The organism is Limnothrix sp. FACHB-881 (assembly GCF_014698135.1).
GTDB lineage: Bacteria > Cyanobacteriota > Cyanobacteriia > CACIAM-69d > CACIAM-69d > CACIAM-69d.
This window is the reverse complement of sequence record NZ_JACJSN010000002.1, coordinates 288358-344725: the sequence shown is the minus strand read 5'-3', so window position 1 is coordinate 344725 and position 56368 is coordinate 288358. Positions and strand designations below refer to the sequence as shown.

Here is a 56368-nt window from a genome sequence, read left to right as displayed (position 1 = left end):
CCGCGCCCGGCGTTGGGCCCGCAGCCGATCGAGGCCGCGCGATCGCGTCAAAATTGCCAAAAATGTGCGCAAGGATCCCCGATCGGGGTCATAGGCACTGCGCCCAAGTTGCAAAAAGATTTCCTGAGTTAAATCTTCCGCATCTTGCACATTACCCAACAATCGCAGGGCGATCGCATAGACCACCCCCACATGGCGATCGTAGAGCTGCCCCAAGGCGGCCCGCTCCCCCCGTCGCAGCGCCTGCCACAGAACCACATCACTCGGCTCGGGCGAGCCCACAACTCGGCTTTTTTCCTCCGCTGCCCAATCTGGGCCGGAGCCAAGCTCAGGGGATTGGGCATCCATAGGCAATGGCGGTGGATCTGGCTGTCTTGATACCGGCAATCCTGAGCCTCTGAGGGCTGGGGCCACGGGCGAAGCATCGGTCTGCGTAATGCTGTTGGCATTCTCCCCGCCACAGGCAGCTTGAGAATTGCACACCCACAGACTGAAGCCACGAACCTCGCGGCCAATTGCAGCCTAGCACGCTCCAAAAGCGCGGAGTTTCAGACCCTAACTTTCTGCAATTTCCCGCTGCACTCTAGCCAGCGGCCGGCTCCCCGTCGATTGATCACGGGGAGTCCGTCAACCCCAAAGCTGAGCGCCTCCGTGCTTCAGTCCAGGGAGAAGCTAAAGCGGCTTCAACACGGCCCGCAGCTCGCCACCACGGTTTTTAGTGGTGTGCAAATCCACATAGAGCATCCCCTTGCTCAACGCATCCAACTGTTCCACCGTGAGCATGTAGTCACCCATGGCGCTGCCCAGCAAGCCACTGTCATCGGTCATCACTTGCAGGGCGTATTGGAAAGGGCCATTTTCGGTGGCCATGCCTCGGTGAATGTGAAAGGCGGAGGTGATGTTTGGGTTCGGGGGGCTAACGGGATCCGTAACGTAGTTGCGCAGGGGGCTGGATAGCTCCCGAAAACTGCCCCGCACCACCAAGCGGTTACCCGACAGGACGGCTCCCACGGTTCCCCAAGCGCCGCTGTTGGCTCGCACGGGCACTGTTTCGGCGGTGCTCATTTTGGCCACAAAGGTTTTTAGCTCGCTGGTTTTGGCTCCGCTGGCCAACAGGGTTGCCTTGGCTGCTTGCAGATTTTGATGCACGGCGCGATCGAGCAAATTTGCTGGCTGCATCGGGCCAAACTGGCTCGCTTCCAAGAGCATAGGGCGATCGCCCGCCCAGGCCGCCCCTGGGCCACCCACTGGAGCCAGGGCAAAACCGTGAAATACAACGGTTAGCAAACCACTAAGCACAAACAACAGGGCCGATCGCACCCACAATCGCCAGCGAACGGCAGAAACAGCACCTTGGGCAACAGGACGGGGCAATGGATTATGGCGCATGAAAGATCATCCTGAAATCAAAATCGGGTTTGAGACCTCGGGGCGATCGCGCAGAAGCAAGGCCGGTTGCACTAACGGCCGGTTGTACTAACGGCCGGTTGTACTGAAAGTTGCACAAAAATATTGCGCGCCTATGGCACGCCTATTGCACACCAGGCCCATTGGCCAACAGGCTGCACTGAGATCAGCCACCCTGCGCGATCGCTCGATTGGAGTACGTCACCCGATCGCGTTTTGGATGCAGTCTTTTAGAAATTTAGAAATTGGGATTCTAGAAATCTAGAAATTTAGATTTTGGAAATTGGGATTTTAGAAATTTAGAAATTGGGATTTTAGAAATCTAGAAATCTTGGAAAGCTGTCAATCTGGCTCAACGCCAGTGGGCCCGACCCCGCCAAAACACACCGACCAAAATCGCCATCACCATCAGCTCGCTGAAGGAAATCAGCAACACCGGCAACGGCAACAAACTCAAAAGACCCAGCTCGCCCCCCACACAAGCCACCAACGTCCACAGGCTGCCCCCATTGAGTCGCACTTGCGGAAACAGCCGCTCGGCACAATGCACCGCCAAGGCTCCCACACCCAGCCCGATCGCCAGGATTAAAAAAATAGACCAGGATCCCAACCCCATCAGCCCCGCCGCGAGGGGCGGCCAGGCTTCGGCCAGGACAATTACGCCTTGGTCGATCGCCATGGCCAGGGCGAGGCTGAGGGCCGCCGCACCGGCCATGGATCCCCAGGGTTGTTGGGTAATTTGTCGCCAAGGTTGGCTCACGCGATCGACTCCGAAATTGGGCTAGGCTTGGGCGGGTTTTTGGTGGCGCACTTCCACCACGGTGTGGACATTGCCACGGGGGTTAAAATCACCGACGATCGTCGCTTCCAACGGATCAGCGGCTGCCACAAAGTCGTCCAAAATTTGGTTAATGGATTCCTCGTGGGAAATGTAGCGATCGCGGTAGCTGTTGATATAGAGCTTGATCGCCTTCAGTTCCACAACTTTTTGATCGGGCACATAGTCGATCGAAATTTTGGCAAAGTCGGGATAGCCGGAAAAGGGGCATTTGCAAGTAAATTCCGGCAAGCTAATTTGCACATGATAGATCCGACCCGGCCGCGGATTGGGGAAGGTGATCAATTGCCCTTCTTCAATTTGGCGCTCACCGTATTTCACGGGTTCGTGGGCGGTGTCAGCGGTGGCTTGGCTCATGACTGTGGCTCTGTGAGGTTGCGAGACTGGAGAACAGTTTACAAAACTTGATGGACTGACTCCAGCCAACCAGCCCCATTTCGGCCACGGGCGATCGCGCGGCCGATCGCCCTAGCCCGATCGGGAAATCCACATCGCACCAGTCCACAACCCAGATTGGGCAGTCGATCCTGAGGGCGATCGTTGATAATGGCCGGGAGTCTTTGCCGTTATTCAACGTTGGGTTGAGTTGAGCTATGGATAGCAACGTTTCGCCGAAGTCCCTTGTGTCATCCGGGCCAAGCGGTTCCCAAGGCACAATTCCCGTGGCGGTTTATCGCCAATTGGCTTCGGAGCTGCAAGCTACCCGCGCCATGTTGGAAGCGGTGCAAAAGCACAATGCCCAACTGACCCAACAGCGCGATCGCCTGCGATCGGACTTGGATGCCTTGGCGGAAGCCGTGGCCACCCTGCGGGCCAACGCCACGCCCCAGGATGCCCCGCGCCCCTTAGATCCCAATCCCTTGAGTGTTGCGCCCAGCGCCCCGATCGCCCCGCCACCGCCGATGGCCGCCAGGCCGCCCCAGCCCGCCTTGGCCCCCAACGCCCCGATCGCGGGAGATCCGTTCCAGCAAGCGGCCGTGAGCGATTGGAACGCCTTGCCGGACTTGGAACCCATGGCAGAGTTCTATGGAGCCGCCAACGAACCGCAATCGACCCGGCTGGGAGGCTTGGGCAACTTTGGGCGATCGACCCCCAACGGCGGCTCCGGCGAGTCCAGCTCTGGCATTTGGCCCATTTTGGCGATCGCCCTGATTGCCATGACGGCCTTTGGCATTAGCTTCGCCCTGGTGCGGCCGATCATGGACAGCAAGCAAAAACCCTTCCAGCCAGCCCAACCCCAAATTCAGCCCAACCCCAGCCCCAACGCAGCGCCCGCCAACCCTCGCTAGTCGTCACAACCAGCCAGCCTCAGACATCCCCTAAGCAACGGTTTCCAAGAGCGCCACGGCATAGGCACAGATGCCCTCCTCGCGTCCCGTGGGGCCCAATTTTTCGTTGGTGGTGGCCTTCACGCCAACGCGATCGGGTTCAATGCCCAAAACTGCCGCAAGGCGCGATCGCATGGCGTTGATGTGGGGTTTCAGTTTGGGCCGTTCCGCCACCACCACCGAGTCAATGTTGCTGACCTGCCAACCCCGATCGCGCAAAAGCTGGTTCACCTGCGCCAGAAGTTTCAGGCTGTCTGCCCCTTTCCATTGGGGATCCGTGGGCGGAAAGTAGTGACCAATATCGCCCAAGCTGAGGGCCCCCAACATCGCATCCATAATTGCGTGGGTCAGCACATCCGCATCGCTGTGGCCTTCTAATCCCAACTCGTGATCGATTTTGATGCCGCCCAAAATCAAGTCCCGATCGGGCCCCAGGCGATGAATGTCATAGCCATTGCCAATCCGAATTGCCATCGTTTTTCCTCCTGTATTTGCATCCCCAATTCAGCCACTGTTGAGCATGTCTGAACAGCCCAAATTGATCTGCTTGATTCTGCTTAATTTGCCTCTAGGATTGGGTAGGTTGGATCAACGGCAATAGCTCCGATCGCCGTTGATTCCAAGCAGCCAAAGCCGCCGGATCCGAAGGGGTATTGAGCTTCAGCAAAACCACCCCATCTTCCACCATTTGCACCCCATATTGGCCTTGGGCCAACGTGCGATCGACTAAGGGAACAAACTCCCGTAATTCCCCCCGTTCCTTGCTGAAAGCCACCTGATAGCGAGCTAAATGCCAAGTATCCGCCACCAAATAATCCGCGAAATAAATCTGTTGATCATCACGGCGAATTTCCGTCCAAGGGAGGCGAATAATCGCTCGGCGGCTGGAAAGGGGCGGAACCAAATAGGTCGTTGCCGCAATGCTCGCATCCTCAGGAATTTGGGCCAAAACCGTGCGCACATGGCCCACATGGCTCCACTGTTCCGGCAGCGACACATAAACCCAAGGCTGCACCGAATCGGGAATCAGAAAATATAAAGCTCGATGGGGATTGGACGTGAAGGAAAACAACAGCGAGAGAGCAATGCAAGCGGCCCAAAACCGCCGAAATTTTTGTTGCTTAAATCGATCGCCATGGGACTTCCACCACAAAATTGCCCCATAGAACATCCCCGGCACGATCGTGATCGCGTAGCGAATATTAATGGACAGGGCCGATTCCCCTTGCTGCAAGAAAATTTTCAGCAACCCGAACCCAGAAATAATCCAACTGGCGGGAGACAAGGCCGGCACAAAGGCCAAAGGCAACCAATGACCCGCCAAATATTTCAATGTTTCAAAGGGCGGATTCACCAGCTCCCAAACCAACAGCCAAGGCTGGGTCAACATGGCTTTCAAAATGTCGATCGAGGAAGCCTCCTCTTCTCCCACATATTGACCAAAGCGCTCGATCATGAATCGTTTGGAAATATCTGGCGAAAAGAAGGGCATGAATACATTGGTACAGGTCACCACGTATAGAAAAGACAGGGTGCAAAGCCCCAATCCTTGAGATGGAAACCGGCGACTCAAGACCATGTAAGCCCCAATGCCAAATAACCCAATCCCTTGATCTTCACGCACCAATAAACTGAGACCTGCTACCAGCCAAAACAGCCACCAAATTCGCTTTTCCATGGCCAACAAAATGGTGAAGAAAAAAAGCGGAATTTGGCACAGATCGTGAAAGTTGGAAAAGGTGGGGCCAATGACGGCGTTGGCCGCATAGTAGCCCGTGACAATCCAAGCGGAAACGGGGCCACTGAGGTGTTGCCGGGCCAGGGCATACAGCACAAAGCCAGCGGCGGTAATTAGCCCCACTTGCAAAAACACTAGGGTGACTGCTTGGGAATGGAGGGCATAAATCGGCAGCCACAGGAGCAAGGCGGGGGTGAAGTGTTGCCCCAGACGGCGATAGAACACTTCGGCGGCTTGCCCATCTTGTTTGACGGCACTGGAGAGGGAGGAGGAGAGAGAACTCTCGAACCAGCGCCCGTGCAGGTTATTCCAAAAAACTTGGTTAAAGATACCCTGATCGTAGGAGGCGTAGAGGGTGAAGTAGCGGTGCAAACCCAGGATCAGGGTCACTGCGCCGAACAGGGCCGCCACGATGCAAACATGGCGCAGATTGGGGCGATCGCGCAGGGTATTGCGCCCGAGGGTGAGCCATTGGTTAACGACTTGCATGGTCGATCGCGCCTTGAGCCGGTTGATGGGGAACTGAAGCGAATGGGGAATCCGGGGGCTATTGTGCCACGCGGGGTTGTCCTTCGTGGGAATCCGAGGGCCAAACCGGTCTGGGGCGAGTCTGGGGCGAGTCTGGGGGCGGGCGATCGGGCAATCTTAGGCGATCTCGGGCGATCGGTTGGATCTGGGGGATCAGAATAGGGGATCGGAAGATTCGCAATATTCCGTAGGGCCCCTCAGGGGCCCGCTTAAGGAATTGCTGGAACTCTTCAAAGAAACGTTAAATCTTGCAAACAAACTCCACCGTTCCCCAAGGTTTCGGTTCAAGATAGCCTCAAATTTGCTGTGTTTCGGGCGTTTCACCCCTTCAGAATCTATGCTGAACGTTTCCTTGTCCTTGCTGGCGGCTGTCCCCACGACTCTCGAATGGAGTCCGAAGGTGGGTGCGGTGATGATTGCTTGCAATGTGCTGGCGATCGCCATCGGCAAATACTCGATTAAGTATCCCAGTGCGGCTCCGGCCCTGCCCTCGCCCGCTCTGTTTGGGGGGATGGGTTTCCCCGCCCTGCTGGCCACCACGAGCTTTGGCCACATTCTCGGGTTGGGGACGATCCTGGGCTTGTCCTACCTGGGTGCGCTGTAAGGGGCGATCGCCCGATCTTGAAACTACCTGGTCATTCAGGGTGCATTGAACTCACCCAGGTTTTGGCAAGGCGCGTGTCCAAAGGAGACCTGCAATTTCGCAAGACTCGGGCCGCAATGTGCTAAAAGTTGGTGTGCCAAAAATAGTTTCCACTCCTCGCACCGCCATCGTCTAGCAATCGTTTGTGTGCCGATCGGGTAGGGTTGCGTTTTGAATTCCAAAGCGACTCCTCTAATCCAAAGCTTCTTCAGAACTGATTGATAACGAATGGTTGACGCGCCAAACTTCGGGATAGCATCCCCCGGGTTTGGCGCATTTTTTTGGGCTGGCCAGGGCGATCGACTAAGCATTCACCAAGCATTCGCTGCAAGAGTCCCAGGGGCCACAGGATCCTCGGGGGCAAGGGGTTTAAGCCTCGGGGCAGAAGGACGAAGGATTAGTGGGTGAGGCGATCGATCACGGCCGGCAGCCATTGGCCGGGAATGCTGGAGAGGGCGCGGCTTTGGCCCTCAAGGCCCAGATGTTGATAGATGGCGCGAATGGTGGCAATCGCCCCGCTGAGGGCCCGATCGCGCAGGGGGGGCTGATCCCCATGGACGGTCAGAATTTGCACGTAGGTCGCGAGGGCCCGATTGAGCTGGACTGCCCGATCGCTCACCGTCAGGGGCAAGTAGGAATCGATGCCCAACTGTAAGTAAATCCAGGCCAACTGGCTGGCGGCGGCGGCGCGATCGAACCCAACGGGAATGGTGGGGTCAATGGTCAGGGCTTGGGCATAGGCCTGGGCGGCCCGTTGCCAGCAGTCTCGCCGCCGTTGGGGATCCAGCGGTTGCAGTTGCCGCCCCAGTTGCCAATAGGTTGTGCCCAGGTTGTTTTGGGTGGCCGCATAGGCGGAGGGGCGATCGGCTGGGCTGCGATAGGGCAAGGCCGCTTCAAAGGCGCTGGCGGCCAGCAGCAGCCATTGTTCTTGGACATCCACTTGGGCCAGGTTTAGGTAGGCGGTTCCCAAATTCGCCTGCACCGTGCCATAGAGCAAGTCGGGTGGCAGACGCTCATCACCGGGATGCGATCGCCCGGCGGCCGGCTCGGCCCCCGGTTGTTCTGCATAGTCCGCCAAAGCCGCTCGGTAACTGTCGATCGCTCCTTGCAACCGGGCCACCGAGTCGCCATAGCGGGCCCAACTCCAAAGGGCCGTGCCCAAATTATTGCGGGCCGCCACTCGCCAAGCCCGATCGCCACCGGAGCCATCCCCGATCGCCGCTCGGTAGGCCAGCACCGCCCGCTCCCAAGCCCAGGCCGGATCGCCCCAGCGCACCCAATCGCCATAAACTCCGCCCAGATCGTAGTAAAGCGATCGGAGGGCGGCCGGCTCTCCGTGAGTTTTCACCCAGTCGATCGCCCGTTGATAGCATTGGGCCGCCGTTTCCAAGCTGGCCCGGGCCACCTCCGCCGCCACTCCCTTGGCCGCAGCCTTGGCGCGGGCCGCCGTGGCTTCCATCACCCACCGCTCCCAAATCGTCGGCGCGGGCGGACAGGGCGGCACAATCGGCTTGGCTCCTTCGTTGGGTCGGGGCAACACCGTCAGGGTCGGCCGTCCCCGATCGCGCCCAACCCAGGATGCCGCCCGATCGGCTCCCGACAAGGGATTCAGCAACACCGCTGGCTGGCCTTCAAACTCAAACGTGCCCGTGCAACAGGCCCAAAACTGCGGAGCCGATTCCCGAATCGTGTATAGCCAAGGTCGGGGAACCCACAACAACAGACTCAAATTTCCATGGGCCCAATTGCTGGCCAAGGCTTCCAATTCCGCTAAAAATTGCCGTTGCAGCCGGGCCGCTTGCCGGGTCAGTTGTTCCACCCCCAACAGTTGCACCGTGGTTTCGGAAAGGGACTCGATCGCCCCCGCCAGGGTGGGTTGATGGGGTTCCAGGCGCAAGGTGGTTAACTGCGGCGCGGGCAACTCCTGGGCCAACCGTCCCGCCAGTCGATCGCGCAGGGGCAAATCATCACAAACCACCAAAAACACCTGCCGCCGCAACCCCAACCCCAAGGACAGCCGCAACCGTTGATATAGCTCTTGGTTCCAACTGCCGGCCGCGGCGGAACGGGCGATCGAACGGCTGGCCCGAGGGCGATCGGTCAAATTCTGGCTCGATCGACGGGCAGACCGAGCAACCCCCGGCACTTCCAGCAAGGACGAACCGGAACCGGCAAAACTTGACAGGATAGGCAGCAAAGTGGGCATGGCCAGCGTCCAGAAGCACGAGCGTAATCTCCTCTTCAGGACAGGGTGCGCCGCTTCGGGATTTCCAATGGCGATCGCCCGCCAATCGCCATTCAATTGCCGTTCAATAGAAAATATTGGCGAAAATTGGTAAAAATTGGCGAAAACCGATTGGCGCGTTAGCCATAGCCCCTGAACATTTCGCGATACTTTGATCGCAGGACTCGATCGCAGGACTCGATCGCCCCGCTTTCCTGTTCCGCTGCCCCAAGCAGTTCATACAGAAACGCTGGCCTCCAATGGGGCCTCCCGAATTCTGCATTTTCTGTCACGATTTCAACAGAGCACCCCGAGGAAACCGCCAGGAAGCCGCAGCAAAGTAATCACCGTTTGATCACTGTCTAGCCCCTGTTCAATTCCTGTTCAATTTCTGTTCAATCGCTGTTGATTGGCCCCCTTGGCATGAAACTTTCGCCCAGCAACCGTTTACTGTTTGCCATTGCCCTTCGCAATTGGCTTTGGATTCTTGGGACGGTGATTCTGAGTTTCTGGAGCGGCATCTTTAACGGTGTCAGCATTGCCCTCCTGGTTCCGGGCATCCTGGCTTTTTTGGGTCGCAAAATTGACCTCGGAGCCGATGCCCCAGAACTGGTGCGCAACCTCCTTTCCACCTTTGATGCCTTGCCCGAAGAGCAGCGGGGTGCTGCCATGGTGGCCACCATCGTGGGAGCCATTCTGATTAAAAACATCCTGGCTTTTTTGAGCACCGCCGTTGGGGGGCACTTGTCCCGGGCCCTGGTCAATGACGGCACATTTCAAGGAATTCGGATGCTCCTCGGGGTGGGTTTGGATTTTTATAGCCGCACCAAAGCTGGCGATTTAATTCAACGTCTTGGCTCGGAAATGAGCGGAGCCGTGGGCACAATCAACACCGTGGTGCAAATTGTGGCCACCATGGTCACCTTGCTCACCTTCATTGGTTTATTGGTGGCCATTTCCTGGCAACTCACGATCATTTCCAGTATTTTTGCCCTATTGGTGGTGCTTAGTAACCAACGATTTGCCAAAAAACTCAAGGAATATGGCAAACGGGGGGTGCAGCTCAGTCGGCTTTATACCAGTCAGCTTTTGGAGGCGATCGGGGGAATTCGGTTAATCAAGGCCACCAGCAGCGAGGATTTGGAATATAACCGCTTAACGGGCACATTGCTGAAGCGGCAACGGGTGGATTTACATTCCCAAACCTTCAGCTCTTTTGTGGCTTCGGTCAATGAATTTTTGGTGGTGGCTTCGTTGCTCTCGATCGTCTGGATTGGGCGATTTGTATTTCCCGGATCCCTCGAAGCCTATGCGGCCATTCTATTAACTTACCTATTCTTAATTTCGCGGGTTTTTGCCTTTGTCACCACCCTCGGGAAGGCGCTCAATAACTTAGCCCTTTGCTCGGCGGCGGTGGATGCCATGGTGCGTTTTTTAAGCCGCCAAGGCAAACATTTTGTGCCCGATGGAGCAGTGCCCTTTCCCGGTCTGCGGCAAGAAATTCGGTTTGAGAATGTGTCCTTTGCTTACCCTAGCCGCGACAAAAGCCGGGTGCTCGATCGGGTCAGTTTGCGCATTCCTCGGGGGACAACCCTGGCCCTGGTTGGCTCCTCAGGGGCCGGCAAGTCCACCCTGGCGGATTTGATGATTCGGTTTTATGACCCCACGGGCGGCCGGATCACGATCGATGGCCAAGATTTGCGCACGTTTTCCCTCCGCAGTTTGCACCAGTCCATGGGCATCGTCAGTCAAGACACCTTTTTGTTTAACGACACGGTGCGGGCCAATATTGCCTATGGCTGCGAGGAGTTAACAGACAAGGCCGTGATGGAAGCGGCCAGGCGGGCCAATGCCTATGACTTCATCATGGATTTGCCGGAGCAGTTTGAAACCATGCTGGGCGATCGGGGGGTGCGCCTATCTGGGGGCCAACAGCAGCGAATTGCGATCGCCCGGGCCCTGTTGCGCAACCCCGATATTTTGATTTTGGATGAGGCCACCAGTGCCTTGGATACGGTTTCGGAGCGCCAGGTGCAACAGGCCATTAACGAATTAAGCCGCGATCGCACCACGATCGTGATTGCTCACCGCCTATCCACGGTGCAAAATGCCGACCAAATCGCCGTGCTCGATAAGGGGCAGGTGGTGGAAGTGGGAACCCATGCGGAGTTGCTGAGCAAGCGAGGTTACTATGCTCGCCTTTACGCGGTGCAGTTTTCCGAAAGCGCCACGAAAACCCCCGTGCGCTGCGACAACGCCATGGAAAAACTGGTGATGGAGGAAACCATTTCCCAGTTGGGGGCCCTGGAAGCGGAGGGGGTGAAGATTGCCTTCGATCCGGGCAGTGTGATGGCTTGGGCCCTGAACCGGTTGCCATCGCTCTATGCGGCCACCCAAGAGGGGGCTGCGTTTCAGCGCTATGTGGCGGAAGATGTGTGGCGATCGACGGTCAGCGATCGGGTGGCGGAGGCGATCGAGCAAGTCCAGCAATCCCATTGGGAAGATGAGCGGCATCCACTGATTGAACAAATTCGGATGCGATCGGTGGTGTTGGTGGAGCGGTTGTCCTACGAAGGACGGTTGCGGTTGAATGCGGTGATTGGCACGTTGGCGCTGTTGGCGGATGGGTTGGTGGAGTCGCCCCAGGAGGAATACGAGTCCTTGAAGGAGGCCTACCGAGCCACCATGCAATTGCTGGCCACGCTGGAGTTGTTGGAGGATGCCACCGGGGGGCTGGAGTTCAAACCCCGATCGGGCAAAAAGGGCGATCGCGATGAGGCGCAAACCTCCATTTCCCGCGCGGTTTATCCGCAGGTGAAACAGTTGGCGGAAATGCTGGAGATTTTGGCCAGCGAGTTGATTGATGAATTACTGCCCGATCAGTCCATTTCCCAACAGGCCAATCGTCAAAATGACTATCGCGCGGCCTACGATGTGTCGATTTCGCTGCTCGATCGACTGGCGGCCATTGAAACCCGCGCCACGCCCTTAACTGCTTAGGTGCAGAAAGTTGTTGAGTATTACGAGTTGGGTATCACGGATTTTGATCAGTTTTTGATCAGCTTCTGATCAGGAATTTGGACGCACCCGATCGCGACCACAGGCGATCGAACCGCGTTGGCCCCAACAGGATCGTGAGGCCAATCTTGCCGCTGAGGATTGCCAAAAATCGCCATTCTCGCCACAGGTGCGGCCCAAACCACAGGGCCAACAACAGCAACCGAGCCGATCGCCACCCACGCCCCCGATCGCGCGGCCCCGCCGTCAGCGCTTTGCAGGCTAATCCTTTATAAAACCGCGATCGCGCCGATCGCCCCAAAGCCTGAGACCTTGGCCCCGCCTGGGCCAAATGGCGCTCTAACACCGCATTACAAGCCCGCTCCAGCCGCCGCAAATTGGCCGAGGACGATCGATCCGAAACCCGGTAGCGCACTTGGGCCTCGGGAATCAGCACAAATTCACCCAACCCAGCCAAGCGCAACCACAAGTCCCAGTCTTCCGCCGGAATGAGTTCCGTTTGGAAGCCCCCCACCTGCTCCAGGGCCGATCGACGAATCAGGGGATTGGAGCCATTTTCAATGAAATTATTCAGCAACAGGGCGGTGAACACCTGGCCCTGATAGCGATCGCGAAAGCCCGGGTGACGCAGTTGGTTGTCATCATCCACATAGTCCGTCCAACTGTAGGCCAACACAGCGGCCGGGTTCTCCTCCAAGGCAGCCACCCGATCGGCCAAGGCCGTTGCCGTCCACCAATCATCCGCATCCAAAAAGGCAATCAGGGATCCCCGCGCCGCCACCAAGCCACAATTCCGGGCGATCGCCTGACCTCCATTGGGTTGGCGCAACACCCGAATTCGCGGATCGGCCGTTTGCAGGGCAATCTCCCCCGTCTGATCCGTGGAGCCATCATCCACCACGATCGCTTCCCAATCTGTCCAAGTCTGCGATCGCAAGGCGGCGAGGGTTTCGGGCAAAGTAGCCGCCGCGTTATAGGCCGGAATGATGACTGAAACCTTAGGCATGTTCTACCCACACCAGGCAGCGACTCAGAAATTTCTGAAATTTCTGAAATTCCAGAGATTAACGTTATGGGCAATTATGGGCGATCGCTCCATTCCGCAAAATCTATCGTCATAGCCTGTTCGAAGTTCAAGACTGGGGCGGTTGGGAACTGGTCGATCGGCAGATCGGTTTCGGCTTCTGCCTGCCTGCGAGCCTTAGCATAGGCTTTATCGACGAACTCCGATAGCCGCGCTTTCAGGCTGGGATTATCGGTTAGCAGGTCTTCAATCTCGATCCGTGCATTTTTGATCGAAATTGACCATGAGCGCGATCGCCTGTGAGCTTGATAGTGCCACTTCAGGAGATGCAGATAGAGGCGTGCAAGCTGGTTAACGAGTGCATCTCGTTTCGATGCCCCCAAGCTCTCGATCTCCTCAATCAGATTTTCTAGATCAATATCTGCCAAACGACCGGATTTCAGCAACTCCACTTGCTGCTGAATCCAGCCGTGGTAATCCGTTTCGTAGGTGTTGGCGGCAATGGTTTTGGCTGTCATGGGCGATCGCTCCTAAACCCGCTTCCAGACAGGTTCAATGAGATTGTTGACGGCGTTATTGATGGCGGCCCACCGTTGATCATGCCGGGGCCGTGGTCAGTACTCCACAGTGCAGACCACGATCGCACGGTCGGGGCCGTCATCATCAGCGCTGTCTTGACATTCTCTCCAGCTTAAGCGGTGTCAAAGTTGCCAACCCTAATTGCCGCAATTCGTGCAGGTACAGTTCGCACCGCAGGTACAGGAACCGGAACCACCGCAACCACAGCCTGAGGCATAGGCAGCGGTCGGCGCGATCACGGTCAAAGCAGCAGCCACAGCACCCACAATCTTGATCGTGCGGCGACCTTTAGGCGATTGCGATGTCGAAGTCTGTTGAGTCATGGGTTCGTTCTCCTGCTTGCACAAGGGCAAGTTTGACTAACAACTCAACTCTATTCTCTCTAGCAAGCTATAGAGTCAAGAGGCGACGCGATCGGGTAGGACAATTTATCGGGTAGGACAATTGAATGGGTAATGATCAAATGAGTTGTGCTGGAGTAGCCCTCGTGATCCCGGGAAATTCGACCCAACAACCCAATAACTCAACTGAGTCCACAGTTCCGCCTCACTGGGTGTTCACTCAGGTCGATCGCCCGGAACTGCCCAAGACCCAGGCCCAGGATTCTGCCGCCTTCGATCCCGCCGCTGCCGATCATGGCCTGCGTCAGTTGGCCTTGGTTGCTGAAGATCGGGTCAAGGTGCGCCGACAGGTCACCCTTGATGATGGGACGGTGGCTTGGTTGCAACTGGCTCGGGGCACGGTGCTGCGGCCGGGCGATCGACTGCGCACCGCCCAGGGCGACTGTTGCCGGGTGGTGGCGCAACCGGAACCGGTGCTGACGGTGCGATCGCCCGATCGGCTATCCCTGTTGCAAGCGGCCTATCATTTGGGCAACCGCCATGCGCCCCTGGAAATCGCGATCGACTATTTGCGGCTTGCGCCGGATTCCACCCTGAAGGATTTGCTGGAACGGCGCGGCCTCCAGGTGATTGAGGAAATCGCTCCCTTTTTGCCGGATCCGGGAGCCTATGCAACGGTCGATCGCGCCCACCATGCCCATAACCATCACCACGACCACGCCCATTCCCACCACCATGAGTGAGCCACTGTCCCGATCGCTTGCCCTGTTGCAATTGGCTAGCCCGGCCTTGCCCGTGGGAGCCTTCAGCTATTCCGAGGCGATCGAAACCTTGGTGGACAAGGGCCGGGTGCGGTCGGCTGCCGATTTGACCGACTGGTTGCGGCAGGAGTTACGGGTGGGCAGCATTCGCCTGGAAGCGGCGGCCCTGTTGAAGGCCCGACAGGCGATCGAGCAGGGCGATCGGGACTCCATTCACCACTGGAATCAATGGATTTCGGCCCTACGAGAAACGGAGGAGTTGCGGTTACAAAGTTGGCAAATGGGGCGATCGTTGGTCACCTTGGCCAAAGATCTCAACCCAACCGATGCCGCCTTAGTGGCACTGAACTTGCAACCGGTAAACTACGCGATCGCCTTTGCTAGTTTGGCCGCCCATTGGCAACTGAGCCACGCAGAAATGTTGACCGCCTATCTACAATCTTGGGCTAGTAATTTGGTGAGCGCCGGGGTTCGTTCCATCCCGATCGGTCAAACCCAAGGTCAGCAAACATTACTCAATTTATGGCCCGATTTAACCGCCGCCATCGCTGAAATTCAGCAACTCGCCACTGCTGACACCGATGATGATTGGTTTGTTTGTGGTTGGGGTCTCTCGATCGCCAGCATGATCCACGAAACCCAATATAGCCGCCTCTTCAGAAGCTAGTTAGACGCTTGGCTGATGTTTTTCCCGTTGACCTGAAGCACAATAGAATTAGCCCAAAAAACCAGGAGAAAAACAATGGTTGCTGCAAGAGAGAATCAGCCCCATTTCACGCCGGAAGCCTATTTTGAGTGGGAAGCCCAACAGCTCGAACGGCACGAGCTAATCGATGGTCATGTCTACGAAGCGGGAAGTGACAGAACAAACCATAACTACAGTCCAAAGGATCATAGTTTGATTGCCGGTAATATTCTGCTGAGAATTAAGCCCCACTTGCGAGGAGGGAAATATAAAGTTTTCAACTCCGATATCAAGATTAATATTCTGAACACATCGGACTATGTCTATCCAGATTTAAGCATTACTTGCGATTCAAGGGATCGAGAAACAACGCTTTACAATACCTATCCCTGCTTGATTGTGGAGGTTCTATCACCGAGTACGGAAGCTTACGATCGCGGCAAGAAGTTTGAAAAATATCGCCGCAATCCCAATCTGATTGATTACGTGTTAGTTAGTTCCGAAGAGGTGGCAGTTGAGATTTATCACAAGAATAGTGCGGGAGATTGGGTGATTTTGAGCTATCGATCGGGCGATCAGGTTGAACTGCAAAGTATTGGGCTAACCGTGGCAATCGAGGAATTCTATGAAGGAATTATATTTGAGAAATAGTCCAAATCTGCCGATACAAGATCATGAGAGTAAGGGGCTTAAATTTCTTGTAATAAAGACTGAGAGCAAGACAATCAATCACTCTATTGCTACTAGGAGTGTTGAATGATGAATTCATCGATTCGTCTGATTACCGATCAACAGATTTCGGGAATTTGTCAAGCTATTGTTGAGCAGTTTCAACCTGAAAAAATCATCTTGTTTGGTTCCTATGCTTACGGTCAACCTCACGAATGGAGCGATCTCGATTTGTTGGTAATTATGGATTTCGAGGGACGGGCAATCGATTTATCTGTGGAGCTTTGGCGAGCAACAAAGCCGGAATTTTCAGTGAATTTTATTGTCAAGACCTCCTATGAAATTCAATGGCGATATCAACAGTTTGATCCGCTAGTGCGAGTAGCGATTGATCAAGGCAAGGTTCTTTATGACGCAAGTTATTCAAGAGTGGCTAAAGCAATCTGAAGAGGATTGGCAAATTGCAAACCTTCTCATTCAGTCAGATTTAGATAGCTATGGATCAAGGTAGTGCCGTAATTCAGTAATAATGAGCTGGTGAAAGTCTTGCGGTGTAGGCGATCAGTCACCAAAAATCATCACCTCACAGGCACTACCCCCATCGGGGCTAGCACAAAACTCCAGACAGCAAAAAGGCAGGAGAGATCAGTGCCTCTCCTGCCAGATGGGGAAGACGATCGCCCCGGAGCGATCGCCCTAAAACGACTTAGCGCTTAGCGAGCTTTTTTGCCGGGAGCTTCCGCAACCGAATCGATTCGGGAGTGACCTCCACCATTTCATCGGAGCCGATATATTCCAGTGCCCGTTCCAGCGTCATTTGTACCGGCGCTTGCAACTGCACCAATTCATCGCCACCGGCCGCGCGGTGGTTGGTGAGCTGCTTGGTTTTGCACACGTTCAGGTCAATGTCTTGCGGGCGGTTGTGCTCACCCACAATCATGCCCTTGTAAACCTTCGTGCCCGGTTCAATGAAGAACACACCGCGATCTTCAGCATTCTTCATGGCGTAGAAAGTGGCCACGCCTTCTTCAAAGGAAATCATCACCCCGTTGCGGCGGGTGTCGATGTCTCCCACGATCGGGCGGTAGTCATGGAAACTGTGGTTCATGATCCCTTCGCCTCGGGTCATGCGCATAAACTCGCCCCGGAACCCGATCAAACCCCGCGCCGGGATGATGAATTCCAGTTGGGTGCGGCCGTTTTCGCCCACACGCATGTCCTGCATTTCAGCGCGACGAGTCCCCAGCTTTTCGATGCAACTGCCGGATGCATCGTCGGGCACATCCAACACCAACAATTCGTAAGGTTCGCAGGGTTGGCCGTTCACTTCGCGGAAGATCACCTGCGGCTGCGACACTTGGAATTCATAGCCTTCGCGGCGCATGGTTTCGATCAAGATGCCCAGGTGCAGTTCACCCCGACCGGACACGGCCCAGCGATCGGGCGAGTCCGTTTCTTCCACACGCAGAGCCACGTTGGTTTCCAACTCGCGCATCAGGCGATCGCGTACTTGCCGCGAGGTCACAAACTTGCCCTCACGACCGGCAAAGGGTGAATCGTTGACCACAAAGGTCATTTGCAGCGTCGGCTCGTCCACCTTGATCAGCGGCAGCGCTTCGGGGTTTTCGGCGCTGGCCAAAGTTTCCCCAATGTTGGCATCGGCAAAACCGGAAATGGCCACCAGGTTACCGGCCGAAGCCTGCTCGATTTCCACCCGTTGCAGCCCTTCAAAGCCCAACAGCTTGGTAATCCGCCCCTTGGTGATTGACCCGTCTTCCTTAATCAAGGCCGCTTGTTGACCGGCGGTGACCGTCCCGTTATGGATCCGGCCAATCACAATCCGACCCAGATATTCGGAATAGTCCAGGGTGGTCACTTGCAGTTGGAAGGGTTTTTCAGGGTCGCCCACGGGCGCAGGCACATGCTCCAGAATCGCTTCAAACAAGGGCTGCATGTCCTTGTTTTCGTCGGCCAAGTCGTTCTTGGCAAAGCCAGCCATCCCCGAAGCAAACAGGTAAGGGAAGTCGCATTGGTCGTCATCGGCCCCCAGCTCGATGAACAAATCCAACACCTTATCCACAGCGGTCATGGGTTCCACGCGCGGGCGATCGATCTTGTTGACCACCACGATCGGGCGGAGACCCTTTTCCAGCGCTTTCTTCAGCACGAAGCGCGTTTGGGGCATCGGCCCTTCGTTGGCATCCACAATCAGCACGCAGCCATCAACCATGCCCAACACCCGCTCCACTTCGCCACCGAAGTCCGCGTGGCCAGGGGTGTCAACGATGTTGATCAGTGTTTCTTTGTAACGAACCGCAGTATTTTTTGACAGAATCGTGATGCCGCGCTCCCGTTCGAGGTCGTTGGAGTCCATCACGCAGGTGGGCACTTCTTCGCCCTCGCGGAAAATGCCAGATTGCTTCAGCAGCGCGTCAACCAGGGTGGTTTTACCGTGGTCAACGTGGGCAATGATGGCAACGTTACGAATCGGGAGGCTCATAGGTTGATTAGCGATGGGTTCACACGGGCCCCGCTGACAGCAAGCAGTCCAGCAGGTTGGGTCTCGGAAAGACGATTTTTGTAAAAATCTGTAATGATTCTAGCCCAGGATTGCCAATTCGCATGGGCAATGTTATTGGCAAGTGTGATTGGCCACTGACTTTTGCGGCCAAATGTGCCAAACAGTGATGCCAAATGGCTATGCCAAACCAGCTCGCCAGCGTCCGGCCACCAAGCGCAAAGGCGAGCTTGAGGGACAGTCTGGGAAGCTGGTTGGGGGCTAAGGCTGCATCAAAAACAGTCGATCGCCCGGTTTAACTGGTCGGCGGATCCACCCAACGGCCATCGGCCTTAATCAGCTCAATCAGTGCTGATACACCCTCGGTTTCCGGCACGCGCTTGATTTCGTCGCGACCCCGATACAGGGCGATCGTCCCCGGCGTTTTGCCCACATAGCCGTAGTCCGCATCGGCCATTTCGCCCGGCCCGTTCACAATGCAGCCCATCACGGCAATATCCAAGCCCACCAGGTGCTTCGTCGCTTCCCGCACTTGGTGCAGCACCTCTTCAAGGCTAAACAGCGTCCGCCCACAGGACGGGCAGGCCACATATTCCACCATCGTTTTCCGCAGGCCCAGCGATTGCAGAATGCTGTAGCAAACGGGGATTTCCTTTTCGGGGGCTTCCGTCAGCGAAACGCGAATCGTGTCGCCGATCCCTTCCGCCAGCAGGGTGGCAATCCCGGCGGTGGACTTGACCCGGCCATAGTCGCCGTCGCCCGCTTCCGTCACGCCCAAATGGATCGGGTAGGGCATCCCGGCTTCATCCAGCCGCTTGGCCAGCAACCGATAGGCCGCCAGCATCACGGGCACGCGCGAGGCCTTCATGGAAATCACCAGGTTTTGGAATTGCATGTCTTCGCAAATCCGCAGGAATTCCAAGGCCGATTCCACCATGCCCAAGGGCGTGTCGCCATAGGTAAACACCATCCGCTCCGCCAAGGAGCCGTGGTTCACGCCAATCCGCATACATTTGTTTTGCTCGCCCAGGGTTTCCACCAGGGGTTGCAGGGTTTCGCGGATTTTCTTGCCGATCGCCTCAAATTCGGCGGCGCTGTAGTCCTGGTCGGCGCGGGGCTTTTCAAACACATACAAGCCCGGATTAATCCGCACCTTATTGACGTGCTTGGCCACTTCCAGGGCGATTTTCATGCCGTTGTGGTGCACGTCGGCCACCAGCGGCACGGGGCGATAGGTGTCTTCCAGGGTTTTGCGAATGCTTTCCATGGCCTTGGCGTGGGCCAGGCTGGGGACGGTGACGCGCACAATTTCGCAACCGATTTCGTGCAGGCGACGAATGGCGGCCACAGACCCGGGAATGTCGAGGGTATCTTCATTGATCATCGACTGCACCACGACCGGATGGCCGCCACCGATCGTGATGTCGCCCACTTGCACGGGGCGGGTTTGGCGACGATGGATCGTGGTGTCAAACAGTCGATCGTCTAGGTTGGTGGCGATGCTGCCGTTGGGAACGGGGGGTTTCGGCAGGGTTTGCATGGCTTCGCTCCGATCGCGGATGGCGCGGGGTATGTCTGAAGGCGCGGATGGTTCAAGGGGTTGCCCAAATAAATGGGTTTCCCAGTTTTTTAGGTTGCCATACTTTGGGCGATCGCTTGGAGTTTGTGGCGGATTTGACGATTTGCGCTAGTGATGGAGTCAGTCAGATCCGACAATTGGTGCTATCTATGGGGGCAGCGGTACAGGCAGCGATCGGCAATCATGCGGCGATCGCAACTGAGATCGCGGGCATTCGTCGTTTAGGAGAGGCGCGATCGTGTTTGGACTGGGCTGGCCGGAAGTGCTGTTGATTTTGTTGGTGGCGATCTTGATCTTTGGCCCTAAGAAGTTGCCGCAGTTGGGCGGGGCCTTGGGCAAAACCCTGCGCGGCTTTCGGGATGAGCTAAACCCGGATGAAAAAGACCTCGATCGCCCCGCCGGCCCGCCGGACGTGGACGGAGAAGTAATCAAGGGCGATCGATCATAAATCTTGAGTTATCAACTCGATAATGAATCTTGAGTAGCTGAATTTTAATTGTGAGTAGTGCCTGTGAAGTAATGATGAATCAATGAAAGCTTTGTGGAATAAGCAATTACTTGCGAAAATCCTTGCCTCACAATCACTACCTTATTGGCTGCCCTTCTTATTGAGCGAGTTAAAAACTGTATAAAGCGAGGTGAGCTGAAAAAAGTCAATTAGGCTTTGAAGAGGTGTGTCAGGGTCTGTGGGAGTGACTGATTCCAACTGCTGAATATTGGCTGGGGTTAAATCAGAAAAAAGCTCGTTCAGGATAGTGGGAATTGCGGGGGCTGGTAAACCCTCTAACTCTTGGGGCGATCGCTTGAAGCGAGATTTGGCAAAGCTCACCTGAAACTGACTGCGTCGCAGCAGACGTTGCCGAACATTTTCAGCTAAATCAGGCTCATGAGTGGCTAAGTGCAGTAAACGCCCCGTGGCGAGCAGGTCATAAACATCAGGGTTTTCTTCAAGGAAAATGAGGCGACCTTCTTGGTTGTAGGATTCAAGTCCTTCCATAGCTAGCGAGCCAATATCCGCGATCGCTAACAGTCTAGCCACAAGGGAAATTGGGTGATCATGCTCATAGAGACTGGGCTGGTAGATAGCTTGCTCCTGGGGATCGTAGGCACAAATAGTTGCCTCGATCGCTTCTTGAATGAGATGCATATCTTCCACCGTAATCTGGGCTGAAAGATGGCTAGTTTGTTGATTAATTCCTTGAATGAATTGCCGGATCTCATGAATTGTTGCTGTTTCGCTCACTCCAGCTTCTCGGCGACGAGGGCTATGGGCATCAGTCACGGGTAAAAACACTTGCACCAGGTCATGAGCAACAGCACAAAAATCCAGCAAAATTGCTAATCGATCAGCCATTTCATGTGGTAACTCAGCACGAACCACCTGAAATAGTTGACAAGCTCGGCGTTGGACTGCCTCAATATGAGCTTGGTTGTGGTAGCACAACTTTTTTTCAAGAATTTCTTGATTAAATCGCTCTAAAACGGCTGCTTTTAGCAGCATCATTGATTCTGAAAAGGTTGAGGAAGATGCCTGAAGGTGAATATCCAATTGATTTGCCAGAATAGTTAATGGACTGGAATAATTAAACAGTGCTAAATTTCGAGTGCTAAATTTCGCTGACTCTAGATGAATTTAAATCTTAGCTGAGTATTGATCTTGCATCTATCTGAATGGGATGTTGACTCAGCCTCAATCCTATAGTGACTGATTGGACTGTAGGGAAACGCTTACATAATTTGGCGGTTCATGAGATCGGCAAATAGCCCCGCTTCCTGCATCAGGGTCTCAAAATTACCTTGCTGAATGACCTGACCGGCGGAGATGACGTAAATGCGATCGGCGTTGCGAATCGTGCTGAGACGATGAGCAATTACAATGCGGGTAACTCGTAGGCGATCGAGGCTTTCACTCACAATCGCCTGAGTTCGATTATCCAGGGCACTCGTTGCTTCATCAAAGATCAAAATCTTAGGCTTTAAAACCAATGCCCGGGCAATCAAGAGTCGTTGGCGTTGCCCCCCAGAAAGGTTGGTACCTCCCTCAGAAATGACCGTATGCATCCCCATCGGCATGTGGTCAATATCATCAGCAAAGCCAGCCATTTTGGCTGCTTCCCAGGCTTCATCCATGGTGATGAGCGCTCCCCCAGAAATATTTTCAAAGATGGAGTCGCTGTTAATTCGTCCATTTTGCAAAACAACGCCTAACTGCCGCCGAATTGCGGTCACATCTAAACCCGAGAGATCTTGACCATCATAGAAAATTGCCCCTTCTTCGGGTTGTTCAAAACCCAGCAATAGGCGAACTGTCGTTGATTTGCCGCTACCGGAAGGCCCCACCAACGCAATAAACTCACCCGGTTTGGCTTCAATTGAGATTTTATCTAAGGTTAAAGGGCCATCAGTTTGGTAACGAAAGCTAACGCGATCGAGCTTGACCCCCCCTAATAAACGTCCGGGATCGGTTTTGTCTTGATCCACCTCAGGTGGTTCTTCAATGATGGGCCGGGCACGCTCCCAAAGCACTGAAATTTCCATAATTTGAATCAAGAGATTACTCAGGCTGGTAGCACCACCCAAAAATGTGCCAAAGGCTGAGTTGAAGGCGAGGAACGTCCCGATCGAAAGACTAGACTGGAGCGGCCCTGTCCCGGCTGCTTGGGCGGGTGTGATCAGCAGAGAAGCTGACGCAAACAGCAGCGCAGGACTGACGGTTGAAAGAAATGTATTAAAAAGTGTCATGCCATCTTCGATCGCCTCTGTGCTCAATGAAAGCTTGAGCTGCTGACGAAATTGGCTGGCCCAAAAAGCAAAAGCTCGTTGTTCTGCTCCAGCAATGCGGAGCTTGGAAACTCCACCAATCAATTGCACAATCAAGCCATTTAATTCCCCCTGCATTTTCTGCAAGGGTCGCATTTGCTGGCGGGTATAGAAACTTGAAGCATTGGTCACTACAATAATCACAGCCGTAATGCCCAACGCAACGAGGGATAATGATGGACTATATACAATCATTAAGCCTAGGTTTAAGGCTGAAAAGAAGCTACTAAAAATGGTTTGTAAAACTGTTCCGCTAAGAATGCGTCGAATTTGGGAAATGGCGGAGACTCGTCCTTGCAAATCCCCGATCGTATAGTTCCGAAAGAAAGACACCCGGAGTTTTAACAGTCGATCCCAGACGGCTGATTGGGTTTCTAGATCAGCTAAGGTTTGTAAGCGCCCCGAAGCCACACTTTGAGCAATGCCAAACAAGGTATTGCCAAAGCTGGCGGCCAATAGGCAAAGTGCAAACTCCCACACCAAATTACGCTGGGCATCGGGAATGACATCAGTAATTAAAATTCCTGTGACTAATGGCGTAATCATTCCCACCAATGAGGAGAGAATACCGATGGACAAAACACTGAATAAATCACGCTCTCGCCCACGCATCGCAAATCGAAAAATGTCGATCGAGTTCATTGCCTGATCAGGAAATGCTCGATAGAACATGTGGCCCACAGGGGAGAGTTGCCGGGCCAATGCTCCAGTCAAGGGGCGGCGTTGCTCGAGGGTGGGATCGAATATTTCGTATTGCCCAGTGCCTTTAGGTAGCAGGGCTAAGGGTCGATTATCGTCAGCAGCATAGGCAAGCAACGGCCCACAATCCGCAGTCCACCATTTGCCAGTCAAAATCACTCGCCGTGTTCGGAACCGTGAAGAGCGGGCGATCGCATCCAGGGGATTTTTGATGCGTTCTGGATCTTCCGATCGCGCTGGGGGGGAAACGCTAATCCCCTTGGCTCGGGCCACCGCTCCCACAGCCGCCAGCAGCGGGCCGCCCTCATGCAAAAATTCCGCCTGCCGGGGATTAAAAACCGCCGTCAGGTCGCCCAGGGCGCGATCGCTCACCTGCTGGTTGAGGCGTTGCCGCTCATAGAATCGTTGAGCAGTGGCCTGGGTTTCCTGCTCATGCAGTTGATGTAACCCCGCCAAAACATTGAGATGAAACTGCCAGAGTCGATCGACCAAGGGAGCCGAATCGGGCACTTCGATCGCCGCGATACCCGGCAGGGAAATCTTGGCATGTTCAAACACCGCCACCCAGCGATCGCTCCACTGCCGCAACCAAGCCGCCAAGGTCTCCTCCGTCAGATCGTCGGTCGCCTCATTGACCCGATCCCCCTCCAGCCCCGAGCAACGCTCCGGCAACGGCCCCGCCACTAGCCGGCATTCCTCGTAGGGAACCGCAATCACCTGGTGGCTGCGACCTTCGGGGCGAGAGGGCACTCCAAACAATGCCTCCCCCGGTGACACATCAAATAAGAATCGCCGCTCCCCTTGGGGCACACCGTTAATGGTTACTAGGGCAAACACCGCCACCGATCCCGATCGCAACACCGCCACGCGATCGGGCCTTCCCAGGGGGACAGGTGCATTTCCCTTCAAGGTTTTCTCATCAGGATCAAAGCCAATCACTTTAGCCATAGATGCCATAAAACGAACAGACCACCCCAAATTTGAATATCGGTGACAGTACCCAAATGCAGTATTTAGACTTCATTAAAGCCTTGAATCCAGCTCGGAACCACTAAAATCATCAAAGTCTTAAAGGTTTTCAATGATCTTAAATGTTTCAGCTAATTCAGACAATTGAGTCAATGATTACTGCCTAAGATCATGAATATTTTATGCAATTTAAACCAGTAAATTTCATTACTAATAACTCAGAAACGTTGCTCAATTTACAATATTGTCTCCAGATCAAAACAATGAAAAGCTATCCATCCCACGAAATCTCCGTGTAATCACTTAGTCCGGCTTCAGTAACATTCCGATAATATTCTGAAAGCAGACTAGACCAATGGTTTAAAAGCAGAAACCCAGCACAACTCAGTTTTTAGGGTCAACATTAACTAGTCAGGAAACTAGTCAGAAATTTGCCATATGTCAAGTCGGCTTAAGTTTTACATCTAAATCTTTACCAAATTGACAGATGGCTACCGCCAGTCCATCCAGAACTCTATGCTAGCTTGGTCAAGATCGCCTACACCTGCCTTAGCAGAAAGTCATAGCCATGCCTGAAGAAAACACGGCTGAAAATAAAATCCCAGTTCCCCCTGATCAATCTTTTCCCGACCTAGAAGAAGGGGAACTCTCAGAGGAAGATCTAGAAGCTGCTGCTGGTGGTACGTTGCAAAGCAGCAGTGTGGCCATGCAATCCCAGATAGCCAACAATACCTCCGTGTCTATCAGAGACACTCAGCAGCAGATGCATCTAGGGGAATTCCCCTAGGCCAGAATGCCCGCCGATCGCCCCCGCCTCAAACACTAATAGCCGGTTCATTACTCTCTGGAGAGTCATCATGTCCGAAGAAAACACCACCGAAAACCAAGCTCCAATTGCCCCTGATCAATCTTTTCCCGACCTAGAAGAAGGGGAACTCTCAGAGGAAGATCTAGAAGCCGCTGCTGGTGGTCAATTTAAACACGGTGGGGAACGCCACAACCAGACCGCGAACTTGACATCTCCGAATATCAAGCAATCCAGATCAACAGAGGGAGGGTCGCTATCGTTCGGTGATCCCTGAATCTAGAACGTGTTCATACTAGTTTCGTCTGCTAGTGCTCCAAATTTCAGCCTGAACCCTTTATCCAGTCTGGATCTCGAGTAGCGTTGCTAAATGAGATTGGCATCAGCCTGCGATCGCCCCCGCCTCAAACACTAATAGCCGGTTCATTACTCTCTGGAGAGTCATCATGTCCGAAGAAAACACCACCGAAAACCAAGCCCCGATCGACCCCGAGTTATCCGAGACAGAGGAAGGAGAACTCTCCGACGCAGAACTCGATTCTCAGGCTGGCGGTTCGAGTCCGTCGTTCCCATCAATTCCGTCATTCCCTGCTAGTTCTGGCTTTCCCAGAAATGGCTACCATTTTGGCGAACCAACCAAGGAAAAAAACACCCCCACAGACCAGGCATCACAGCCCTCATCAACACAAGAGATGATGAAAAATTTTCGTCTTCCCTAGAATCTTGGCAGACGATCGCAGCGACCTGCTGACCATCGTCAACAGCTACAAGATGATTAGGCACTAAACTGTGGCTCAATCTCGTTTGGTTAAACAGGACTGGTTATCCTAGGTTTTCCAAACTATGATCCAATCACTCATCCTTTCTGGAGAATCGTCATGTCCGAAGAAAACACCACTGAAAACCAAGCCCCGATCGACCCTGAGCTGTCTGCCTCCTCTGAGCTGGAAGACGGGGAACTCTCGGAAGAAGAACTCGATGCCCAGTCCGGTGGTACAGGAGCACTTCTAAGTATGGAAGAGATGGCCAAGGCGTACAGCAGCACGCCCGATCTCACTAAGCCGGAAAAACAAGCCAACAGCGTCGATTCATCCTACACGTCCTATTTCGGGAACACGGGTGCTAATAAAGGCAGTGAATTGTCAAGTAATGTGAATGTTCTGCCGCTCAATCTAACCTCTAAGTTCCCTTAGTGCGATGGCGAATGTCTCTAGTTGACGGCAACAATGCCTGCTACACAAGTCAGGTTTCCAGCCATAGCTCAAAAAGCAAGGTTGAGCTATGGCTACCTAACTCCAGCAAACCCATGAATCTAGGTTATATCCAAGATTAGCCATAATTTGATATATCTTAGAAGCATCGATTAGTCCCCACTCTTTATTGATTTTCAGGTGTGCCGAGATGTCCGCAGAAAACATCGCCAATGATCAGCAACCAATCAACCCCGAAGTACCAGAACTAGAAGACGGGGAACTCTCGGAAGCAGAACTTGATGCTCAGTCCGGTGGCTCGGGGCAGAACACCCTCCTCCAGGATATGTTGCGTGGCGCTAGGCCGGATCCACATGGTAATCCTCAAAAGAAGAATGAGGACTCAAGCTATTCTTCTACCATTGGGGCACTCGGTACAGATGGGAACCCTGCAGAAACAAAGCTCCAGCACATTCCAGTTAATTTGCCCATGACGTTGCCCTAACGCATTAGTGGATATCGACAGTCACTAGTAGATCGTGAACAACAACTTCGAGATTGAGCTGTGAATTTCAGTTCAATCTCGTTTCTATTGATGGCAATTTCCAGGAATAACCACCTGTTTATTGTTAACTAAATCAGAAAAAATTCATGAATGCAGGGTTTAGGGGTTAGAACAGAACTACCAAAAGCAATATAGATTTTAGTTCTTGCCTAATTTAAGCCACTCATAATTTTATGGCGAATATTGTCATTACTAGCTCAGGAACCATGGGTGATCATTTGCCCTACATCGCCCTTGGGAAAGCCCTATTAGAGCAAGGACATCGGGTACAAATGGCTTTTGGCACACCCATGCATTCCTATGCGCTGAAATCGGGGCTAGAGACCGTAGGCTGTGGTGTAGCCTGGGGCGAAGATCATGCCAAAAAATATGCTAAAGGTTGGGATCATTGGCAACAGCAATTTTCTTCGGATCAGGAATATCGTGAGTCTATGGGACATTTCCTGAAACGGGAACTGGGAGAGTCCTTCAAGGACTTGCTCACGATTTGTGCCGATGCGGACTTGCTGATTTGTAGTGTGCAGCGCCACATTGTGGGGTGGTTGGTGGAAGAAAAACTGGGAGTCCCGTGGGTGGGCACATCGGTGATGCCCCATGCCCAAGTTCGCAATTTTGATCGGATGCTGTGCAGGCGATCAGACTTGTTTTTGAGCGTGATCAACGATATTCGCACGCAATTCGACCTGCCTAGCATCACCCTAGATGAATGGCACGAAGTCGATCGCCTGCAACCTAAACGGGCACTCCTCGGCGCGAGTCAGCACTTTGCACCCGAAATTAGTGCCTATAGTTCCTATCAACCCACAGGGTTTTGGTTCTATCAAGATCCCGACTGGCAAGATTGGCAACCCGATGCGGCGCTTTGCCAGTTTTTGGACACTGATCCCAAACCCTTATTTTTATCCTTTAGTAGTTTGCCGTTGGAAAATGCTCGATCGGTTTTGGAACTGCATGTGCGTGCGGCGGCCCAGTTAGGTCGCAGGATGTTGGTACAGCGAGGCTGGGCAGGATTCGATGAGTCACTGCTGCCAGAAGATTGCGATCGGGATGCCGTTTGGTTCACGGATTTTATTAATCAAGATTGGTTGTTTCCCCGCATTGCCGCCATCATTCACCATGGGGGCATGGGGACGATCGCCCGCGCCCTGAAAAACGGCTGTCCAATGTTAGTAGAACCCTATGGCAATGACCAATTTTTTAATGCAAAGCAAGTGTTGGGTCTAAAAGTGGGAGTCGCCATGCATCCCCACAAACTGACGGTGAATGGGTTGGTTAATGTCCTGAAAAGCAAGGTGCTAACGGATGGTTGTCGTCAAACGGCTCAACAGGTGGCGCTCAAGTTTCGCGAAGAAAATGGGCTAGAGATTGCTTGCGATGCAATCAAACAATGGCTGGCAACGCCCGTAGCTGCCTAGGAAATAACCTTCTATTCATCACGGCTTTGACTACTTAATTTATGGCAACTATTGTTATTTCCGGCACGGGAACCCACGGCGATCATTTGCCCTATATTGCCCTTGGTGCTGCCCTGCGATCGCGCGGCCATCGGGTCAAAATGGCCTTCCGTAAATCCATGCATTCCTATGTGCTCAAGGCGGGTTTAGAGGCGATCGACTATGGACAAGAGTTGACCGCTGACCAGGCGCGCCAAGATGCCAAAGATTGGGATCACTGGGAACCACCTCAAACCTCTTTTGCTGACCAAGCCACTAGCATGGAGGCTTTTCTACGGAACGATTTACCTCAGCTTTATCATCAAGCACTCGCCATTTGTGCCGATGCCGACCTTTTCATTGGCGGTCTACAGCGCCACATTGTGGGGTCAATGCTCCACCACAAGCTGGGCTTACCTTGGGTTGCCGCATCTGTAACCCCTTTCTTCCTCTGTACTGACTCGGGACAACCATCCAGCAACCAACGAGCAATTCGCCAGTTTTTCTTGTCAGTCCTAGAGGAAGTCGGCCAAGAGCTAGGTCTGGAAGGGATGAACTGGTTAGATTATGAACATAATGACCATGCACTATTAGGGTCTAGTCAACATTTCTCCCAACCGACTTTGGAGAACGCTCACTATCAGCAAATGGGCTTTTGGTTCTATGAAGATCCTGCCTGGAAAACCTGGCAACCTGATCCAATTTTGCAGGCGTTTGTTGAACAAGAACCAAAGCCACTTTTTCTATCCTTTAGCAGTATTCCTGTGACTAATCCTCGCGCAGTTTTGGAAGTTCATGTGCGCGCGGCGGCCAAATTAGGTCGTAGATTGTTGGTGCATCGAGGGTGGGCAAATTTTAATGAGTCCCTGTTGCCTGATGATTGCGATCGTGAGGCGGTCATGTTTGTAGACTTTATGCCCCAGGATTGGATTTTGTCCCATGCAGCGGCATTTTTAAATCATGGCGGTGTTGGGTCGATCGCTCGATCACTCCGTAATGATTGCCCGATGTTGATTGAACCCTTAGGCAATGATCAGTTCTTTAATGCGAAACGGATATTAGCACTACAGGTCGGAGCCGCCGCCCATCCCCATAAAATCACGCCGGACAGCCTTGCCAAAATTTTAGAGAATAAAGTTCTCTCTCCGTCAGTAAAACAGAAAACTCAAGCGCTAGGCGCAAAAATGCGTACTGAAAATGGCGCTGAAAATGCTTGCAAGCTATTGGAGTCATGGCTGAGCTAATCAAGCGATAATGATCCAATCCTAACTTTCTAGTACGAATGATTAACGTTCTTTACGACTGCTCTAGCTTAGGGATTGCCCATCGCAACCGATGGACTTTTGGCATTTCTCGGACAACGGAACAATTACTCAATCAATTACTAGAGTGTCCTGATCTATCAATGTTTGCCGGGAGCGATTTCTCCTTTGGTGTTTGGCTCTATTCCCGTTTGTATCTCAAATCGAGGAAATTAAATGAACGAGTACCTTGGCGATCAAACTCGATCAATGTCACGATCCGCAATCAAGTCAAGACGCATTTACTCAGCGAGTCCTTATTCGCTCAATTTATCCAAAAACTAAAAGCTTACAAAATAATTGAAAATGAGGTTCCATTATATCAATGGCGCGCCAAGGTCTTGGAGTTTGGATTTCAGGGGACTGCTCAGCGCGATCTCAATAATTTGGATATTTATCATTCTTCCTACTATGCAATTCCAGCTATTGTTAAGCAGCGAAAGTCTGTCAAACCAGTCCTAACAGTCCACGATATTATCCCAATCTTGCATCCTGAGTGGTGCGGACTCCTGAAGGATGGCGATCGGGAATATTTCCATCCGGAAGCCGACTTACCAACCACTCTCAAGGGTATTAACCGCAATTTTTGGATTTCTTGCCCTTCGGAGGCAACGCGACAAGATCTCTGCACTTACTTGGGTAATCAGGTAAATCCTGAGCAAGTGAAGGTTGTCCCTTGGGCCGCTTCCGATCGGTTCTATCCCTGCCAAGACCGCGAACAAATTAAGGCAGCTCAAGCAACTTATGGTATACCCACTGATCGGCCCTACATCCTGAGTTTAAGCACGTTGGAACCACGCAAAAATCTAGATGGATTAATTCGCAGTTTTTTACAATTAATTACTCAGGAAAAAATTGAAGATTTAGTCCTGGTCTTATCAGGGCGTTTAGGATGGGATTATCAGCCAATTTTGGCAGCAGCCCGGCAGTATCCCCAATTGACTGATCGCATTATTTTTACTGGCTATTTACGTGATCAAGACTTAGCACCGATCTATAGTGGGGCTGTAGCATTTGTTTACCCATCTTTTTACGAGGGATTTGGGCTGCCTCCCTTGGAAGCAATGCAATGTGGCACGCCAGTGATTACATCCAATCGATCATCCTTGCCAGAGGTGGTTGGCAACGCAGCATTGCTCGCCGATCCCAATAACTTAGATGATCTTTCTCAAAGCCTATTGGCTATTTATCGATCACCCAGCTTACGGAATGACTTGTCACGGCGATCGCTCCAACAAGCCCAGCAATTTAGTTGGCAATCTTCTGCTCAAAAAACGGTTGAGCTTTATCAACAAGCCCTTTCTTAAAGACATCTTATTAAAACCACCAACAACCGTTGATCTTGCTATTATTCATCAGCAATAATCATCTGGGCAATATGGCAATCGCGACAGGGCGCAGGAATAACACCGCGGGCTAATTCTGCAGCTAAATAAGCCTTTGAGTCTAAAATTTCTTCACGGCTGATCTCGCCTAGCTGACCAAATGACCAGCTCTCGCCCTTCACCATACAACAGGGTGTTAACCGGCCATGGCGATCAAGATTGATTCCTGAGTCTAGCCAAGGACAAGAAGCTAGTTTCCCTTTTGCAATGTCCGCTGGGCGTGGCCGAAATAGCTCATCATAGAAGTGATGATGGGGTGACTTTTGAAACCAAATTTCCTGAGCAACTTTGCTGGTCATATAACCGCGAAGACGCTGTTTTTGATCAGTCTCTAAATATTCTGATGCGATTTGGTCATCATAAACTTCTGCATATTGTGGCATGGGATTTAGCGATTGAATCGCGATCGCTCCATCCATACCCAATTGCTGATAAAGATCATAAATGTCTGGCACATCATCTACTGTCGATGCCAAAACTGTCAGGGCAAATCCTACACTGGGCTGACTCAAACCTAAGCGACTTCGCTCAGACAGTAGCTGACGAATACCCGCTTCGACAACAGCAAAGGAACCACCACGAATTCTTTGAAATTTTTCAGAATCAGCAGTCTCTAAAGAGACTCGAATAGATCGAATTTGACTATCCAAAATTTGCTGAATATAGGCATGTAGAAAACTACCATTCGTAATAAAAGAGATATAAATTCTTCGACGATTTGCTAGATCTACCATTTTAAAGAAATCGGGATTGATTAATGGCTCTCCTTCTCCTTGAAGCTCTAGGTGTTGAATTTCTGGAAAAAGTTCTAGAAATTCTGTAAACTGAGCCAGTGACAAGTTTGATTGATCCATCGATCGCCCGCAACAAAATCCACATCGAAAGTTACACTTAGTTGTCGGCTCCACTTGTGCAAATTGAATATTTTTCATGGTTTTCATGGATCAGGCATTCATTGACTACAAAATCTGAAGCAACCCAGTTAAGTAAATTACAGACTAAAACTTAAGCACTAATCATTTTTGCAAGACTGCTCCACACTCCATAACTGAAAAGCTTTAACCATGGCTCATCCCGCTTGAATTAACTGAGCATAAGCTCCCGGAATATCCTTCATAGATTCGTGATTGCCTCGCTGGACGACCTGTCCGCGATCAAGTACCACAATTTCATCACAATCCCGAATTGTACTGAGCCGGTGCGCCACCACAATACAAGTGCAACCCCTGCGACGAATATTGCGATCAATTTGCTTTTCAGTTTCTGCATCGAGGGCGCTAGTTGCCTCATCCATCACCAAAATTGAAGGATTATTAACTAAGGCTCGTGCAATTTCTAGTCGCTGTCGCTGTCCACCACTCAAGTTAGCGGCACTTTCTAGGAGCTTCCCGTTGAGTCCCCCAGAAATCGCCATGACCACATCTAAAATTGCAGCATCTTGGCAAGCTTGTAAGAGTTGGGCATCTGGAATTGTGTCATCCCAAAGAGTGAGGTTATCTCGTACTGTTCCCCCAAACAGAAAGATCTCTTGCTCCACCATCGATAGGGAGTTAGTCAGAACTGCTCTAGGAACTGCTTGACGAGGAATACCATCAAATAAAATTTCTCCTTCCCAGGGTTCATATAGTCCCGTAATCAGTTTCGACAATGTAGACTTTCCAGAGCCACTACCTCCCACAAAGGCAATACGCTGTCCAGGGCTTAAAGAACAACTAAAATCTTTAATTAAAGGTGCATCTACTCGACTATAGCCAAAGGTGACATTTCGTAACTCAACATAGCCCTGCAAACGAATAATATCTGTTGGCATCGCTAGCTGAATGCCTTGGCTATCCGTTGAGTTAGCCCGTAGAAATTTTTGGTCTAAGCCAGCTTGAAATACTGGATCAATGGGATTTTGTAATACGTCATCCAGACGGTTCATACTGCCACTTAATTGCTCAATTTGACTGCCTAGGCTAACTAGGCTACCCACTGGCTGTTGAAACCGATTCATTAATCCCTGAAAAGCAATCAGCATTCCAACCGTGAGGTAGCCATCCATGACTCGAAGTCCGCCCAAGATTAGGACGATCATGGTAGATAGTGACGATAGAAATGCGGGTAAAGACCCTAAAACCAGCTCGCCTTTGAGTAGATCTTGTTGAGCAGAAATGGACTTGGCATAGTAACCAGCCCACTTTGAAAAAAAATCAGATTCTAGAGCTGCTGACTTAATCGTTTCAATACTTTGTAGTCCGCCAATTTCCAAGCCTGCAATTTTACCAAGATCTTGATTAAGGCGCATATAGTTATCAGTTCTTTGGCGAGAAATCCACCGCAGAACAGAAATATTGATGATTACAAAAACAATAGCAATAATAGTCAATACTGGATCATAAAACACCATCATCGTGCCATAAAAAAGAGTCATAACCGCATCGATCACACTGCGGGTTAATTGTCCAGATAACAAGCCCGCCACCTGATTGTTTAAACCAAGACGACTGCTGATTTCACCAGCAAAGCGCTGGGCGTAAAATCCCACTGGTAAGCGCAAAGTATGCCATAGAAATTGACCAGTTAGCTGAATTGAAAGACGTAACTGAAGATAGCGTAACTTCTTAAGCTGTAATAGCACTAAGCCTGCTTGCACGATTGTCACCAGTGCCATGGTACTCAGTAGCGGCGGAATCCATTCCACCTGCTTTTGAATCATAATATTGTCAATAAAAATCTGAGCAAATGCTGCGATTGAAATGCCTGGTAAAACCAAAACAAATCCTGTTAAAACACAGAATAATAATTCTGATGTTGATCCTTGAAGTCGCTTCCATAAAGCCGTAATCATGCTTGGCTTTCGTCCGCCTCGCTTGAAGTCAGGGCCGGGCTCCATGATCAAAACAACACCCGTGTAAGACTCTCGAAATTCTTGATCGCTGACCTGGCGCGGCCCCGTTGCCGGATCGTTCAAGAAAACTTGATCTTTACCAAAGCCCTCGACAACTAAAAAGTGGTTAAAATTCCAAAAAATAATGTAGGGTGGCTTAATTTCTCGCAATTGATCGATTTCTTTTTTGAACCCTTTAGCTTGTAACCCAAAAGTACGAGCAGCTTTTAAAATGTTTGATGCCTTACTACCATCCCGCGAGACTCCACAACGAGTTCGCAGTTGCGGTAAAGGAATAATCAATCCATAGTGAGACAAAATAATGCCTAGGGCCGCAGCACCGCACTCAACAGCTTCCATTTGCAGCAGTGTAGGTGTCCTCACTCGACTATTACGCGATCTCGTTTTTTGAGCTTTATTAAACAGGAACGGAAAGGGTAAAAACGGTCGGATTTTTTCTGAAAGTTGCATAGCCACTGGCAGACAATTTTGAAAAGTGGTTTAATCATTTAAGCCCATGATAGTAGTGGCTTAATTCTAGTCATACTTCCTGATGACGTTCTTGCCAGCGAGCATCATTGGCTCTCAAATCCCAGATGTGATGTTTGCAAGTGATCGAGAGGTACATTCATCGCTAACTTGGGCTTTCTGTCACTGCCAAATTCTTGCAAAAAGGGCAACAAGAAAGTGATCGGAGCACGCTCCTCAATCGTAATTCGTACTGTTACGGTGGTGCCAGGTGTGATCATCTCTGAGGGGCCTCGAGAGGATGACCACTGATAACCACTGTCAGTTTGAGAGTCGGCTCTTAGCTTTGCTTCAACCCCAATTACAGCACTATTACCTGCTAACAAACCTTGTACCAGATCAGCATTCCCGATCGCCGCTAAGGCTCCTTCTTTCGTCACGGGCAGAGCAGAAACCTGAGTGACCTCGCCCAGAATGCCTCCAAAGCGCTCACGTTGAACTGTGTCGGGAATCACGATTATTTTCATCCCTGCTTTGACTCGCTTGCCATCTTTAATCGCTAAGTAACCCATGCCCCGCATGGTATCGCCCTGATTAATCGTTTGGAGATAGCCTAGTTTTGTCCCTGGTTGCACCACTTGTCCTGGTTGAGCGTTCACTTCAATTAAACAGCCTGCCTGGGGACTAATAACTTGGCTATTATTATTGATTTGCTGATTGAGACGAGTAATTTCGCGACTCACATCCTGAAGCTCCCGATCTCGCAGAGTGTTCGTATCCAAGGTTTCTTGATTGAGACGAGTATCTCGCGCTTCTAGCTCCTGTAATTGAGCTTGTAATTCCCCAGTACTTCGCAAGTTTTCAAGATATCGGCGCTCAGCCTCCGTGCTTTCTACATCCAAGGCTTTCAGTTGCGCTTCAATTTCTGCAACAGTTTCTTTGGATTGAATATAGGCTTGCTCGATCTGCAACAAATAGTCCCGATTAATTGCCCCTTGTGCTTGCAAATTTCTGAGATCTTCCACACGCTTGCGTCGCACAGGTACTAATGATCGGGCATTGGCCAACCGTTGTTCTAAACTGCGACGCTGCTCCTGCACAGCACCTAGCCCCTTGTCCCGTAACACTGGAGCTAATGCTTGGGTATCCCGCAGCCGTTGACGCAAACTAGCCCGAGATGCTTCGATCGCACTACGTTCTGTCTGGGTTCGTCGACTAGTCAGCATTCGAGAATCCTGAGTTTGAGTCCGTAATTGTCCCAATTTCCCCTGGGCTAAACGCAGTTGTTGACGCAAGTCTAGGGGGTCAATTGTTGCTAAAATATCACCCTTTTGAACACATTGCCCACCTCGTACTTTCACTTCTGTCAGTTGCCCAGCGATCGCAGACTGAAAGTCCATAATTTGGCGTGGTTGCATCAGCACTCCGCGACCTTCCACCGTCACGGGAATGCGTCCCATCACGCTCCAAGCTAACCCTGCCAAAACCAAACTGCCAAATGTAGCCAACATCAACCAATCCAGCGGGTTAACAACCTGCATGAGTTGATCAAGCCGTTCTGGCGAGGATAATCGCTCTAAAGATTCTTGCCGGAATAAACCTTCTGCCTTTTCGTGATTAGGTGGCATGAGGATAGGTTTGAGTAGGGTTTTATAGGACTTTCATAGACCTAATATAGATAGATCTATATTAGGTCTATCTATATATATAGATAGACCTAGCGACGCAGTTGTTGAATCATCCAATCAAAACGAGTACCGGCAATAGCTGTTCCCTCTAAAACATCAAAATCCAGCTCATCCTCTACTTCAATCTCTTCTGAAAGAAGATTGATCGACTCTGATGTTAAATGGGCTAAACCTCCTTGGACTAATAGATCTTGACAACGAGTTGTCATAATCTGAGCCAAGGCTTGATAAAAACGGCTAGCGAAGCCCTGATCCATACGCATTTTTTCTGAAAGCGTTGATTGAGGAACACTCAAGAACCAGGCATTTTCTAGAGTTTTGACTGTGGCTGATGCTGCTCCTCCATCAACGAAGGACATTTCCCCTAAGATATCGCCCTTCACACGCTTGGCAACTTCAACTTCTTGAATGGTTGCTCCTGCTCCAATATTAATGTAAACACCTAGCACACCATCGAGCAGTAAATAAATTGCAGGAACCGCTTTCCCTTGCTCAATCAGGGAGGTTCCTAGGGAAGCTCGTTCAGCAGTGCCCTGGGCTAGTAACCATGCCACATCACTATCATTGAGTGTGGCAAAGACTCGCAGTACTTTTCGGAGTGGTTCTCCCTCTTTGACTTGACGTTTAGCCATCAAAACAGATAATTGTCTCAAGCGTTCTGATAGCTTAGTGGCTAAAAATCGGTAGAAGCGAGCGGCAAAATCTCGGTTACGAGTTAGTTGCTGATTTAATGACTGTCTGGGGATCTCTAGGACTTGGGTATCTCCGGCAGCGACAACAGAAAAGGGTGCTACTGGGTGACCCAAAATCGTGGTTTCTCCAATGAGAGCCCCACTGCCCAAAGCAATTTGATCTATACGATGAGTGCTAGCATCAGGCAGCTGAATAGCCAGCTCACCCTCCAAAACAATGTAAATGGCTGAACTTTCCTGATTAGCTTGTATTAGGGTCGAATTCGTTGATCGGGATTGAGTCTTGCCAATTGTGAATAGCCACTCACAATCGACTTCTGAAAACAAGTTAAAGTGAGTTAATGATTGACAAAAGTGGAGCATAGGAAGGGGGTTCTACTGCCAATATTGATTTCTTGAAAAAAATGGCTACAGTTTGGCTCCTGAACACTTTTCCGAAGAAGATATTGAGTGAGCTAATTACATAATAGGCCTGATTGAGTGATTGATGGCAATCCTGATTCAAATCTCAATATTTATTAAATGTCCTTTGTCAATATTTCGATGTTAACCTAGTGACCGAAGACCAACTGAGTTTTTTGAACTTGTACAATTTGTTACATTTTGGCTATCATCCAATGAATAGTTCATTTTTTTGAAAAATTAAATTTTCCCAGAAAATCGTCTTCAGAAAAATTAACGAACTGCCCATTACCAACCCAAATTCCTATCGAGATTGAGATATGACTCACAATAGTCTAAAGCTTTTGACATCCAAAAATTTTCGACTGCGGTCTGCATTGGTAGTTCCATTTACACTGCAAATTTTGGTAACAGTTGGGATTGTAGGCTACCTATCTTTTAAGAATGGACAAGAGGCTGTTGATTCTTTAAGCACTCAGCTTCAAGAACAGGCTCAATCTCGAATTCGTCAACGGCTTGATAGCTATTTAGCTTCACCATCTCAGGTCAATCAACTTAATTTGGAATCGATCCAGCTAGGCTTATTACAACCTCAGGATCAAACTAATATTAGGCAGTACTTCTGGCGACAAATGCAGGTTTTTCCAGAGATCAGCTATGTCAATATTGGTATGGAGTCTGGGGATTTTGTAGGAATTGGTCGGGAAGACCATGGTGACTTGTATCTAGAGCTAATGCAAGCAAGTGACAACTACCGATATAAGCGGTATGTGCTTGATCGTCAAGGTCAACCAGACAAACAGTTCACTAGTCAAGAATACCGATTTAAAGAAGAAGGATGGTATAAAAATGTGATTAGTAGCGGTCAGCCTCGCTGGAGTGACGTTTATCAGTGGAGCGATCGCCCTGAGATCATTTCAATTTCCTCTAGCTATCCAATTCTGGATCAGAACCGAAAATTGGTTGGTGTTTTAGGAGTTGACTTTGTTTTATCCCAAATTAGTCAATTTCTTAAAACACTTCAACTTGGTAAATCTGGTCGAATATTTGTGATTGAACGAAATGGTCTGATTGTTGCGAGTTCGAGTAACGAAAAGCCGTATTGGGTAAGTCAGGGGAAGGCCCGTCGCCTGAATGCTTTGAAAAGCCGAGATTTATTAGTGCGAACAACAGCTGAGTACCTAAAGAAACAATTTTCTGATCTCAGAAAAATTGATCATGATCAGTCTATGGACTTTCAAAATCAAACGGGTGATCGCCTCTTGGTTAGGGTTCAACCTTGGCAGGATCGTCTAGGGCTAGATTGGCTGATTGTCACTGTAGTTCCTGAATCAGACTTCATGGGAAAAATTAGTGAAAATACTCGAAATACGGCACTACTGTGTCTTATAGCGTCAATTGGTGCTGTTATCTCGGGACTATATAGCTCTCGTTGGATTACGCGCCCAGTGCTGAAGTTGGATGCGGCAGCTAAGCAAATTGCGGCTGGTAATCTCGACCAACATGTGGAAATAGACAACCTATTCCAGATTATTGAAATTACCAACCTATCTAATTCCTTCAATAGCATGTCCAATCAATTGAAAGCATCATTTACGAATCTTGAAACTCAAAAAAATTCCTTTGCTAGGTTTTTCCCTCCTGAGTATTTATCTTTCCTGAATAAACAGGACGTAACAGATATTGAGCTAGGCGACCATATCAGTAAAGAAATGGCAGTGATGTTCTCGGATATTCGATCGTTCACCACTTTGTCTGAAAAAATGACTCCTCAGGAGAATTTTGATTTTGTTAATGCTTATTTGCGGCGTGTCTCACCGGAAATTCGTGCTCATAATGGATTTGTGGTGAAATTTCTGGGCGACGGCATGATGGCTGTTTTTCCAAATGGTGTGAATGATGCATTAGCTGCTGGTGTTGCTAAATCACATCAGGTGCAACGGTATAACGAAAAGCGGCAAGCGGAGGGTTTGGTGGCAATTGATGTGGGAATCGGCATTCATGTGGGCCACATGATGGTGGGGATGGTGGGCGAGCATAATCGTATTCAAGGCGATGCCTTTTCTGATAATGTCAATTTGACTGCTCGCCTTGAGGGATTGACCAAGTTTTATGGTGTTTCTTTGCTAATTTCGGAAGATGTTTTAGTTCGCTTAAGTCACTCAAATCAATACAAAATTCGGTTTTTAGATCGAGCGGTGGTTAAGGGGCGTAATGAGCCGATAACTGTCTACGAGGTGTTGGATGCTCAACCAACGGAGTCTTGCTTGTTGAAGCTACAAACCCAAGCAGATTTTGATCAGGGAATCCAAGCATATTGTCAGGGACAACTGGTTCGAGCGCGGGATGCCTTCCAAAAGGTACTAGCGGTTAATGCTGCTGATAAAACGGCATTTCTTTATTTGAAGCGAATCGATATTTTAGTAGATCAGGGCGTTCCTGAAGACTGGACAGGGGTATGGAGCTTTAGTGAAAAGTAAGGTAGTGCCGTAATTCAGTAATGATGAGCCAGTGAAAGCTTTGTGGCGTAAGCAATTGCTTGCCAAAAATTCTCATCTCACAGGCACTACCACGTTGATATGTCAACTGAGATACCCGTATGATTGAGCTTGAAAAATAGGTCTCTCATGCTGATCAAATCTTGATCAAGAATGAAGGTCAACCAGATCTCAAAAAATCTCCGACTGCTGAGCACTGAGTAATTATGCTCAGGTAAGCTTTTGAGAATAGGTTTGACGATTTGAGAGAATGAGCATACCACTGGCGTATTACTTTTTGATTGTTTGGGGTAAGAATTACATCTTCTTGCCCCTTTTTTATAACCTGAATCTGTCATTCAACACTTCTGATCTATCCTGTACAACTATTCGAGTTCTAAATCTAGGTGATCGCAACAAGCCCAACCTAGCTCTGATTGAGAAGCGACGACAACTCGTTAATGCCTTATTGTGGGAGCATGGCATCAATCCTGATCAAGGGCTAATGCAAGACTTGGAAGATGATGAGTTTTTATATGACTTCTATGAAGAGATACTTTATGATTTACAAAAACCTCAAGGAGAGAAGTTAGATGCCTCTGCTCCAGTAGCTGTTAGCATTATCCGAAGTTGGCTGAATTGTAAAAATCCAGCTAAGAAAAGTAAGTAATTGCCTTGAAAATATCTCGATGATATGGACTGGAGAGCAATTTGATGAAAGCGATCGCCCTGAGTCAGCCCGGTGGGCCGGAAAATTTGCAGCTACAGGATTTGCCCCAGCCGGAGATTACGGCGGGCCAGGTGTTGGTGAAGCTCAAAGCGGCCGGCATTAACCCGATCGATACCAAGTTACGATCGCGCGGCACGTTTTACCCCGACACAACGCCCCAGGTGTTGGGGTGTGATGGTGCGGGGATCATCGAGGCGATCGGCTCCGAGGTGACGGGGTGGCAACCGGGCCAAGCGGTTTATTTTTGCTATGGCGGGTTGGGCGGCCCGGCGGGTAACTATGCGGAATGGGCGGCGGTGGATGCCCGCTGCCTGGCCCCCAAACCCGATCGCCTGAGTTTTGCGGAAGCGGCGGCGGCTCCTTTGGTGTTGATCACGGCTTGGGAGGCCCTGCGCGATCGGGCACGCATCACCGCTGGTCAAAAGGTGCTGATCCATGCCGGGGCCGGGGGCGTGGGCCATGTGGCGATTCAGTTGGCCAAGCTCTGGGGCGCGGAGGTGGCCGCTACGGTCAGCACGCCCGAGAAGGCGGATTTTGTGGCTGGGTTGGGCTGCGATCGCCCGATTCTCTATCGCCAAGAGGATTTCGTCAGCGCCTTGCAGGGCTGGACGGGCGGCCAAGGCGTAGATATTGCCTTTGACACGGTGGGCGGCGAGTTGCTGACGGCCACCTTTCCGGCGGTGAGGCCCTACGGCGACGTGGTGACGATTTTGGAACCTGCGGCCAACACCAACTGGAAAGTCGCCCGCAATCACAACTTGCGAATTGGGTTGGAATTGATGCTCACACCGCTTTTGAAGCATTGGGATGCGGGCTTACGACATCAGGCGGAGATTTTGCGTCAATGCGCGGCCTGGATTGATGCGGGTCGGCTCAAAATTCAGTTGCACCAAACCTTCCCGCTCGATCGCGCCGCTGAGGCCCACCAACTGCTGGAGCGTGGCGGTTTGATTGGCAAGCTGGCCCTGGCGATCGATCCCTAATTTCAGACTGCAAGTTTGCGACTTTGAACGGCTGGGCCATCGCGCAGAATCATCCCCGAATGGGATTTGAATTCAGTGGCTATGCTGGAGAGAGTTCCTGCGATCGTCCTGCTATGACTGCTTCTATTGCCGCCCAGTTAATTGCTGCCAGCCTCACACCTGACGAGTATCGCGCCCTTGAAGAAAAAAGCGAAACTCGCCATGAATATTGCGATGGAGTATCAATCCCCATGACCGGTGGCAGCTATCGACATAGCCAAATTATTACTAACTTGATAGTGCTGCTGGCTACAGCCTGGGCCGAAACGGAATATACCGTCCATGCCAATGATTTGCGCGTTTGGTTACCGGAATGGCAAATGGGCACATATCCGGATGTGTTGGTCATTACAGGTGAGCCACGCTTCACCGAAAATCGCACTGATGAAGTGTTAAATCCTACCCTGATCATTGAGGTTTTGTCGCCTTCAACGGCGGATTACGATCGCACGAAAAAGTTTAGTAAATATTGCTCCATTCCTGAGTTCCGAGAATATCTGTTGGTGGCTCAGGAAGAACCGGCAATTGATCGATTCTGGTTGGGTGAAGACGGCGACTGGCGTTGGCGAAGAACCGAAGGATTGACAGAAACCTGCTCGATCGCCACCGGCAATTTAGCGTTACCCCTGTCCAAAATTTATCGATCGGTTAGCTTTTAAATTCGGTTACCCATCAGCATTGCCCATGAACCCGACTCGATCGAGCGCCTCATCTTGGCAAACCGTCATCCGTTGGGTGGCGATCGGCTGTGTTGTGTTGGGCATTGGCCTTCGTCTTTGGGCCATTGATCACAATATCCTTTGGCACGACGAAGTACTAACGGCTGTCAGTGCCGCCGGCCATCGTTTGCCGGTGCTCCAGGCTCGTGAATTTGCCAACAAACTGGTCATGCAGCCGGAGTTGGTCGCCTATTTGGGGCCCAAGGGACAGCCTTGGCACACCGTTTTTGCTTCCGTGATTGGCAATCCAGAGCATCCACCGCTCTATTACCTGTTAACGCGGTTTTGGATGGAATGCTTTGGCAGCAGTGCCCTTGCCCTTCGGAGCTTGCCCACGATTTTTGGGCTGGCGGTTTTTCCTGCTCTGTACTGGGTCTGTTGGGAATTAACCCGATCGCCCTTGGTGGGTTGGGTGGCCATGGCGCTGGTGGCCCTGTCCCCGTTTCATGTGCTGTATGGGCGAGAGGTGCGGGAATATAGCCTGTGGGCGGCGTTGCTGTTGGTGTTGGGGGCGCTGCTGCTGCGTGCTTTGCGGTTAACAGAACGGGCGGCCACTTGGGGTGATCGGGTGCGGGCCTGGTGGCCCTACAGCTTGGTTTTGGCGCTGGGGCTATACACCTCCCTGTTGACGGTTTATGTGTCCGTAGGTCAAGGGTTGTATGTGTTGTGGCTCGATCGGGGGCGACTGGGCTGGCGGGTGCGATCGCTCATTCTGGCCGGCTTGGCCGGTGGGTTGCTGTTCTTGCCTTGGGCGCTGGTGTTGTTGAACCATTGGGAAGCCGCTCGCCAGCTCACCGCCTGGATGACTGCCTATGAAGAGCCGCGCATTCAAGTGCTCCGCCGATTGGTCATCCAAGTGTTGCGAGGGTTCACGGATTGGGTTCCCGTGGGCGCTGGTTGGTGGGGGGCGGGGCTGTTTTGCGCGATCGCCCTGGGAGTCTTGATCTGGCTGCAACGGCAGTTTCCCCTGCGGGTGAGCGGTTGGGTGCTGACCCTCACGTTGGTCTCCACCAGCCTATTGGTGATCCCCGATCTGTTCGATGGCGGGCTGCGCTCCATCTCAACGCGCTACTGGACTCCGACCTATCTGGGGCTGCAAATTGCCCTCGCGATTCTGATTGCCCAATCCCTGACCCAAGGGCAAACCCTGCGCCGCAGTCTCGCCGCGATCGGGGCCAGCCTGTTGTTAACCATTAGCCTGCATGGTAGTTGGCAATTAATCACCGCCACCACCAATTGGGCCAAGGGCATTAGTGTTAGCTTGCCTGCTTTTGCGGAACAGATTAACGCCGCCGCGAACCCCTTGGTGATTGCGGATGGATTTGGCTATCGAGTTGGCAACACCATCGCCCTGGCCCTACGTCTGCGGCCCAATATACCGTTCTATTTGGTCTCAGATTTTCGACAGGTCAACCCCGGTGATTTGCAGTTGTTGAAAACGGCGATCGGGCAAATGACTCCACCGATTAGCGATCTGTACGTCCTGAACCTGATGCCCCCGTTTCGCGAGGCGATCGAGGCAGAATTAAAAGGGCAAATCCAACCCCTCGGCGGTGACAATATGGCCTGGCTCGATCGATTGCAACTGCCTTCCCCGATCGCCGCCCAAAAGCCCATGCCGTTAAATTCAAACCTTGAGCAGTTCAAACTTTAACGAAATTCAAACTTCAACAAAAAAGATAAGAATCAAAAAGATCAGAACAAAAAAGACAAGAGGTTTAAACCCCTTGCCTTTGAACGATTGCCATTGACCGCAAATTGCTAATTGCTAGCAATTTCTAGGCCAAATTCACCAGCTTCAGGGTCAAATCCCACATTCTTTGACCCCGTTGCTCATCGCGGGCCTGAGGTGAGACCCGTTGCAGGAAGGCTTCGCGACCCTTCTTCTGGCGGTTGCCCCAGCTAAAGTAAGCCCCCGACTGCTTGAAGTCAGGATCTGCCACCACCTGAGCTACCCGATCGCCCGCCAACTCCTGGGACACATAGCCCCCAGTGATGTTCTTTTGGAACCAGGGGAAGATGGTTTGGAACAGGGGATAGTGATTGCGGAAGAGGGGCGTATCGGCCACACAACCGGGATAGAGCGAAGAGAACGTAATTCCAGTGGACTCATGGAAGCGACGGTGCAACTCGCGCATGGTCAGCACATTGCAAACCTTGCTTTCCTTGTAGGCCCGCACCGGCTCAAACTTCTTGCCATTGGCCATGCAAATCGGATTTTTGAAGCCCTGTGCAAAGCCTTCCAGATTGCCCAAATCGGGCTGAGGCGGAATTTTGCCCCCCAATTCGTCGGGGTTGTGGGTCACCGTGCCTAAAATCACCATCCGCCGATCGGGATAGTTCGAGAGCTTCATGTCATCCAACATCAGATTGCACAACAGGAAGTGGCTCAGATGGTTGGTGGTCATGGTCAGTTCATAGCCCTCAGGACTCCAAAGCGGTTCCTTAATCAAGGGCATATAAATGGCAGCGTTACAGACCAGCGCATCGAGCGATCGACCCAGCGATCGAAAAGCACTGACCAACATCCGCACGCTGGTGAGGTTCCCCAAGTCCACTTGGAGCACCGTATAGCTATCTTGAGGAATGCCCGCCTCGGCCGCCGCCGCGTGGGTTTTTTCCAAATTCCGGCAAGCCATCACCACATACCAGCCACGATTGACGAGGGCCTTAGCGGCGTACAGCCCGACTCCCGAGGAAGTACCGGTGATGAGGACGGTGGGTTTTTGCTGTTCTGCCATTGCTGTTGTGCGGTTTTATCGTGATGGGTTACTAAAAAAAGGGGGCAGAGCAACTGGCTCTTGCGCCTCATGCCGATCGAAACCGACGGTAATCGCCTCGATCGCGATCGGGAACGCTTTGCTCTGTTGAATGATGCCACCGGGCCCAAACGGGGCCAGGCGATCGCATCCTATCGAGAATCGCCTAATTGCGCGTCGCGAAAGGCGAAAACCTCAACCAATCTTAAAATCTTGGCCGGTTGTTGAGAATTTTGCAGGGTGGCATCCAAATTATTTGGCTAGCACCCTTGCGATTTTTCATCCATGGCGTATAATACATACTCGCGTCAAAAATATTGAGTTTTGTTCCGTTAGCCAAACGATCACCACTCAATCAATCTCCGTAACCTAGAGATTCGAAGACGCACTAAGGCTCAGTAGCTCAGAGGTTAGAGCAGGGGACTCATAAGCCCAAGGTCGCAGGTTCAAATCCCGCCTGAGCCATCGCTGAAACGCTTGCGCTGCAAGACTTTTAGATTGCTTGCAACAGTATTCAGAACTGTAAAAGTAAGATCATTTTAAGATCATTGGCCATCGAGCTGATTTTCAAATGGTCAGACTCCCTGTTTGCCGCACTAGCAAGCTTGAAGCGGAACATTAGGCTAGTAGACTTCTTTCACGAATCAGTTAGAAGCCCTCATCCTTAACCCCTTTCCCAAAATGGACTGATCAACGGTCATTTTGTAGGTTGGGTTGAGGCACGAAACCCAACAACAGTAAGGCTCGTGGTGATTGAGTTGGGTTTCGCAAAGCTCAACCCAACCTACCGGAGAACTGCAAGCGATCGGAAGTTAGCCTCCAACAAGAACGCGATCGACTGTTTAGGTCGATCGCGCTAATGATGCTCAACGAAAAAATGCAAGCGCACCCAGGGCATGGCCACCTCCAAGCTGGCCCGCGCCATGCAAATTCCCGAGTCCTAAGATTGAGTTGAGCTTTCTAACCCAGATCGATTCTTGAAGTACTTATAGGTGTTAGCCTTTGTACCTCGGCCTAACCCTATGCTGCTACTCCTTACCTGATTCCTTTTTTGCGGTGACGGCAATCAAAAGAATCGGGAAATTGATATTGATCTGATGAGGCACTGAGTCAGACTGCTTCAAGACCGTAGTCAGAAATACTAAGCATGAAGCGAGAATATTCAGCCAGCGATTGGATGGTTTAGACATGGTTTTGACCCATCTAATTCGCCCTGAAACGCAAAACCGCCGAAAGGCGCGGCGCATTGCGTTCCTTTCGGCGGTTTATACTCTATTGTAATCGCTAGTACCCGTTTGTCAAGATTGGGGCTGAGGATTACGGTCTGACTTTTGCTGACCGTTCCCAAATGCTCTGTACCTTATTCCCCAGTACTGATAAAGACGCAAAGCATCGAAAAATCGCTCCCATGCAGGGCAAACAATATGAGTATCAGTATCAACTGACAAAGTTGCTGGCTGTAAAGGATTGTGGGGTGAGGAGTGGTGACGAGCCAGTGAGGTCGAAGACAGCAAGAATTTGTCCTGAGCCTTTCACCCTAATCACGACATCAGATGGACTGACTGATGAAAGGCTAGAGAAATTTTTCCTAACCTCACTGGCCACAAGACCTGCTTGAGCAACGGTGGAGATGACTAAATTATCAAAAGTTAGTCCTCCGCCCAATTGAATGACATCTTGACCGGGCGCAAAGTCGGTGATGTAGTCAAATGAGTTATCAGCCAAAGGAGATATAGCAAAGGTATCTAGCCCACTTCCACCTATTAGGACATCAAATCCTAAATCTCCTGAGAGGAAATCATTGCCGAGATTGCCGCTTAAGTAGTCGTTTTCGCGTCCACCAAACAGTTGATCATTACCATCATTGCCCCACAATGTATCTTGGCCCAGGTTACCAAATAGGAAATTGCCATTCGATTCTCCTGGCCCTAGTTGGACTCTGCCATAGATCACATCATCGCCACGCCCACCATACAGTGAGTCTTCTCCCAACCCCCCAAAAATGGTGTCATTGCCTTCATTTCCAAAAATTTCGTCGTTGCCACCCTCTCCAAAAATCTCATCGTTGCCGCCAAGTCCCAGCGTGCGGCGGCCCAAATCAGTGTCGTAGATGGTATCAGCCCCAGAAGTTCCCTGAGCGTCAGGATTATTCAGAACAGAAATGATTGCCATTGGTTTTTGTGAGAACTTTTGAAATCCTAGCACAAAGGGTCAGGACTCAGTATTAGTCCTGACCCACCATGGTGATGCTTCAAGTATGATTGCTCTCGCAATTGGAGTGGGAAGGCTAGATCGGGTGCTCTGCGCTCCTTGGAAGGTGGGGGCTACGATGCAGAGCATAGGAACGATTCAAAACGATCCAATGATCAAAATAATTTAGAGGCGGCATCAAAGGAACTCAGAAATCCACTGGGCATTCTCGGCTGGCATCCCCACGCCCATAAATTCTTCGACACTAGACCCATCCGCGACTCCTCGGTAGGCCCAGCGGTTTGCCCGGTCATCCCATTGCATGATGATAGTGACTTGGTAACCCATAGGGTCACTAGGGCGTTCCTTGATGAAACAAATTGCTGCCCCCCATTCCACGTAAGCTTGAAAGCGATCAATGGTTACCTGTCCTGATCTCGGGACTTTCATCACCCGTACTACGTGGTTAAAAGCGGCGCGCTGGAGATCGAAGAGCTTGTTGATCCGAGGATCAGCGGGGTCAACGAGTCGCTGAGCAACCACCGGAGATACCAGAGGAACCGGAGTAGGCGGTGCAGGCAGAGCGGAAACGGGGGAAATTAGGGGGAACATAGGGGTGCATAGTACGTAGTCTGATTTTCCCACGCAGATGGCGGGAATACCGGATTCGGACGATCTGCATTACCCAAGTCAAGATTGCGGGCTATGATGCAGGGCTTCTGGGATGCGTTCCCATGCTCTGCATGGGAACGATCTACGACTTAACGACTAGCCAGGTTAGGTTTGCGGCTTGCGTCAGCCTCCCAGGGTTTACAGCGTCAGGGATTGCACATCGCCTTCGATTAGGGCGGCCAAGTCGCGCAGGAAGCCTGCCGAATCTGCACCGTAGATGATCCGGTGATCAGCGGTCAGGTTCACTTGCATCACCCGCTTCACGCCCAACAAACCGTCATCGGTGGCCACCACAGTCGGCTTGGATGCGCCCACGGCCAGGATTGCCCCTTGGCCCGGCGGCAAAATTGCATCGAAGCGATCGACCCCGAACATCCCCAGGTTCGACAGGGTGAAAGTGCCGGTCGTGTACTCATCTGGCTGCAACTGCTTGCTGCGGGCGCGGGTTACCAGGTCTTGCCAGTTGCGCGACAGGGAATAGAGATCCACCTGGTCGGCATTCTTCAGCACGGGGGTGATCAGGCCACCATCAGGCATGGCCACGGCCACGGCGATGTTGATGTCGCTGCGGTAGGCGATCGCGTCAGGGGCATAGGCCGCGTTCACCACCGGGTGCTTGCGCAGGCTGAGGGCCACGGCCTTGGCCAGCAGGGCGGTCATGGTCACGCCCTTGGACTTCACTTGTTTGTAGAGTGCGTCCAGCTTGTCGGTGGTGATTGAGTAGCCCACGCGGAAGGTGGGAACGCTCAGGCTGACCATCATGTTGTTGACCACGGCCTTTTGCAGGGTGGTCATGGCCACGGCTTGACCGGGCATGGGCGGCAACGGCGCAGCAGCGGCAGCCGGAGCGGGAGCAGCGGCGGGCACGGCTACGGGCGCGGCGATCGGGGCGGGGGCAGCGGCCGGGGTGCGACCGGCGGCCCGTTCCACGTCTTCAGCTACGATCCGACCATTGGGGCCCGAACCGGTCAGGCCACTCAGGTCAACTTTCAGTTCTTTGGCCAGCTTCTTGGCGCGGGGCGAGGCGATCGTGCGGCCGCTGGGGCTGGCTGCGGGGGCGCTGGCTCCATTGCTGGGGGCAGCGGCCACGGCCACCGGGGTGGCAACGGGCGTGGCGGCCGGGGCCGAAGCGGCGGCCGGGGCAGCGCTGGCTGCGCCACCGGACAGACCGGCCGCTTGGGCCTTGGCGGCTGCAATTTCCGCTTCGGTTTCGGCAATCAGGGCGATCGTGGAACCCACAGGGGCGGAACCACCGGCATCAACAACGATCGCGGCCATGTAGCCCTCGTTAAAGGATTCCACGTCCATGTCTGCCTTGTCGGACTCGACGATGAGGATCGTTTCGCCTTTGGCTACTTTGTCGCCCGGCGCTTTTTCCCACGAGACGATTTTGCCTTCGGTCATCGTGGAGCTAAGGGCAGGCATGAAGACTTCGTGAATCATGGGCCGATCGTACCGGGGAACGCTAGGACTTGAATGGTTGGGCTGCAATTCGCCAAAGTCAGATTTTACCGTCTGTTGGGGACGGTGGAGGCGTTGGTTGGCGATCGAGCCGTCAGAGTCAGGGATCGATCGTGTCACGCCGGGTGCTCACCGGTCGGTGGCCCCGGGAGCGCCCTAGTTGCGGAGGTCAGCAGATTTCAGATATTCCGTGTTCACGCCCGATTCACGGGTGAGGGCAATTTTGCCGGTGCGGGCCAGCTCGCGCACGCCAAATTTTTCCAGCAATTGCAGAATGGCTACCATCTTGCCTGGGTCGCCCACCACCTCGATCGTGAGGGAGTCGTCAGACACATCCACCACCCGCGCCCGAAAAATTTGCGCCAGTTCAATAATTTCTGATCGGGCACTGCTCGGCGCATTTACCTTCACCAACATCAACTCCCGTTCCACACAGGGCACTTCGGTGATGTCTTGGACTTTGATCACGTTGATCAGTTTGTAGAGCTGTTTAACGATTTGCTCAATGATCCGGTCATCGCCGGACACGATCATCGTGATTCGCGATACGCCCCCTTGCTCGGCAGGGCCGACGGCCAGGCTTTCGATGTTGTATCCCCGGCGGGCAAAAAGACCCGCGATGCGCGTCAAAACGCCGGCTTCGTCCTCGACAAGTACAGAAAGGGTGTGTTTCATGGTTCGGTGAAAGGCTGATGGCCAGAGCGGGCGATCGATCGGGTGCATCCCAAAGGTGAATCACACCCAATTAAGGTGAATCGCATCCAATGTTGATCCCAATTCCCAATCGCATTCCAAATCTTGCGACAGCCTTTCAGTATAGAAGGCTGGCGAGATCTGTGGGTGCAAGGCCCAGGTTCGGAGTCTGTGGACTGTTCTTGGGGATAACCGATCGGGGATCGCACAGCCAACGGATCTTGAGGTAGGAATTAGAGCAACGGGATGGAAGGACGAGCGGCCAACCAACTATTGGGCGGCCTAGTGGGCGGCAGCGCCACCGAGGTAGAGTTCCGCCACTTTTGGATCGTTGAGCAGATCGCGGCCGGGCCCCGTGAAGCGATCGCGCCCTGCTTCTAGCACATAGCCCCGATCGGCCATTTCCAAAGCCTTGCGGGCGTTTTGCTCAACCAAGATAATCGAAGTGCCCGTGCTGTTGATGGCCTTAATTTGCTCAAAAACGTCGTTGACCAAAATAGGCGAAAGCGCAGCGGAAGGCTCATCCAACACCAGCAACGCCGGTTCCAGCATCAGGGCCTTGCCCATGGCCAGCATTTGCCGCTCACCGCCGGACAATGTGCCCGCTCGCTGGTGGCGGCGCTCGTGCAATCGGGGGAACATGGTGAAGATGCGTTCCTTCAACGACCCGATCGGTCGTTCTAGGATGAATGCGCCCATTTCCAGGTTTTCTTCGACCGTGAGCGATCGAAACACGTTGGCAATTTGCGGCACATAGCAAACGCCCCGTTGCACCACTTCATTGGCCTTCAGGTGCCCGATCGACTCGCCATGGAACAAAATCTGGCCCCGATTGGGGTTCAGCAGCCCCGCGATCGTTTTGCCCAAGGTGGATTTACCCGCACCGTTGGGGCCAATGATCGCCACCAGTTCGCCAGGGGCCAGGGTCAAATTCACCCCTTGTAAGATGTCGAGGCCCTTCAGGTAGCCAGCGTATACGTCTTGGACTTCAAGGAGAACTGACACGATCGAGCAGGGGTGGAAGTTTCAACTAATCGTAATACCATTTTTGGCAAATGCCATTTCTGGCAAATGCCTTGTTTTGGCGAATGACCTGGGGTTCAGCATGGAAAACTCAACCATGACCGCGAAATTGCTGTTGGAGCAACTGATTTCTCCGGAACAGTTGGCCCCAATGCTGTCGGATCCGGATTGGGTGGTGGTGGACTGTCGGTTTTCCTTGGGCGATCGCAACTTGGGACAACAGCAATACCAAACTGCCCACATTCCCGGCGCGGTCTATGCGGATTTGGAGCGGGATTTGTCTGGGCCCGTTGGCCCCCATGGCGGTCGGCATCCGCTGCCGGTGATCGATCGCCTGGTGGATCAACTGGGCTTTTGGGGCATTGATGCCGATCGGTGGGTTGCGGTCTACGACGATTCCCAATTTGGGTTTGCGGCCCGGTTCTGGTGGCTGTTGCGCTATTTGGGCCACGATCGAGTGGTGCTGCTGGATGGCGGTTGGTCGGCCTGGCGAAGAGCTGGTTTGCCCACCACCAGCCAACCCAGCCACCCGATCGTCCGTCAGTTTGTGCCCCGCCCGCGCTTGGAACTGCTGGCCTCGATCGACACCATCAAACAAGCCCAGCGGTTGGCAGAAGGAACCATCATTGACTCCCGAGAACCCGCTCGATATCGCGGCGAAGTGGAGCCGATCGACCCCGTAGCTGGCCACATTCCCGGAGCCATTAACTATCCTTGGGTGCAGGTTTGCGACCCAGAAGGCCGCGCCCACTCGATCGCCTCCCTGAAATCCCACTTTCAGGACTTGCCCCCCAATCCGCCCCCGATCGTCTACTGCGGTTCCGGCGTGACGGCCTGCGTTAACCTGTGGGCCCTGGCCCGCGCTGGACTGCCCCAAGCTCGTCTCTACGCTGGCAGTTGGAGTGACTGGTGTTCCTATCCGGATTTACCCAAAGTCACTGCTCCGGCTGAGTGAGTGTGTTTGAGGAGCCTAAATGATGATTCTGCTGACTGATCGATCGTTGAAGACAAGGGGCTAACAATCACCAAAGATAAGGGGCTTAAGCCCCTCGCCCCTGCGGTTGTTGTTCTTTGAATCAATTTTTCAAGGTGATTTTTCTAATCAAATCTAATCAAATAGTTTCTCAAGAATTCCCCTTAAAAAAGCTTGAAATTGCCAACGGAGCATCATCAACATGGCCCTTTCTGAAAAACTCATTGAACTGGTTGTTGATAAGGTGCTCATTGGCGGCATTGTGCTGATTGCCGGTTATTGGTTAAACAAGCGATTTGAAATTTTCAAAAGTGACATTAATGAAAAATATCGCCAGCGCCAAATCCTAGTCGATTTAGAAAATCAGCAGAAACAGCGCGTTGCCGAATTAGAACAAGAAATTGTGCTGGCTCGTCATCAAGCGGAACTGGAATTCTTGGAGCGCCAAATTTCCGAATTCTATTGGCCAATTTACTTACGCCTTGAAAAAGATAACGCCATGTGGCAGCGAATCGCCACTTTGGGCGCAAGAGATCATGCGTTGCCGGATTCTGCCGGAGAAATTATTGAGCGGGACTTTATTTTAAAAAATCACGATGAAATTGTCGCAATCATCGAATCCAAAATTCACCTAGCTGAACAGGCAGAGAATAGCCAAGAGTTGATTGAAGAATTGCTGAAATATCTGAAACATGTGGCAATTTACAAAGCTGTGCGATCGATCGAATCCATGCGCGGGGTGAACCCAATGGATTTAAACGAACCCTTTCCGTCCAAGCTGTTTCCCCTCATTCAGCACAACTTTCGATCGCTCCAAGCTCGGTATGAGCAACTGAAGCAAGCCAAATTCCGGGACTTGAACCCCTCCTGAATCAATCCGGGCGATCGCCCAGGCCTCGGCGGCCAATTCACCAGCCATGGCCAGCGCGATCGCTGCAATTTCTCCTTTTTGGTCGCTTTAGCGTCCCGATCGCGCCCATATTTACAAAGATCTGCATTTAAACAGGGTGGTTGCAGCCCTTAATCGCAAGTTAATCGCTCTGATCCCTCGGGATCTATAAACTTTTGCAAAGGGGCGATCGGCCCCCAATTGACCCGGCCCGATTCCGGCGCGATCGCCCTAAAGCCCCACCCCTCAACAACTTGATGGTCAACCCGATCGTCAGGGCGATCGGCCCGGGAAGACCCCAGCGACCCATTCCCTAAAACTCGACTTAAGATTTATTCTCAATAATGCGAGCTTCTTGCAAATGCTCATTTGTACCTGTTACCATTTGGCAGAGGGAAACGCTTCAGGTCAAACCTCGCCAACCCCTATGTTTTCCTACACACCACAGTCCCTAAAAGCCGAGTTAAACGAGCGCGGTTGGCGGATGACTCCCCAACGCGAAGTGATCCTTAATGTCTTTAAGGATCTGCCCGAAGGTCGCCACCTCAGCGCCGAAGATCTGTATCACTTGCTTGAAGAGCAAGACCAAGGCATCAGCCTTTCTACGATCTATCGAACTCTGAAATTAATGTCGCGCATGGGCATTTTGCGCGAACTGGAATTAGCAGAAGGCCACAAGCACTACGAACTGAATCAGCCCTATCCCCATCATCACCATCACTTAATTTGCGTTAAGTGCAACAAAACGATCGAATTCAAGAACGATTCGGTTTTGAAAATGGGAATTAAGCAATCGGAAAAAGAGGGCTACCATCTGCTCGATTGCCAGTTAACCATCCACGCTATTTGTCCCTCCTGTCAGCGATCACTCTTGCCGCTTTAGTCTGTGAATAATGATCTTGAATTAGGGGTTGGCTGAGTGGAAAACCATTGAGCCAACCTTTGATTATGATCGGGCGTGCTAGGCTCTGGTGTTCTGAAATTTCGGTATTCTGAAATCTGGGTGTTTTAGGGGCTTAAATTTTGGTTCACCCGATCGATTCGGGGCTATAAAAACGGTTTCAGCACCTTGAACTATCTGAGAACTATCTGAACCCAGTGAACTAATCGAGTGAACTAATCGATCGAGTCTTGAGCATCCAGATCGCGATCGCCAGAGTCTTGATTGTCTAAGTCTTGAGCGCCATAGCCTGGATCACCATAGTCGATCGGCAAACGTGGCAATGCTGGTTCCCCATGAACCGGATGATCAGCGATGCCTTGGGCGGTTTGATAGTGTAGCCCCCAGTTGTGCATCGCTTCCAGCACTGACCACAGGGATTCGCCCAGCGGCGTGAGGGAATATTCCACCCTGGGCGGCACTTCTGGATAAACTTGCCGGTGAACAATGCCATCGGCTTCCAACTCCCGCAACTGCTGGGTCAGCATTTTTTGCGTCACGCCCTGAAGTGCTCGCCGCAGTTGAGCAAAGCGCATGGTTCCTGCAAATAGCTCGCGCAAAATCAGGACTTTCCATCGCCCATCAATAATGTTGAGTGTTGTCTCAACGGCACAACTGAGGCGCGTGAAGCCTGTGGTGGGTGCTGGATTCGGGGTAATCATGGGCGATCGATCCTCATACAGCGAAGGAAGCCATAGCAAACCATATCAAAAGCAATATAGATCAATTTCTTCAAGTTGATGGTTGAAATGTTTCTTGAATATGCTTTTGAATACTCGCTTGAGTTTTTTAGAAATTATGCTGAAGAACTGCACTTAGAAATTGCACTTAGAAATTGCATTTTCAAGAAAATCTAAAATTGAATTTTGACTTAAGAATATTCTCAAGCTTTTCCTATTCTTAGGTCTCTTCATTGAATTAGTTAATTCGGTTGATTGAGTTGATTGAGTGGCCGGGTGGTTTCTTTTTGGTAACTACCGCACTTTTTTGTGCGTACTTGTTGCTGCCAAGGGAAGCCCCTAGGATCAATTCAATCGCCTAGTTTACTGAACCGAGAGAGAGTTTTAAGCATGACTGCTCCTAATGAGGCTGTGATTGCTGATACAAAGCCTGAAGTGATTGAACTGACACCGGGAAAATATTTCTGGTGTACTTGTGGTCGATCGGCTGCTAAGAAATTCTGCGATGGATCCCACCGGGGAACGAGTTTCACGCCCTTCGCCTTTGAGGTGACAGAAACGAAGAAGGTCGCGATTTGTAATTGCAAGCAAACTCAAAATTCACCTTTCTGTGATGGTTCCCATCAGCCGCTGGTGGCTGGTTAGAACTCAAATTCGGTGAAAATGGCTGATTTTTCGGTGCATTGAAATGGTCAAAGGCTGATCAGTTACCTGTAGGGTGGGCAGTGCCCACCGAACCGTTGATTCATGGCATTTGCGATATGACGTGCCAATTATTTTAGGTAAAGGCTGTAGTCAGAGGCTGATCAGATCATGATCCTGAGGTGAATCGGCGTTACCGGTGGTTTCGGTTGTTGATGTGATTTGCTGATTGCTGGATTTTGCGTTTCTGAGTTTTGCGTTTCTGGATTTTGCAGGGTTTGATTAGGTTGAACAGTGGAGTAATTGAGCCATGACTATTTCGTCTTCTGCTGCTGCCTCGATCGCCCCGACCGCTGCGGGCAACATCACGATTCGGCGATCGGGTGATCGGGGCCATGCCAATCACGGTTGGTTGGATAGCTATCACAGTTTTTCGTTCAGCAGTTACTACGACCCCAATCACATGGGATTTCGGACGTTGCGAGTGATCAATGAGGATGTGATTGCCCCCAAGCAAGGGTTTGGCACCCATGGCCATCGCGACATGGAAATCGTGACCTATGTGCTGAGTGGGTTGCTGGAGCACCGGGACAGCATTGGCAACGGCTCCCTGATTCGGCCGGGCGATGTGCAACGGATGAGCGCCGGAACGGGCATTTTGCACAGCGAATTTAATGCGTCGGATTCGGAGCCGCTGCACCTGTTGCAAATTTGGATTTTGCCCGATCGCAACAACTTGCAACCGGGCTATGAGCAGGTGTTCTTTGCGCCGGAAGACAAGCAGGGGCGGTTACGGGTGGTGGCTTCGCCCGATGGTCGCGATGGCTCGGTGACGATTCATCAGGATGCGCTGATTTTTGCCAGCTCGTTGGCGGCGGGCGATCGGGTGGTGCATCAATTTGCCAGCCCTGAGCGTGGCGGATGGTTGCAGGTGGCTCGTGGGGCGATCGCCCTGAATGGGGTGACGCTGGAGGCGGGCGACGCGGCGGCCATCACGGCCCTGGAGCAGGTGGAAATTACGGCTTCCGAGAATGCGGAGCTGTTGCTGTTTGACCTGGCCTAAGGCTGGCTTAAGGCCGAGCCAATGGCCGCTGCGTGGATCATGGATTCGGAGGGGCGATCGCTTGACGACGGAGCCGCAAAACGATTGCATGGATTCGATCGCTGTTTTTAGGGCCTGATCCCGAATCCATGAGCACCAACGGCAATCCGTTTCACGATCGCCCCTCTCAACCGGGCGCTGATAGCCTGCCGGGTGACCAACTGCCCCCCGAAGACTACGCCCGCAAGCTCTATGAAATGCAGTTGCGGGCGGAGGAGCGCCGCTTGCGG

At 51.9% G+C, this 56368-nt stretch carries 55 protein-coding genes, 1 tRNA gene and 1 pseudogene (2 of these 57 running past the window's edge); 30 read left to right on the top strand and 27 right to left on the bottom strand.

Annotated features, from left to right (window positions below; all coding sequences use genetic code 11):
- The 5 genes from H6G52_RS03940 to H6G52_RS03920 form a co-directional block, all read right to left on the bottom strand.
- Nucleotides 1-348, bottom strand: the 5' portion of a protein-coding gene (locus H6G52_RS03940) for a sigma-70 family RNA polymerase sigma factor (protein WP_190526571.1). It extends 288 nt beyond the left edge of the window; 348 of the gene's 636 nt are visible here — the first part of the coding sequence; its start codon is at nucleotides 346-348; its stop codon lies off the left edge, out of view.
- Between the two features lie 324 nt (nucleotides 349-672).
- Complete coding sequence (locus H6G52_RS03935) at nucleotides 673-1389, bottom strand: CHRD domain-containing protein (RefSeq protein WP_190526569.1); 717 nt, start codon at nucleotides 1387-1389, stop codon at nucleotides 673-675.
- 370 nt (nucleotides 1390-1759) lie between these two features.
- Entirely contained in the window at nucleotides 1760-2167 is a 408-nt protein-coding gene (locus H6G52_RS03930; protein ID WP_190353492.1) for a peptide chain release factor 1, read from the bottom strand.
- A gap of 21 nt (nucleotides 2168-2188) precedes the next feature.
- The gene (gene queF, locus H6G52_RS03925) at nucleotides 2189-2602 is read right to left on the bottom strand and encodes a preQ(1) synthase (protein WP_099534845.1); all 414 of its coding nucleotides are present in this window, start codon (nucleotides 2600-2602) and stop codon (nucleotides 2189-2191) included.
- Nucleotides 2583-2750, bottom strand: a complete 168-nt coding sequence (locus H6G52_RS03920; RefSeq protein WP_190526567.1) for a hypothetical protein — start codon at nucleotides 2748-2750, stop codon at nucleotides 2583-2585. The genes queF and H6G52_RS03920 overlap by 20 nt, the downstream gene beginning before the upstream one ends.
- An 88-nt stretch (nucleotides 2751-2838) precedes the next feature.
- Between H6G52_RS03920 and H6G52_RS03915 the strand changes: the two genes are divergently transcribed.
- Nucleotides 2839-3534, top strand: coding sequence for a septum formation initiator family protein (locus tag H6G52_RS03915; RefSeq protein WP_143473160.1), 696 nt, complete (start codon nucleotides 2839-2841; stop codon nucleotides 3532-3534).
- Between the two features lie 30 nt (nucleotides 3535-3564).
- On the opposite strand, the gene ispF is transcribed toward H6G52_RS03915, so the two are convergent.
- On the bottom strand, nucleotides 3565-4047 hold the full coding sequence (ispF, locus tag H6G52_RS03910) for a 2-C-methyl-D-erythritol 2,4-cyclodiphosphate synthase (protein ID WP_190526565.1): 483 nt from the start codon (nucleotides 4045-4047) through the stop codon (nucleotides 3565-3567).
- A gap of 94 nt (nucleotides 4048-4141) precedes the next feature.
- Nucleotides 4142-5800 (bottom strand): DUF2079 domain-containing protein, encoded by a 1659-nt coding sequence (locus tag H6G52_RS03905; protein WP_190526564.1) that lies wholly within the window; start codon nucleotides 5798-5800, stop codon nucleotides 4142-4144.
- 376 nt (nucleotides 5801-6176) lie between these two features.
- Here H6G52_RS03905 and psaK point away from each other — a divergent pair, with 376 nt between their 5' ends.
- Nucleotides 6177-6443 (top strand): photosystem I reaction center subunit PsaK, encoded by a 267-nt coding sequence (psaK, locus tag H6G52_RS03900; protein WP_099534849.1) that lies wholly within the window; start codon nucleotides 6177-6179, stop codon nucleotides 6441-6443.
- Between the two features lie 436 nt (nucleotides 6444-6879).
- Here the strand turns inward: psaK and H6G52_RS03895 are convergent, their stop codons facing one another.
- A complete protein-coding gene (locus tag H6G52_RS03895; protein WP_190526562.1) occupies nucleotides 6880-8688 on the bottom strand; it encodes a hypothetical protein in 1809 nt (602 codons plus the stop codon).
- A 441-nt stretch (nucleotides 8689-9129) separates the two neighbouring features.
- Here H6G52_RS03895 and H6G52_RS03890 point away from each other — a divergent pair, with 441 nt between their 5' ends.
- Entirely contained in the window at nucleotides 9130-11706 is a 2577-nt protein-coding gene (locus H6G52_RS03890; protein WP_190526559.1) for an ATP-binding cassette domain-containing protein, read from the top strand.
- Nucleotides 11707-11764: 58 nt separating this feature from the next.
- Here H6G52_RS03890 and H6G52_RS03885 read toward each other — a convergent pair whose 3' ends face one another.
- The 3 genes from H6G52_RS03885 to H6G52_RS03875 all read right to left on the bottom strand — a co-directional run bounded on the left by H6G52_RS03885 (nucleotide 11765) and on the right by H6G52_RS03875 (nucleotide 13650).
- A complete protein-coding gene (locus H6G52_RS03885; RefSeq protein WP_190526557.1) occupies nucleotides 11765-12730 on the bottom strand; it encodes a glycosyltransferase family A protein in 966 nt (321 codons plus the stop codon).
- A gap of 74 nt (nucleotides 12731-12804) precedes the next feature.
- Complete coding sequence (locus tag H6G52_RS03880; RefSeq protein ID WP_190526555.1) at nucleotides 12805-13266, bottom strand: DUF29 domain-containing protein; 462 nt, start codon at nucleotides 13264-13266, stop codon at nucleotides 12805-12807.
- Between the two features lie 198 nt (nucleotides 13267-13464).
- On the bottom strand, nucleotides 13465-13650 hold the full coding sequence (locus H6G52_RS03875; RefSeq protein WP_190526553.1) for a hypothetical protein: 186 nt from the start codon (nucleotides 13648-13650) through the stop codon (nucleotides 13465-13467).
- Nucleotides 13651-13814: 164 nt separating this feature from the next.
- Between H6G52_RS03875 and ureE the strand changes: the two genes are divergently transcribed.
- The 4 genes from ureE (at nucleotide 13815) to H6G52_RS03855 (ending at nucleotide 16230) form a co-directional block, all read left to right on the top strand.
- Entirely contained in the window at nucleotides 13815-14411 is a 597-nt protein-coding gene (gene ureE / locus H6G52_RS03870; protein WP_370567663.1) for an urease accessory protein UreE, read from the top strand.
- Nucleotides 14338-15096 carry an urease accessory protein UreF gene (locus tag H6G52_RS03865; RefSeq protein ID WP_242026165.1) on the top strand — a complete coding sequence of 253 codons (759 nt, stop codon included), beginning with the start codon at nucleotides 14338-14340 and terminating at the stop codon, nucleotides 15094-15096. Before ureE ends, H6G52_RS03865 begins: the two co-directional genes overlap by 74 nt.
- 75 nt (nucleotides 15097-15171) lie before the next feature.
- Nucleotides 15172-15765, top strand: coding sequence for a Uma2 family endonuclease (locus tag H6G52_RS03860; RefSeq protein WP_190526549.1), 594 nt, complete (start codon nucleotides 15172-15174; stop codon nucleotides 15763-15765).
- 108 nt (nucleotides 15766-15873) lie between these two features.
- A complete protein-coding gene (locus H6G52_RS03855) occupies nucleotides 15874-16230 on the top strand; it encodes a nucleotidyltransferase domain-containing protein (protein ID WP_190526547.1) in 357 nt (118 codons plus the stop codon).
- Nucleotides 16231-16489: 259 nt separating this feature from the next.
- Here the strand turns inward: H6G52_RS03855 and typA are convergent, their stop codons facing one another.
- Nucleotides 16490-18283, bottom strand: a complete 1794-nt coding sequence (gene typA, locus H6G52_RS03850; RefSeq protein ID WP_099532669.1) for a translational GTPase TypA — start codon at nucleotides 18281-18283, stop codon at nucleotides 16490-16492.
- A gap of 313 nt (nucleotides 18284-18596) precedes the next feature.
- A complete protein-coding gene (gene ispG / locus H6G52_RS03845; protein ID WP_190526545.1) occupies nucleotides 18597-19841 on the bottom strand; it encodes a (E)-4-hydroxy-3-methylbut-2-enyl-diphosphate synthase in 1245 nt (414 codons plus the stop codon).
- Nucleotides 19842-19888: 47 nt separating this feature from the next.
- Here ispG and H6G52_RS03840 point away from each other — a divergent pair, with 47 nt between their 5' ends.
- Both H6G52_RS03840 and tatA read left to right on the top strand, forming a co-directional pair.
- Nucleotides 19889-20152, top strand: a complete 264-nt coding sequence (locus H6G52_RS03840) for a hypothetical protein (RefSeq protein WP_190526543.1) — start codon at nucleotides 19889-19891, stop codon at nucleotides 20150-20152.
- The gene (gene tatA, locus H6G52_RS03835) at nucleotides 20119-20328 is read left to right on the top strand and encodes a twin-arginine translocase TatA/TatE family subunit (protein ID WP_190526541.1); all 210 of its coding nucleotides are present in this window, start codon (nucleotides 20119-20121) and stop codon (nucleotides 20326-20328) included. Before H6G52_RS03840 ends, tatA begins: the two co-directional genes overlap by 34 nt.
- Nucleotides 20329-20469: 141 nt before the next feature.
- Here the strand turns inward: tatA and H6G52_RS03830 are convergent, their stop codons facing one another.
- Nucleotides 20470-21429: a hypothetical protein gene (locus H6G52_RS03830; protein WP_190526539.1), complete on the bottom strand. Its 960-nt coding sequence runs from the start codon at nucleotides 21427-21429 to the stop codon at nucleotides 20470-20472.
- A gap of 179 nt (nucleotides 21430-21608) precedes the next feature.
- Entirely contained in the window at nucleotides 21609-24347 is a 2739-nt protein-coding gene (locus H6G52_RS03825) for an NHLP bacteriocin export ABC transporter permease/ATPase subunit (protein WP_190526537.1), read from the bottom strand.
- Nucleotides 24348-24936: 589 nt separating this feature from the next.
- On the opposite strand from H6G52_RS03825, the gene H6G52_RS03820 reads away from it, so the two are divergent.
- The 6 genes from H6G52_RS03820 to H6G52_RS03795 all read left to right on the top strand — a co-directional run bounded on the left by H6G52_RS03820 (nucleotide 24937) and on the right by H6G52_RS03795 (nucleotide 28343).
- A complete protein-coding gene (locus H6G52_RS03820; protein ID WP_190526536.1) occupies nucleotides 24937-25155 on the top strand; it encodes a hypothetical protein in 219 nt (72 codons plus the stop codon).
- Nucleotides 25156-25225: 70 nt separating this feature from the next.
- On the top strand, nucleotides 25226-25450 hold the full coding sequence (locus tag H6G52_RS03815; protein WP_190526534.1) for a hypothetical protein: 225 nt from the start codon (nucleotides 25226-25228) through the stop codon (nucleotides 25448-25450).
- A gap of 169 nt (nucleotides 25451-25619) precedes the next feature.
- Complete coding sequence (locus tag H6G52_RS03810) at nucleotides 25620-25892, top strand: hypothetical protein (protein WP_190526532.1); 273 nt, start codon at nucleotides 25620-25622, stop codon at nucleotides 25890-25892.
- A gap of 159 nt (nucleotides 25893-26051) precedes the next feature.
- Complete coding sequence (locus H6G52_RS03805) at nucleotides 26052-26366, top strand: hypothetical protein (RefSeq protein WP_190526530.1); 315 nt, start codon at nucleotides 26052-26054, stop codon at nucleotides 26364-26366.
- A gap of 208 nt (nucleotides 26367-26574) precedes the next feature.
- Nucleotides 26575-26868, top strand: coding sequence for a hypothetical protein (locus tag H6G52_RS03800; protein WP_190526528.1), 294 nt, complete (start codon nucleotides 26575-26577; stop codon nucleotides 26866-26868).
- Nucleotides 26869-27101: 233 nt separating this feature from the next.
- Nucleotides 27102-28343 carry a glycosyltransferase gene (locus tag H6G52_RS03795; protein WP_190526526.1) on the top strand — a complete coding sequence of 414 codons (1242 nt, stop codon included), beginning with the start codon at nucleotides 27102-27104 and terminating at the stop codon, nucleotides 28341-28343.
- Nucleotides 28344-28354: 11 nt separating this feature from the next.
- Here H6G52_RS03795 and H6G52_RS19000 read toward each other — a convergent pair whose 3' ends face one another.
- Nucleotides 28355-28507, bottom strand: a complete 153-nt coding sequence (locus H6G52_RS19000) for a hypothetical protein (RefSeq protein ID WP_370567667.1) — start codon at nucleotides 28505-28507, stop codon at nucleotides 28355-28357.
- Here H6G52_RS19000 and H6G52_RS03790 point away from each other — a divergent pair.
- Nucleotides 28439-29605 carry a glycosyltransferase gene (locus H6G52_RS03790; protein WP_370567666.1) on the top strand — a complete coding sequence of 389 codons (1167 nt, stop codon included), beginning with the start codon at nucleotides 28439-28441 and terminating at the stop codon, nucleotides 29603-29605. The genes H6G52_RS19000 and H6G52_RS03790 overlap by 69 nt on opposite strands.
- Nucleotides 29606-29643: 38 nt before the next feature.
- Nucleotides 29644-30969 (top strand): glycosyltransferase family 1 protein, encoded by a 1326-nt coding sequence (locus tag H6G52_RS03785; RefSeq protein WP_190526523.1) that lies wholly within the window; start codon nucleotides 29644-29646, stop codon nucleotides 30967-30969.
- Nucleotides 30970-31010: 41 nt separating this feature from the next.
- Here H6G52_RS03785 and H6G52_RS03780 read toward each other — a convergent pair whose 3' ends face one another.
- The 4 genes from H6G52_RS03780 to H6G52_RS03765 all read right to left on the bottom strand — a co-directional run bounded on the left by H6G52_RS03780 (nucleotide 31011) and on the right by H6G52_RS03765 (nucleotide 37127).
- Entirely contained in the window at nucleotides 31011-31988 is a 978-nt protein-coding gene (locus tag H6G52_RS03780; RefSeq protein WP_190526521.1) for a radical SAM protein, read from the bottom strand.
- 128 nt (nucleotides 31989-32116) lie between these two features.
- On the bottom strand, nucleotides 32117-34387 hold the full coding sequence (locus H6G52_RS03775; protein ID WP_190526637.1) for an NHLP family bacteriocin export ABC transporter peptidase/permease/ATPase subunit: 2271 nt from the start codon (nucleotides 34385-34387) through the stop codon (nucleotides 32117-32119).
- A 104-nt stretch (nucleotides 34388-34491) separates the two neighbouring features.
- The gene (locus H6G52_RS03770) at nucleotides 34492-36012 is read right to left on the bottom strand and encodes an NHLP bacteriocin system secretion protein (RefSeq protein ID WP_190526520.1); all 1521 of its coding nucleotides are present in this window, start codon (nucleotides 36010-36012) and stop codon (nucleotides 34492-34494) included.
- 89 nt (nucleotides 36013-36101) lie between these two features.
- Nucleotides 36102-37127 carry a cyclic nucleotide-binding domain-containing protein gene (locus H6G52_RS03765; protein ID WP_190526519.1) on the bottom strand — a complete coding sequence of 342 codons (1026 nt, stop codon included), beginning with the start codon at nucleotides 37125-37127 and terminating at the stop codon, nucleotides 36102-36104.
- Between the two features lie 359 nt (nucleotides 37128-37486).
- Between H6G52_RS03765 and H6G52_RS03760 the strand changes: the two genes are divergently transcribed.
- The 5 genes from H6G52_RS03760 (at nucleotide 37487) to H6G52_RS03740 (ending at nucleotide 43768) form a co-directional block, all read left to right on the top strand.
- Nucleotides 37487-39646: an adenylate/guanylate cyclase domain-containing protein gene (locus H6G52_RS03760; protein WP_190526517.1), complete on the top strand. Its 2160-nt coding sequence runs from the start codon at nucleotides 37487-37489 to the stop codon at nucleotides 39644-39646.
- Nucleotides 39647-39914: 268 nt separating this feature from the next.
- Entirely contained in the window at nucleotides 39915-40313 is a 399-nt protein-coding gene (locus tag H6G52_RS03755; RefSeq protein WP_190526515.1) for a hypothetical protein, read from the top strand.
- A gap of 44 nt (nucleotides 40314-40357) precedes the next feature.
- Nucleotides 40358-41356: a zinc-dependent alcohol dehydrogenase family protein gene (locus H6G52_RS03750; RefSeq protein WP_190526513.1), complete on the top strand. Its 999-nt coding sequence runs from the start codon at nucleotides 40358-40360 to the stop codon at nucleotides 41354-41356.
- Between the two features lie 113 nt (nucleotides 41357-41469).
- Nucleotides 41470-42054: a Uma2 family endonuclease gene (locus H6G52_RS03745; RefSeq protein WP_190526511.1), complete on the top strand. Its 585-nt coding sequence runs from the start codon at nucleotides 41470-41472 to the stop codon at nucleotides 42052-42054.
- A 25-nt stretch (nucleotides 42055-42079) separates the two neighbouring features.
- Complete coding sequence (locus H6G52_RS03740; protein WP_190526509.1) at nucleotides 42080-43768, top strand: glycosyltransferase family 39 protein; 1689 nt, start codon at nucleotides 42080-42082, stop codon at nucleotides 43766-43768.
- Nucleotides 43769-43892: 124 nt separating this feature from the next.
- Here H6G52_RS03740 and H6G52_RS03735 read toward each other — a convergent pair whose 3' ends face one another.
- Nucleotides 43893-44855, bottom strand: coding sequence for a protochlorophyllide reductase (locus H6G52_RS03735; RefSeq protein ID WP_099533996.1), 963 nt, complete (start codon nucleotides 44853-44855; stop codon nucleotides 43893-43895).
- A 69-nt stretch (nucleotides 44856-44924) separates the two neighbouring features.
- On the opposite strand from H6G52_RS03735, the gene H6G52_RS03730 reads away from it, so the two are divergent.
- Together H6G52_RS03730 and H6G52_RS03725 are read left to right on the top strand one after the other, a co-directional pair.
- The gene (locus H6G52_RS03730) at nucleotides 44925-45101 is read left to right on the top strand and encodes a hypothetical protein (RefSeq protein WP_158234469.1); all 177 of its coding nucleotides are present in this window, start codon (nucleotides 44925-44927) and stop codon (nucleotides 45099-45101) included.
- 164 nt (nucleotides 45102-45265) lie between these two features.
- A tRNA-Met gene (locus H6G52_RS03725) sits at nucleotides 45266-45338 on the top strand.
- A 972-nt stretch (nucleotides 45339-46310) separates the two neighbouring features.
- Here the strand turns inward: H6G52_RS03725 and H6G52_RS03720 are convergent.
- From H6G52_RS03720 to H6G52_RS03705, 4 genes are all read right to left on the bottom strand, one after another.
- A complete protein-coding gene (locus tag H6G52_RS03720) occupies nucleotides 46311-47045 on the bottom strand; it encodes a calcium-binding protein (protein WP_190526507.1) in 735 nt (244 codons plus the stop codon).
- 828 nt (nucleotides 47046-47873) lie between these two features.
- Nucleotides 47874-49178 (bottom strand): dihydrolipoamide acetyltransferase family protein, encoded by a 1305-nt coding sequence (locus H6G52_RS03715; RefSeq protein ID WP_190526635.1) that lies wholly within the window; start codon nucleotides 49176-49178, stop codon nucleotides 47874-47876.
- Between the two features lie 174 nt (nucleotides 49179-49352).
- Nucleotides 49353-49871, bottom strand: coding sequence for an acetolactate synthase small subunit (gene ilvN / locus H6G52_RS03710; RefSeq protein WP_099533066.1), 519 nt, complete (start codon nucleotides 49869-49871; stop codon nucleotides 49353-49355).
- A gap of 300 nt (nucleotides 49872-50171) precedes the next feature.
- Nucleotides 50172-50894 carry an ABC transporter ATP-binding protein gene (locus tag H6G52_RS03705; protein ID WP_370567073.1) on the bottom strand — a complete coding sequence of 241 codons (723 nt, stop codon included), beginning with the start codon at nucleotides 50892-50894 and terminating at the stop codon, nucleotides 50172-50174.
- 115 nt (nucleotides 50895-51009) lie between these two features.
- Between H6G52_RS03705 and H6G52_RS03700 the strand changes: the two genes are divergently transcribed.
- Together H6G52_RS03700 and H6G52_RS03695 are read left to right on the top strand one after the other, a co-directional pair.
- Complete coding sequence (locus H6G52_RS03700) at nucleotides 51010-51867, top strand: sulfurtransferase (RefSeq protein WP_190526505.1); 858 nt, start codon at nucleotides 51010-51012, stop codon at nucleotides 51865-51867.
- A 220-nt stretch (nucleotides 51868-52087) separates the two neighbouring features.
- Nucleotides 52088-52756 (top strand): hypothetical protein, encoded by a 669-nt coding sequence (locus H6G52_RS03695; RefSeq protein WP_190526503.1) that lies wholly within the window; start codon nucleotides 52088-52090, stop codon nucleotides 52754-52756.
- A gap of 184 nt (nucleotides 52757-52940) precedes the next feature.
- Here the strand turns inward: H6G52_RS03695 and H6G52_RS03690 are convergent, their stop codons facing one another.
- A complete protein-coding gene (locus H6G52_RS03690) occupies nucleotides 52941-53084 on the bottom strand; it encodes a hypothetical protein (protein ID WP_190526501.1) in 144 nt (47 codons plus the stop codon).
- 117 nt (nucleotides 53085-53201) lie between these two features.
- On the opposite strand from H6G52_RS03690, the gene H6G52_RS03685 reads away from it, so the two are divergent.
- Nucleotides 53202-53657: a Fur family transcriptional regulator gene (locus H6G52_RS03685; RefSeq protein ID WP_099531468.1), complete on the top strand. Its 456-nt coding sequence runs from the start codon at nucleotides 53202-53204 to the stop codon at nucleotides 53655-53657.
- A 389-nt stretch (nucleotides 53658-54046) separates the two neighbouring features.
- On the opposite strand, the pseudogene H6G52_RS03680 reads toward H6G52_RS03685, so the two are convergent.
- Nucleotides 54047-54376 (bottom strand): annotated as a pseudogene (locus H6G52_RS03680) (winged helix-turn-helix transcriptional regulator); the annotation flags it as partial.
- Nucleotides 54377-54784: 408 nt separating this feature from the next.
- On the opposite strand from H6G52_RS03680, the gene H6G52_RS03675 reads away from it, so the two are divergent.
- From H6G52_RS03675 to H6G52_RS03665, 3 genes are all read left to right on the top strand, one after another.
- The gene (locus H6G52_RS03675; RefSeq protein ID WP_099531470.1) at nucleotides 54785-55039 is read left to right on the top strand and encodes a CDGSH iron-sulfur domain-containing protein; all 255 of its coding nucleotides are present in this window, start codon (nucleotides 54785-54787) and stop codon (nucleotides 55037-55039) included.
- 307 nt (nucleotides 55040-55346) lie between these two features.
- Nucleotides 55347-56099, top strand: coding sequence for a pirin family protein (locus tag H6G52_RS03670; RefSeq protein ID WP_099531471.1), 753 nt, complete (start codon nucleotides 55347-55349; stop codon nucleotides 56097-56099).
- Between the two features lie 128 nt (nucleotides 56100-56227).
- Nucleotides 56228-56368 carry the beginning of a YggT family protein gene (locus H6G52_RS03665; RefSeq protein ID WP_190353521.1) on the top strand. Its footprint extends 324 nt past the window's final position, so 141 of the gene's 465 nt are visible here — the first part of the coding sequence; its start codon is at nucleotides 56228-56230; its stop codon lies beyond the right edge, outside the window.

What these genes read in the sequence shown, in the direction of transcription:
- H6G52_RS03675 (WP_099531470.1), top strand. Translation starts at nt 54,785, where the DNA reads ATGACTGCTCCTAATGAGGCTGTGATTGCTGATACAAAGCCTGAAGTG.
- H6G52_RS03735 (WP_099533996.1), bottom strand. Translation starts at nt 44,855, where the DNA reads ATGGCAGAACAGCAAAAACCCACCGTCCTCATCACCGGTACTTCCTCG.
- H6G52_RS03890 (WP_190526559.1), top strand. Translation starts at nt 9,130, where the DNA reads ATGAAACTTTCGCCCAGCAACCGTTTACTGTTTGCCATTGCCCTTCGC.
- H6G52_RS03825 (WP_190526537.1), bottom strand. Translation starts at nt 24,347, where the DNA reads ATGGCTAAAGTGATTGGCTTTGATCCTGATGAGAAAACCTTGAAGGGA.
- H6G52_RS03720 (WP_190526507.1), bottom strand. Translation starts at nt 47,045, where the DNA reads ATGGCAATCATTTCTGTTCTGAATAATCCTGACGCTCAGGGAACTTCT.
- H6G52_RS03750 (WP_190526513.1), top strand. Translation starts at nt 40,358, where the DNA reads ATGAAAGCGATCGCCCTGAGTCAGCCCGGTGGGCCGGAAAATTTGCAG.
- H6G52_RS03780 (WP_190526521.1), bottom strand. Translation starts at nt 31,988, where the DNA reads ATGAAAACCATGAAAAATATTCAATTTGCACAAGTGGAGCCGACAACT.
- psaK (WP_099534849.1), top strand. Translation starts at nt 6,177, where the DNA reads ATGCTGAACGTTTCCTTGTCCTTGCTGGCGGCTGTCCCCACGACTCTC.
- H6G52_RS03730 (WP_158234469.1), top strand. Translation starts at nt 44,925, where the DNA reads ATGCCGATCGAAACCGACGGTAATCGCCTCGATCGCGATCGGGAACGC.
- H6G52_RS03785 (WP_190526523.1), top strand. Translation starts at nt 29,644, where the DNA reads ATGATTAACGTTCTTTACGACTGCTCTAGCTTAGGGATTGCCCATCGC.
- ispG (WP_190526545.1), bottom strand. Translation starts at nt 19,841, where the DNA reads ATGCAAACCCTGCCGAAACCCCCCGTTCCCAACGGCAGCATCGCCACC.
- H6G52_RS03685 (WP_099531468.1), top strand. Translation starts at nt 53,202, where the DNA reads ATGTTTTCCTACACACCACAGTCCCTAAAAGCCGAGTTAAACGAGCGC.
- H6G52_RS03745 (WP_190526511.1), top strand. Translation starts at nt 41,470, where the DNA reads ATGACTGCTTCTATTGCCGCCCAGTTAATTGCTGCCAGCCTCACACCT.
- H6G52_RS03860 (WP_190526549.1), top strand. Translation starts at nt 15,172, where the DNA reads ATGGTTGCTGCAAGAGAGAATCAGCCCCATTTCACGCCGGAAGCCTAT.
- H6G52_RS03875 (WP_190526553.1), bottom strand. Translation starts at nt 13,650, where the DNA reads ATGACTCAACAGACTTCGACATCGCAATCGCCTAAAGGTCGCCGCACG.
- H6G52_RS03795 (WP_190526526.1), top strand. Translation starts at nt 27,102, where the DNA reads ATGGCGAATATTGTCATTACTAGCTCAGGAACCATGGGTGATCATTTG.
- queF (WP_099534845.1), bottom strand. Translation starts at nt 2,602, where the DNA reads ATGAGCCAAGCCACCGCTGACACCGCCCACGAACCCGTGAAATACGGT.
- H6G52_RS03805 (WP_190526530.1), top strand. Translation starts at nt 26,052, where the DNA reads ATGTCCGAAGAAAACACCACTGAAAACCAAGCCCCGATCGACCCTGAG.
- typA (WP_099532669.1), bottom strand. Translation starts at nt 18,283, where the DNA reads ATGAGCCTCCCGATTCGTAACGTTGCCATCATTGCCCACGTTGACCAC.
- H6G52_RS03755 (WP_190526515.1), top strand. Translation starts at nt 39,915, where the DNA reads ATGAGCATACCACTGGCGTATTACTTTTTGATTGTTTGGGGTAAGAAT.
- H6G52_RS03690 (WP_190526501.1), bottom strand. Translation starts at nt 53,084, where the DNA reads ATGGGTCGCTGGGGTCTTCCCGGGCCGATCGCCCTGACGATCGGGTTG.
- ilvN (WP_099533066.1), bottom strand. Translation starts at nt 49,871, where the DNA reads ATGAAACACACCCTTTCTGTACTTGTCGAGGACGAAGCCGGCGTTTTG.
- H6G52_RS03855 (WP_190526547.1), top strand. Translation starts at nt 15,874, where the DNA reads ATGAATTCATCGATTCGTCTGATTACCGATCAACAGATTTCGGGAATT.
- H6G52_RS03740 (WP_190526509.1), top strand. Translation starts at nt 42,080, where the DNA reads ATGAACCCGACTCGATCGAGCGCCTCATCTTGGCAAACCGTCATCCGT.
- H6G52_RS03670 (WP_099531471.1), top strand. Translation starts at nt 55,347, where the DNA reads ATGACTATTTCGTCTTCTGCTGCTGCCTCGATCGCCCCGACCGCTGCG.
- H6G52_RS03880 (WP_190526555.1), bottom strand. Translation starts at nt 13,266, where the DNA reads ATGACAGCCAAAACCATTGCCGCCAACACCTACGAAACGGATTACCAC.
- H6G52_RS03695 (WP_190526503.1), top strand. Translation starts at nt 52,088, where the DNA reads ATGGCCCTTTCTGAAAAACTCATTGAACTGGTTGTTGATAAGGTGCTC.
- H6G52_RS03915 (WP_143473160.1), top strand. Translation starts at nt 2,839, where the DNA reads ATGGATAGCAACGTTTCGCCGAAGTCCCTTGTGTCATCCGGGCCAAGC.
- H6G52_RS03885 (WP_190526557.1), bottom strand. Translation starts at nt 12,730, where the DNA reads ATGCCTAAGGTTTCAGTCATCATTCCGGCCTATAACGCGGCGGCTACT.
- ispF (WP_190526565.1), bottom strand. Translation starts at nt 4,047, where the DNA reads ATGGCAATTCGGATTGGCAATGGCTATGACATTCATCGCCTGGGGCCC.
- H6G52_RS03760 (WP_190526517.1), top strand. Translation starts at nt 37,487, where the DNA reads ATGACTCACAATAGTCTAAAGCTTTTGACATCCAAAAATTTTCGACTG.
- H6G52_RS03715 (WP_190526635.1), bottom strand. Translation starts at nt 49,178, where the DNA reads ATGATTCACGAAGTCTTCATGCCTGCCCTTAGCTCCACGATGACCGAA.
- H6G52_RS03905 (WP_190526564.1), bottom strand. Translation starts at nt 5,800, where the DNA reads ATGCAAGTCGTTAACCAATGGCTCACCCTCGGGCGCAATACCCTGCGC.
- H6G52_RS03775 (WP_190526637.1), bottom strand. Translation starts at nt 34,387, where the DNA reads ATGCAACTTTCAGAAAAAATCCGACCGTTTTTACCCTTTCCGTTCCTG.
- H6G52_RS03865 (WP_242026165.1), top strand. Translation starts at nt 14,338, where the DNA reads ATGCAACGGTCGATCGCGCCCACCATGCCCATAACCATCACCACGACC.
- H6G52_RS03700 (WP_190526505.1), top strand. Translation starts at nt 51,010, where the DNA reads ATGACCGCGAAATTGCTGTTGGAGCAACTGATTTCTCCGGAACAGTTG.
- H6G52_RS19000 (WP_370567667.1), bottom strand. Translation starts at nt 28,507, where the DNA reads ATGCATGGATTTACGGAAGGCCATTTTGACCCGATGGCCGCGCGATCG.
- H6G52_RS03895 (WP_190526562.1), bottom strand. Translation starts at nt 8,688, where the DNA reads ATGCCCACTTTGCTGCCTATCCTGTCAAGTTTTGCCGGTTCCGGTTCG.
- H6G52_RS03770 (WP_190526520.1), bottom strand. Translation starts at nt 36,012, where the DNA reads ATGCCACCTAATCACGAAAAGGCAGAAGGTTTATTCCGGCAAGAATCT.
- H6G52_RS03935 (WP_190526569.1), bottom strand. Translation starts at nt 1,389, where the DNA reads ATGCGCCATAATCCATTGCCCCGTCCTGTTGCCCAAGGTGCTGTTTCT.
- H6G52_RS03800 (WP_190526528.1), top strand. Translation starts at nt 26,575, where the DNA reads ATGTCCGCAGAAAACATCGCCAATGATCAGCAACCAATCAACCCCGAA.
- H6G52_RS03815 (WP_190526534.1), top strand. Translation starts at nt 25,226, where the DNA reads ATGTCCGAAGAAAACACCACCGAAAACCAAGCTCCAATTGCCCCTGAT.
- H6G52_RS03765 (WP_190526519.1), bottom strand. Translation starts at nt 37,127, where the DNA reads ATGCTCCACTTTTGTCAATCATTAACTCACTTTAACTTGTTTTCAGAA.
- H6G52_RS03820 (WP_190526536.1), top strand. Translation starts at nt 24,937, where the DNA reads ATGCCTGAAGAAAACACGGCTGAAAATAAAATCCCAGTTCCCCCTGAT.
- H6G52_RS03810 (WP_190526532.1), top strand. Translation starts at nt 25,620, where the DNA reads ATGTCCGAAGAAAACACCACCGAAAACCAAGCCCCGATCGACCCCGAG.
- H6G52_RS03840 (WP_190526543.1), top strand. Translation starts at nt 19,889, where the DNA reads ATGGTTCAAGGGGTTGCCCAAATAAATGGGTTTCCCAGTTTTTTAGGT.